The sequence below is a fragment of the Cytobacillus firmus DS1 genome (assembly GCF_000565285.1).
GTDB lineage: Bacteria > Bacillota > Bacilli > Bacillales > Cytobacillaceae > Cytobacillus > Cytobacillus firmus_A.
This window is the reverse complement of the sequence record NZ_APVL01000005.1, coordinates 173,014-230,684: the sequence shown is the minus strand read 5'-3', so window position 1 is coordinate 230,684 and position 57,671 is coordinate 173,014. Positions and strand designations below refer to the sequence as shown.

Annotated in this window: 55 protein-coding genes, 2 tRNA genes, 1 other RNA gene and 1 riboswitch (2 of these 59 only partly in view); of the genes, 5 read left to right on the top strand and 53 right to left on the bottom strand. The window is 42.3% G+C overall.

The genetic code is table 11. The features are described 5' to 3' along the window. Together PBF_RS08785 and PBF_RS08780 are read right to left on the bottom strand one after the other, a co-directional pair. Positions 1–1,215, bottom strand: partial view of a potassium/proton antiporter gene (locus PBF_RS08785; protein WP_035329322.1) — the 5' portion only. Its footprint begins 276 nt before the window's first position; only the first 1,215 of its 1,491 coding nucleotides appear in the window; it begins with the start codon at positions 1,213–1,215; the stop codon falls past the left edge of the window. 344 nt (positions 1,216–1,559) lie between these two features. Next, positions 1,560–2,093, bottom strand: a complete 534-nt coding sequence (locus PBF_RS08780; protein ID WP_035329321.1) for a GNAT family N-acetyltransferase — start codon at positions 2,091–2,093, stop codon at positions 1,560–1,562. A gap of 266 nt (positions 2,094–2,359) precedes the next feature. Here PBF_RS08780 and liaG point away from each other — a divergent pair, with 266 nt between their 5' ends. Continuing rightward, a complete protein-coding gene (gene liaG / locus PBF_RS08775; protein ID WP_035329320.1) occupies positions 2,360–3,214 on the top strand; it encodes a LiaG family protein in 855 nt (284 codons plus the stop codon). A 375-nt stretch (positions 3,215–3,589) separates the two neighbouring features. Further along, positions 3,590–4,306, top strand: coding sequence for a 3-ketoacyl-ACP reductase (locus PBF_RS08770; protein WP_035329319.1), 717 nt, complete (start codon positions 3,590–3,592; stop codon positions 4,304–4,306). A 395-nt stretch (positions 4,307–4,701) separates the two neighbouring features. Here PBF_RS08770 and PBF_RS08765 read toward each other — a convergent pair whose 3' ends face one another. The 4 genes from PBF_RS08765 to PBF_RS08750 all read right to left on the bottom strand — a co-directional run bounded on the left by PBF_RS08765 (position 4,702) and on the right by PBF_RS08750 (position 10,683). Next, complete coding sequence (locus PBF_RS08765) at positions 4,702–7,830, bottom strand: MMPL family transporter (RefSeq protein ID WP_035329318.1); 3,129 nt, start codon at positions 7,828–7,830, stop codon at positions 4,702–4,704. 82 nt (positions 7,831–7,912) lie between these two features. Continuing rightward, the gene (locus PBF_RS08760) at positions 7,913–8,362 is read right to left on the bottom strand and encodes a MarR family winged helix-turn-helix transcriptional regulator (protein ID WP_035329317.1); all 450 of its coding nucleotides are present in this window, start codon (positions 8,360–8,362) and stop codon (positions 7,913–7,915) included. Between the two features lie 241 nt (positions 8,363–8,603). Next, positions 8,604–9,239, bottom strand: a complete 636-nt coding sequence (locus PBF_RS08755; RefSeq protein WP_035329316.1) for a DUF4352 domain-containing protein — start codon at positions 9,237–9,239, stop codon at positions 8,604–8,606. A gap of 67 nt (positions 9,240–9,306) precedes the next feature. Next, positions 9,307–10,683, bottom strand: a complete 1,377-nt coding sequence (locus tag PBF_RS08750) for an alkaline phosphatase (RefSeq protein ID WP_035329315.1) — start codon at positions 10,681–10,683, stop codon at positions 9,307–9,309. Between the two features lie 172 nt (positions 10,684–10,855). On the opposite strand from PBF_RS08750, the gene PBF_RS08745 reads away from it, so the two are divergent. After that, positions 10,856–11,395 carry a flavodoxin family protein gene (locus tag PBF_RS08745; RefSeq protein WP_035329314.1) on the top strand — a complete coding sequence of 180 codons (540 nt, stop codon included), beginning with the start codon at positions 10,856–10,858 and terminating at the stop codon, positions 11,393–11,395. 33 nt (positions 11,396–11,428) lie between these two features. Here PBF_RS08745 and PBF_RS08740 read toward each other — a convergent pair whose 3' ends face one another. The 24 genes from PBF_RS08740 to PBF_RS08630 all read right to left on the bottom strand — a co-directional run bounded on the left by PBF_RS08740 (position 11,429) and on the right by PBF_RS08630 (position 38,076). Continuing rightward, positions 11,429–12,529: a mechanosensitive ion channel family protein gene (locus tag PBF_RS08740; RefSeq protein WP_035329313.1), complete on the bottom strand. Its 1,101-nt coding sequence runs from the start codon at positions 12,527–12,529 to the stop codon at positions 11,429–11,431. Positions 12,530–12,632: 103 nt separating this feature from the next. Further along, positions 12,633–12,998 carry a fluoride efflux transporter CrcB gene (gene crcB / locus PBF_RS08735; RefSeq protein ID WP_035329312.1) on the bottom strand — a complete coding sequence of 122 codons (366 nt, stop codon included), beginning with the start codon at positions 12,996–12,998 and terminating at the stop codon, positions 12,633–12,635. After that, entirely contained in the window at positions 12,995–13,372 is a 378-nt protein-coding gene (locus tag PBF_RS08730; RefSeq protein ID WP_035329311.1) for a CrcB family protein, read from the bottom strand. Before PBF_RS08730 ends, crcB begins: the two co-directional genes overlap by 4 nt. Positions 13,373–13,432: 60 nt before the next feature. Then, positions 13,433–13,493: riboswitch (Fluoride riboswitch) on the bottom strand. Between the two features lie 51 nt (positions 13,494–13,544). Further along, complete coding sequence (locus PBF_RS08725) at positions 13,545–13,982, bottom strand: hypothetical protein (RefSeq protein ID WP_035329310.1); 438 nt, start codon at positions 13,980–13,982, stop codon at positions 13,545–13,547. Positions 13,983–14,068: 86 nt separating this feature from the next. Then, positions 14,069–14,173 carry an anti-repressor SinI family protein gene (locus PBF_RS25370; RefSeq protein WP_081757250.1) on the bottom strand — a complete coding sequence of 35 codons (105 nt, stop codon included), beginning with the start codon at positions 14,171–14,173 and terminating at the stop codon, positions 14,069–14,071. 46 nt (positions 14,174–14,219) lie between these two features. Continuing rightward, positions 14,220–14,858, bottom strand: a complete 639-nt coding sequence (locus PBF_RS08720) for a TetR/AcrR family transcriptional regulator (RefSeq protein WP_343299417.1) — start codon at positions 14,856–14,858, stop codon at positions 14,220–14,222. An 857-nt stretch (positions 14,859–15,715) separates the two neighbouring features. Further along, positions 15,716–16,052: a transfer-messenger RNA gene (gene ssrA / locus PBF_RS25140) on the bottom strand. A gap of 282 nt (positions 16,053–16,334) precedes the next feature. After that, the gene (gene smpB, locus PBF_RS08710) at positions 16,335–16,802 is read right to left on the bottom strand and encodes an SsrA-binding protein SmpB (protein ID WP_035329308.1); all 468 of its coding nucleotides are present in this window, start codon (positions 16,800–16,802) and stop codon (positions 16,335–16,337) included. A 150-nt stretch (positions 16,803–16,952) separates the two neighbouring features. Then, positions 16,953–19,277, bottom strand: a complete 2,325-nt coding sequence (gene rnr / locus PBF_RS08705; RefSeq protein ID WP_035329307.1) for a ribonuclease R — start codon at positions 19,275–19,277, stop codon at positions 16,953–16,955. Between the two features lie 36 nt (positions 19,278–19,313). Continuing rightward, positions 19,314–20,060, bottom strand: a complete 747-nt coding sequence (locus PBF_RS08700; RefSeq protein WP_035329306.1) for an alpha/beta hydrolase — start codon at positions 20,058–20,060, stop codon at positions 19,314–19,316. A 179-nt stretch (positions 20,061–20,239) separates the two neighbouring features. Continuing rightward, positions 20,240–20,473, bottom strand: coding sequence for a preprotein translocase subunit SecG (gene secG / locus PBF_RS08690; RefSeq protein WP_035329304.1), 234 nt, complete (start codon positions 20,471–20,473; stop codon positions 20,240–20,242). A 186-nt stretch (positions 20,474–20,659) separates the two neighbouring features. Next, on the bottom strand, positions 20,660–21,955 hold the full coding sequence (gene eno, locus PBF_RS08685) for a phosphopyruvate hydratase (protein WP_035329303.1): 1,296 nt from the start codon (positions 21,953–21,955) through the stop codon (positions 20,660–20,662). A 64-nt stretch (positions 21,956–22,019) separates the two neighbouring features. Further along, positions 22,020–23,555: a 2,3-bisphosphoglycerate-independent phosphoglycerate mutase gene (gene gpmI, locus PBF_RS08680; protein ID WP_035329302.1), complete on the bottom strand. Its 1,536-nt coding sequence runs from the start codon at positions 23,553–23,555 to the stop codon at positions 22,020–22,022. Then, a complete protein-coding gene (gene tpiA, locus PBF_RS08675) occupies positions 23,548–24,309 on the bottom strand; it encodes a triose-phosphate isomerase (RefSeq protein ID WP_035329301.1) in 762 nt (253 codons plus the stop codon). Before tpiA ends, gpmI begins: the two co-directional genes overlap by 8 nt. 74 nt (positions 24,310–24,383) lie before the next feature. Continuing rightward, positions 24,384–25,568: a phosphoglycerate kinase gene (locus tag PBF_RS08670; protein WP_035329300.1), complete on the bottom strand. Its 1,185-nt coding sequence runs from the start codon at positions 25,566–25,568 to the stop codon at positions 24,384–24,386. 258 nt (positions 25,569–25,826) lie between these two features. Then, positions 25,827–26,834: a type I glyceraldehyde-3-phosphate dehydrogenase gene (gap, locus tag PBF_RS08665; RefSeq protein ID WP_035329299.1), complete on the bottom strand. Its 1,008-nt coding sequence runs from the start codon at positions 26,832–26,834 to the stop codon at positions 25,827–25,829. A gap of 45 nt (positions 26,835–26,879) precedes the next feature. Further along, positions 26,880–27,902 (bottom strand): sugar-binding transcriptional regulator, encoded by a 1,023-nt coding sequence (locus PBF_RS08660; RefSeq protein ID WP_035329386.1) that lies wholly within the window; start codon positions 27,900–27,902, stop codon positions 26,880–26,882. A 135-nt stretch (positions 27,903–28,037) separates the two neighbouring features. Then, a complete protein-coding gene (locus tag PBF_RS08655) occupies positions 28,038–28,286 on the bottom strand; it encodes a glutaredoxin family protein (RefSeq protein ID WP_035329298.1) in 249 nt (82 codons plus the stop codon). A gap of 17 nt (positions 28,287–28,303) precedes the next feature. Beyond that, entirely contained in the window at positions 28,304–29,635 is a 1,332-nt protein-coding gene (gene rpoN / locus PBF_RS08650; RefSeq protein WP_035329297.1) for an RNA polymerase factor sigma-54, read from the bottom strand. 345 nt (positions 29,636–29,980) lie between these two features. Next, positions 29,981–30,053 (bottom strand) — tRNA-Arg (locus PBF_RS25780). A gap of 177 nt (positions 30,054–30,230) precedes the next feature. Further along, positions 30,231–31,619, bottom strand: a complete 1,389-nt coding sequence (locus PBF_RS08645) for a restriction endonuclease subunit S (RefSeq protein WP_035329296.1) — start codon at positions 31,617–31,619, stop codon at positions 30,231–30,233. Then, positions 31,612–33,036, bottom strand: a complete 1,425-nt coding sequence (locus PBF_RS08640; protein WP_035329295.1) for an N-6 DNA methylase — start codon at positions 33,034–33,036, stop codon at positions 31,612–31,614. The genes PBF_RS08645 and PBF_RS08640 overlap by 8 nt, the downstream gene beginning before the upstream one ends. A gap of 120 nt (positions 33,037–33,156) precedes the next feature. Further along, complete coding sequence (hsdR, locus tag PBF_RS08635; RefSeq protein WP_035329294.1) at positions 33,157–36,366, bottom strand: type I restriction-modification system endonuclease; 3,210 nt, start codon at positions 36,364–36,366, stop codon at positions 33,157–33,159. Between the two features lie 306 nt (positions 36,367–36,672). Further along, positions 36,673–38,076 carry a reverse transcriptase domain-containing protein gene (locus PBF_RS08630; RefSeq protein WP_051488844.1) on the bottom strand — a complete coding sequence of 468 codons (1,404 nt, stop codon included), beginning with the start codon at positions 38,074–38,076 and terminating at the stop codon, positions 36,673–36,675. Positions 38,077–38,534: 458 nt separating this feature from the next. Here PBF_RS08630 and PBF_RS08625 point away from each other — a divergent pair, with 458 nt between their 5' ends. Further along, on the top strand, positions 38,535–38,885 hold the full coding sequence (locus PBF_RS08625) for a hypothetical protein (protein ID WP_035329293.1): 351 nt from the start codon (positions 38,535–38,537) through the stop codon (positions 38,883–38,885). Between the two features lie 76 nt (positions 38,886–38,961). On the opposite strand, the gene PBF_RS08620 is transcribed toward PBF_RS08625, so the two are convergent. The 6 genes from PBF_RS08620 to PBF_RS08595 form a co-directional block, all read right to left on the bottom strand. Beyond that, positions 38,962–39,945 carry a hypothetical protein gene (locus PBF_RS08620; RefSeq protein ID WP_051488843.1) on the bottom strand — a complete coding sequence of 328 codons (984 nt, stop codon included), beginning with the start codon at positions 39,943–39,945 and terminating at the stop codon, positions 38,962–38,964. Next, a complete protein-coding gene (locus PBF_RS08615) occupies positions 39,905–40,624 on the bottom strand; it encodes a hypothetical protein (protein WP_051488842.1) in 720 nt (239 codons plus the stop codon). The genes PBF_RS08620 and PBF_RS08615 overlap by 41 nt, the downstream gene beginning before the upstream one ends. A gap of 299 nt (positions 40,625–40,923) precedes the next feature. Further along, complete coding sequence (locus PBF_RS08610) at positions 40,924–41,127, bottom strand: hypothetical protein (protein WP_035329292.1); 204 nt, start codon at positions 41,125–41,127, stop codon at positions 40,924–40,926. Between the two features lie 132 nt (positions 41,128–41,259). Then, on the bottom strand, positions 41,260–41,721 hold the full coding sequence (locus PBF_RS27185) for a tyrosine-type recombinase/integrase (RefSeq protein ID WP_051488841.1): 462 nt from the start codon (positions 41,719–41,721) through the stop codon (positions 41,260–41,262). After that, positions 41,702–41,926: a hypothetical protein gene (locus tag PBF_RS08600; protein WP_035329291.1), complete on the bottom strand. Its 225-nt coding sequence runs from the start codon at positions 41,924–41,926 to the stop codon at positions 41,702–41,704. The genes PBF_RS27185 and PBF_RS08600 overlap by 20 nt, the downstream gene beginning before the upstream one ends. Before the next feature lie 202 nt (positions 41,927–42,128). Continuing rightward, a tRNA-Arg gene (locus PBF_RS08595) sits at positions 42,129–42,200 on the bottom strand. A 305-nt stretch (positions 42,201–42,505) separates the two neighbouring features. Between PBF_RS08595 and clpP the strand changes: the two genes are divergently transcribed. Beyond that, on the top strand, positions 42,506–43,111 hold the full coding sequence (clpP, locus tag PBF_RS08590; RefSeq protein ID WP_035329290.1) for an ATP-dependent Clp endopeptidase proteolytic subunit ClpP: 606 nt from the start codon (positions 42,506–42,508) through the stop codon (positions 43,109–43,111). Positions 43,112–43,154: 43 nt separating this feature from the next. On the opposite strand, the gene PBF_RS08585 is transcribed toward clpP, so the two are convergent. The 17 genes from PBF_RS08585 to ppaX all read right to left on the bottom strand — a co-directional run. Continuing rightward, entirely contained in the window at positions 43,155–43,412 is a 258-nt protein-coding gene (locus PBF_RS08585; RefSeq protein WP_009331822.1) for an HPr family phosphocarrier protein, read from the bottom strand. Positions 43,413–43,441: 29 nt separating this feature from the next. Next, positions 43,442–44,392 (bottom strand): DNA-binding protein WhiA, encoded by a 951-nt coding sequence (gene whiA, locus PBF_RS08580; protein WP_035329289.1) that lies wholly within the window; start codon positions 44,390–44,392, stop codon positions 43,442–43,444. Between the two features lie 118 nt (positions 44,393–44,510). Next, positions 44,511–45,488 carry a gluconeogenesis factor YvcK family protein gene (locus PBF_RS08575; RefSeq protein ID WP_035329288.1) on the bottom strand — a complete coding sequence of 326 codons (978 nt, stop codon included), beginning with the start codon at positions 45,486–45,488 and terminating at the stop codon, positions 44,511–44,513. Next, the gene (rapZ, locus tag PBF_RS08570) at positions 45,485–46,378 is read right to left on the bottom strand and encodes an RNase adapter RapZ (RefSeq protein ID WP_035329287.1); all 894 of its coding nucleotides are present in this window, start codon (positions 46,376–46,378) and stop codon (positions 45,485–45,487) included. The genes PBF_RS08575 and rapZ overlap by 4 nt, the downstream gene beginning before the upstream one ends. A gap of 27 nt (positions 46,379–46,405) precedes the next feature. Then, positions 46,406–46,864, bottom strand: a complete 459-nt coding sequence (locus PBF_RS08565) for an 8-oxo-dGTP diphosphatase (RefSeq protein ID WP_035329286.1) — start codon at positions 46,862–46,864, stop codon at positions 46,406–46,408. Positions 46,865–47,210: 346 nt separating this feature from the next. Then, on the bottom strand, positions 47,211–48,161 hold the full coding sequence (trxB, locus tag PBF_RS08560; protein ID WP_035329285.1) for a thioredoxin-disulfide reductase: 951 nt from the start codon (positions 48,159–48,161) through the stop codon (positions 47,211–47,213). A gap of 127 nt (positions 48,162–48,288) precedes the next feature. Continuing rightward, positions 48,289–49,788 (bottom strand): tetratricopeptide repeat protein, encoded by a 1,500-nt coding sequence (locus tag PBF_RS08555; RefSeq protein ID WP_035329283.1) that lies wholly within the window; start codon positions 49,786–49,788, stop codon positions 48,289–48,291. 312 nt (positions 49,789–50,100) lie between these two features. After that, positions 50,101–50,745 carry a bifunctional phosphoribosyl-AMP cyclohydrolase/phosphoribosyl-ATP diphosphatase HisIE gene (hisIE, locus tag PBF_RS08550; RefSeq protein WP_035329282.1) on the bottom strand — a complete coding sequence of 215 codons (645 nt, stop codon included), beginning with the start codon at positions 50,743–50,745 and terminating at the stop codon, positions 50,101–50,103. Further along, positions 50,742–51,500, bottom strand: coding sequence for an imidazole glycerol phosphate synthase subunit HisF (hisF, locus tag PBF_RS08545; RefSeq protein WP_035329281.1), 759 nt, complete (start codon positions 51,498–51,500; stop codon positions 50,742–50,744). Before hisF ends, hisIE begins: the two co-directional genes overlap by 4 nt. Further along, positions 51,500–52,231, bottom strand: a complete 732-nt coding sequence (hisA, locus tag PBF_RS08540; protein ID WP_035329280.1) for a 1-(5-phosphoribosyl)-5-[(5-phosphoribosylamino)methylideneamino]imidazole-4-carboxamide isomerase — start codon at positions 52,229–52,231, stop codon at positions 51,500–51,502. Before hisA ends, hisF begins: the two co-directional genes overlap by 1 nt. Next, positions 52,228–52,866 (bottom strand): imidazole glycerol phosphate synthase subunit HisH, encoded by a 639-nt coding sequence (gene hisH / locus PBF_RS08535; RefSeq protein WP_035329279.1) that lies wholly within the window; start codon positions 52,864–52,866, stop codon positions 52,228–52,230. The genes hisA and hisH overlap by 4 nt, the downstream gene beginning before the upstream one ends. Next, positions 52,867–53,454, bottom strand: coding sequence for an imidazoleglycerol-phosphate dehydratase HisB (gene hisB, locus PBF_RS08530; protein ID WP_035329278.1), 588 nt, complete (start codon positions 53,452–53,454; stop codon positions 52,867–52,869). It abuts the gene before it with no gap. A 15-nt stretch (positions 53,455–53,469) separates the two neighbouring features. After that, the gene (hisD, locus tag PBF_RS08525) at positions 53,470–54,741 is read right to left on the bottom strand and encodes a histidinol dehydrogenase (RefSeq protein WP_035329277.1); all 1,272 of its coding nucleotides are present in this window, start codon (positions 54,739–54,741) and stop codon (positions 53,470–53,472) included. 16 nt (positions 54,742–54,757) lie between these two features. Continuing rightward, positions 54,758–55,402, bottom strand: coding sequence for an ATP phosphoribosyltransferase (hisG, locus tag PBF_RS08520; protein ID WP_035329276.1), 645 nt, complete (start codon positions 55,400–55,402; stop codon positions 54,758–54,760). Continuing rightward, positions 55,399–56,583 carry an ATP phosphoribosyltransferase regulatory subunit gene (locus PBF_RS08515; protein ID WP_035329275.1) on the bottom strand — a complete coding sequence of 395 codons (1,185 nt, stop codon included), beginning with the start codon at positions 56,581–56,583 and terminating at the stop codon, positions 55,399–55,401. Before PBF_RS08515 ends, hisG begins: the two co-directional genes overlap by 4 nt. Before the next feature lie 220 nt (positions 56,584–56,803). Further along, positions 56,804–57,355, bottom strand: a complete 552-nt coding sequence (locus PBF_RS08510; protein WP_035329274.1) for an acyltransferase — start codon at positions 57,353–57,355, stop codon at positions 56,804–56,806. Next, on the bottom strand, positions 57,352–57,671 hold the 3' portion of the coding sequence (gene ppaX, locus PBF_RS08505; RefSeq protein WP_035329273.1) for a pyrophosphatase PpaX. Its footprint extends 328 nt past the window's final position; the window shows 320 of its 648 coding nt (coding positions 329–648); its start codon lies beyond the right edge, outside the window; the stop codon is at positions 57,352–57,354. The genes PBF_RS08510 and ppaX overlap by 4 nt, the downstream gene beginning before the upstream one ends.

Here is a 57,671-nt window from a genome sequence, read left to right as displayed (position 1 = left end):
CAATTCCAGGGAATGCATGGGAGTAGCCTTCTCAGGCCCAGTCAGACGGAGCTTTTCAGCTAAAAATGTAATTGTTGATCCCTGGATAAGAGCGCTTGTCAGGACAACGAAAAAGACAACATTGAAAATTTCGTGACTGCCTTCCACACCGGATAGCAGCGGAAAAGTGGCCAGCACAATTGGCACAGCCCCTTTTAATCCTGCCCAGGATAAGAAGATCAATTCTTTTATGGAAAAGCCCATTTTAATGGTGGTTAGAAAAACAGCAGCAGGTCTGGCAACAAATATGAGAAGTGCTGAAAGAGCAAGGCCTTTTAGCAAGATGTCAAATTGGAAAAGTTCATTCGGAAAGACCAGAAGGCCTAAAATAACGAACATCGCAATTTGCATCATCCAGGCAAAACCTTCCGTAAAACGGAAAACAGAGTGGCGATAAGCAATGTCTGCGTTCCCAATCATAATACCCGCCACATATACAGCTAGTAGGCCGCTTCCTCCCAGATAAGCAGTTATTCCATATGTCAGCATGGCAAACCCAGTTGCAAACACAGGATAAAGACCGCTTGAATCCAAGTTAATTTTATTCAATGACCATATTGCGAACTTGCCAAACAAGAGACCGGCAATTGCTCCCACTCCCATTTGGATAAAGAAGGAACCAACAAGTGAGAGAATGCCGGAGCCGGGAGTCATGATCAGCTCAATCATGGCAACTGTCAGGAACACTGCCATGGGATCATTGGAGCCAGACTCGGCTTCCAGTGTTGCGGAAATCCTCGGTTTTATATTTTGCCCTTTTAAAACAGCAAAAACGGCAGCTGCATCAGTTGAACCGACAATCGCACCAAATAGCACCGCGACAGGCCAATCTACACCGAGAATAAACTTTGCTGCCACAGCAACAAGTCCGGTGGTAATCACAACACCTAAGGTTGCCAATGATAAAGAAGGTACAATGACCGTCCGGGCTGTTTTCCAGTTCGTCTGCAGTCCACCTTCAAACAAAATAATGATAAAGGCCAAAACCCCAATCATCTGCGCAATTCTCGCATTATCAAAATAAATGAATTGCCCCAATCCCATTCCGACCGCGATAAACAGAACAAGAGCAGGGACGCCGAGCCGTGCAGAAAATTTAGTTGTCATAACACCAATAATAAAAAGAATAGCAGCCAGCAGGATAAGTGCATCTGTGTGCCAAATAAATTCAGCCAATACAATCACCTTCTTTATTCAGATTTAATCAAAGGATATAGGTTATAAAAAAATGTTCTATTAGTGTTGAGGTTTTCTTTTAATGCATCAGCAAACAGGATAATGCCAGGAGAGATGATGACAGCAGTTCATTACGGATCTTTAACATGGTGCAGAGCTGCTATTAGAAAGAAGTGACAGTGAGTCGCTGGCTTTGTTACCCCAATATAAGATTATCTTTTGACGCTCTCACTGTTTTATCGCTTTTTAATGTAACATAAATACATCATAACATATATTATGTAACATAGCTCTTCATATGCATGATTTTATAAAAAAATCGGACTTACCCTTAGGCAAATCCGCTAAATATCTTTAGATAGATGAATCATCTCATCTTCCATTTTATACTCCTTATAACCGCAGCTTTTATAGAGGTTTACCGCATTATCCCAGGCAATATTTGTTTCCAGGACAACTTTTATGTAACCGGCTGCTTTAGCATGATCCTCCAGTTTCCGTACCATCATTCCGGCAATGCCCTGACCCCGGAATTCCTTTTTTACAGACATTCGCTGCAGCCTGCACTCTCCGTTGCCTTCATTAGTAATTGCACCTGTACATACCAGTTCATTATCAATTAAACCAGCCAGAAAAAGCGCACCTTCAGCGCTGTATGTTTCTGTAAGGCTGTTCAAATCAGGATTTAACGAATGGTCAATAAACCCGAAGCGTTCCTGGAATCCATTCAAAATTAATTCTTTTGCAGCAGTTTCGTGATCTTTTGTGATCTCTACAATCTTTATATCCGATTTAATCATTTTCAGCTCAGCAGCAGCCAGCTTTTTATCGAATACGTGAGGCTTACCGGCATTTCCATTGACAGTTGTTATTTTCATTGGATTCTCCTGTTTTTTCCTTTTATAATAAGATATTAGCCGTGAAAAGAGAATTCTTTTAGAGAGTAAATATAGGCAGATTTTTCTCTAGAACTTCTGCTCCCTGTATATATTTAAGTTTGCACATGTCCGCCGGACAAAAAGCGTTATACTTTTTCCGTAAGACTCAAGTCTTAGCTGAAATTAAACCTGGGGCTCAATGTGCATAAATTGAGATTAGCATAAAATATAATTAAGAAATTATTGAGGGAAAGCAGGGATTCATAGTGAAAAGGATCTTCACCATTTTTATCATTTTAGTCTGTTCCTATTTGCTCTTTACAGGCGTGAACAGCTGGCTGAGTTTTGAAGGAAGCAGTAATGAAGCATCTCTCAGCAAGAGGACAGACCATATCAGCATAGATGTATCAAGTTCAGATACAGTCATTATTCCTGAAAAGAGGAATGATGTTAAAGCAGAGCTTGACGGTAAAGGCAAAGTGACCGTAAATAAGTCTGGAAACGAAATTCGTGTAGAATATAAAAGAAAGTGGCTGGAAGGCTTTCAGTTTTTCAATAACAAAAGTAATTTGAAAATCTACATTCCTGAAGATTTCAATAAGTCCATGTCCATAGACATCGGTTCTGGCCGTTTGGATTTCGCCGGTGAGTCTAAGAGCAAGCCTCTCGAACTTGAGACACTGGATGTTAATATGAGCTCGGGAAAAGTCAGTCTGGCCAACATAAAGACAGATGAATTTGAGCATGAAGGCTCCTCAGGCATGATGGATGCAGATCACTTATTTGCCCGATCAGGCGAAATAGATATGAGTTCAGGCAAAGTGAAGATCCGCAACTATCAGGGCAAGCTTGACGCCGGGGTCTCATCTGGACAGCTCGATATAATGGTCGGCAAACTGATTGACTCTATTAAAGTGGAAGCAAGTTCAGGCTTTGTCCGCCTTGATTTGCCTGATGATGCTGACTTCACCTTAAAAGGCAAAGCAAGCAGCGGCCATATCAGCAGCAATTTCGAATTGGATGATGAAGAGCGCGATAAAAATGACATTTCAGGCAGGCATGGATCAGGTGAACATGACATCCGCATCTCTGTATCCAGCGGGAAAGCCGAAATTAATTAAGTCCGGGAAACCGGGCTTATTTTGATGTGAATGAGGATTAAAGCTGGGTTCATTGCCGGATAGGTACAGGTGGAAGACAGGCAATCACTTGTGTGGATAAATAAAAGAGGAGGATGTTTGGGGATAACTTTCAGTCTCAATCATGATCACCTATGTGGATAACTCTATTATTACCTTATATTATCCACTTAGTGTGGATGAATCGAACAGAAAACGCCCTTAATTGTGGATACTTCTGAAAAATTTAAAAAGTCAGTGAATTAGTTATGCACATTTTAACTAACGGCTACCTCCGAATGCCGCGCAAGCGATTTATTAGGAAATTTACAGCCTTTCTGGTAGTATATGAATGATTTTTTAAGAGGAGGAAAAACGATGCATACATTAAAAGGCAAAACAGCTCTCATCACGGGAGCAGGCAGAGGAATCGGCCGTGCAGCAGCCATCGCGCTCGCAAAAGAAGGCGTCCATATTGGTTTGCTTGGCCGCACGATTGAAAATCTGGAAAAAATGGCAGATGAACTTAGCCAGTACGATGTGAATGTATCTGCTGCAGCAGCCGATGTAGCCGACCTTGAAGCCGTTACTCATGCAGTCGAGCATATAAAGTCAGATCTTGGCTCTGTGGATATCCTGATTAACAATGCCGGAATCGCCAAGTTTGGAGGATTCCTGGAGCTGTCTCCCGCTGAGTGGGAAAGCATCATTCAGGTCAACTTGATGGGTGTTTACAATGTTACTAGAGCCGTTCTCCCTGAAATGATTGAACAGAAGTCCGGAGACATTATCAACATTGCATCCACAGCAGGACAGAAAGGTGCGCCTGTCACCAGTGCATACAGCGCATCCAAATTTGCCGTTTTAGGCTTAACAGAGTCCCTGATGCTTGAAGTTAGAAAACACAATATTCGAGTTAGCGCGTTGACTCCAAGCACAGTTGCCACTGACCTTGCGATTGAAACAAACCTGACGGACGGCAACCCTGAAAAAGTCATGCAGCCTGAAGACCTCGCAGAATTCATGGTAGCACAACTGAAATTGAACCCGCGGGTATTTGTGAAAACAGCCGGCATGTGGTCGACAAATCCATAAGATTTAGCTGAAGCCCCAATTGCTTAATAATGATTGGGGCTTTATGCTTCTTTTTAAAAGCTGTTTTCGCAAGGTTTGCTGCTTTTTTGTATCTTATTTACTGAGTTGATTGGAGCGGAATGTGCGAGATCCTCGAAAAAAATGCTGCCGCATTTCCTTCGTGCGGTGTTTACTCAAGGAAGCTTATTCACAGTCCTGCGGGAGTAGCGGGACAGGCGAGACTCCGCAGACGCGTAGCGTTGAGGAGGCTCACCGCCCGCCCCGCGGAAAGCGAGCAGCCTGGAGCGGAAATCAATGGACAACATTGATAGGCGAAAATAACAATTTATACAAAAAGAGCCTTTTGAAATAAACCATCAAAAAAAAGACTGCCATAAAGACAGTCTCAGCTTAAATTAATTTGCACTTCTTTTAAACGGCCACCAGTTTGCCTGACCGAAGTTCTTGACCATAACCGGAATGAATAACGGCAGCACAATCAGTGCGTAAAGCATTAATCCAATTAGAACAATAGACGCGATCTGCAATAGAGACAGCATTCCGGATGGCATCATTGCCGCGAATGTTCCTCCGAGGATTACCGCAGCTGAAATAATAACCGTACCCATCTTTTTCATGGATAACAGCATTGCATCTGCGATTGAAAGGTCACGATATTCATTAAAGCGGTCCATTAAGAAAATGCTGTAGTCTACGCCAAGCGCGACCAAAATAACAAATGCAAAGAATGGAACCGCCCAGCTGATGCCCGTGTATCCAAGCAAATTCACAAAAATCGCTTCGTTCATTGCCATACTTGTATAGTAGGTCAGAATCAATGAACCAATTAAATAGATTGGCATGATGATAGACCTGAAAAGGAACACAAGGATGATGGAAATGCCCAGCAGCATCAATACGACTGTACGTGAATAATCCTGATCAGACATTGTGCTTAAATCAGCATTGGTACTTGTAATCCCTCCTATCGCGACAACCGCATTTTCAAGCTTCGTCCCCTTTGTCGCTCTATCCACAGCTTCCTTGATTTCATCTACCTGGTTAATGGCTTCGTTGGAATACGGATTTGCTTCAAGCACAACATCCATTGTCATGACTTTACGATCCTCAGACAAATAGACATCAAACACCTGGGCAAACTCTTCATCCTCCAGAACCTCAGGCGGCAGATAGAAACCATCCATATTATCCGAGTTTGAAAGACCTGCCAGGTAATCCTGTGCAGAACCGAGTCCTTCAGATACCTGCTCAAGCCCATCTGCACTCTGGCCAAGACCATCTGTCAGCTGGCCGATTTGTCCGCCAAGATCTCCAAATCCGGCAAGAAGCTGTTCCTGCCCTCCATTGATTCCGGCTAAACCATTTGTCAGCTTTGGAAAATTATTAACGATTTGTCCCTGCCCGTCAGCAAGCTGATTAAGTCCAGCCTGCTGGGCTTCGATTCCATCGATCAGCTGCTGGAGCCCGGCAGCTAATTCCTTTTGGCCGGATATGGCGGTGCCGAAGTTTTTATTTGCTTCCGCCAAGCCGTTTTGCAGCTGTGTTAACCCCCTATTAGCAGCATTGATACCTTCTGAAACTTTTGGAAGCTGCTGCTGAAGGCCTGCTACTTGACCTTTGATTGCTTGATATTGAGGGTCTTGGACCAACTCAGGGTCCTTGGTTTCAACATAGCCAAACAGTGCATCATTCGCCTGTTTGATGCCATCCGACAGCTGATTTAAGTTCGTCTGGATTTCTTTATAGCCCGCCATTAAGGAAGGAATGGCCTCTTCTGCTGACTGATACCCAATCAGCAGCTGCTGATATCCGGCGAGAAGCTCTTCGGCACCAGCCTTGGACTTTTCCAATCCCTCTTTAATTTGATCTGAACCGGCCGATCCCTGACGAATACCATCTTCGATTTTTGCCAGATTCGTCTGAATTTCACCTAGCCCCGACTTGATTTCATTGGTGCCGGAAATCAAATCATTGATTCCCTTTGCGGCATTCTGCAGCTCAGGTTCTGATTTGGAAAGTTCGCTGCCTGCTTCATTCAAGCCATCCGAAATTTTATTCAGTCCATCTTTTCCTTCCCCAAGCCCTTCTTCAAGCGTTTCAGCTTGTTTGGCAACAAAGAAGTCTTCAATCGGCTCTCCAGTTGGTCTTGTGACTGAACGGACTGTATCCACCAGATCTACTTTTTCAACCTCCCGGCTAATTTTTTCAGCCAGGCCTACATATTCTGCTGAATCCATTTCCTCGTCATTTTTCAAGACGATCTGCGTTGGCATGGATTCTCCCGGTCCAAAGCTGTCAGCTATGGCATTAAACGCCTTAATGGAATTAACATCCCCGCCGATTTCCTCAAGGGAGTTGTATGAAAGTTCTCCGTCATATGTCACCAGGAACGGCACACAAACGGCTGCCACGATAAGCAATGCCAGGAATGGACGCGCCAGCGAGAATCGGCCGGCCGCACCCCATAGCTTGCTTTCACCATGCTCGGCACTCTTTTTCGAAGGCCAGAAAATTTTCTGGCCCAACACCGCCATAAAGAAAGGCACAATGGTAAATAAAGCAATTAAGAGAATCGCTACACCAATGGCAACAGCAGCTGCTGACTGATAAAGAATAAACTGCGAGAAGCCAATTGCAGCAAAGCCAATCATAACAGCCAGGCCGCTGAAAAATACTGTGCGCCCCGCATTTCGGTATGTTGCCACAATGGCATCCGCTGTGCTTTCATTATAGGAAAGCTCTTCTTTAAAACGGCTAAGCAGCAGGATGCAATAGTCTGTTCCAATCCCAAACAGAATCGCTACAAGGAAAATCTGGGTATAGTTTGAAATTGGAAAATCCAGTCTATCCACTAAAAATGCCACAATGGATTGTGAGGCAAGGTAAGTGAATCCCACTGTCAGGAGCGGGATAATCGGCGCTACCACTGATCGAAAAACCAGCAGCAGTACGACCAGAATAAAGACGACTGTTATTCCCTCTGTCTTTTTCAGTCCTTCCTGCGAACTGTTCATAAGATCTTCATTGATCAGCCATTCACTCGTATAATAGTGATCTACCTTAGCATCATCAATAGCTGAATAAAGCTCTTCGCTCAGCTCAGCTGGCTCACGGTCGTTCCAGCTAACATTGACAGAAGCCAGAATTGACTTGCCATCCTCTGAAACAAGCTGTTCTTTTAAGCTTTCTTCATTAAAATGGGTAAGAATTTCAGTAATTCCCATTTCAGCGCTTTTGTCTTCAAGCGTCCGGATAGCTTTCTCCGCTTCTTTGATTTCTTCTCCTGTGAGCTTTTTATCATTATGAAAAACAAGTGCGACCTGGGTCTCATCCCCGCCGCCTTCCTGCTTCTGCACTTCCTGCATGATGTCCCCGGCAAGTGTGGAAGAATATTCATCAGGCACAGTAATCTGCCCTTTATCACGGACCAGATCTGCCATGTTTGGCGCCGCCATAAACAAGCCGGCAGCCACTGCGATCCAAACGGCAATGACAAGCCATTTTCTTTTAATAATTGAATACACTATTTAATCCCCCGCTTTGTTTTCTGATAAAGTGAAACTTCAATCAGTGGGGATTTTCCTTATCCCCCACTGATTGTTAGTCTTACTGCCCGTTAGACTGCGATAGTACTTTATCCAATTTCTCAAAGGTTTCAATGAACTGCTGGATTTCAGCCTGGTCAAATCTGTTTATCAGTGACTCTACAAGATTATGAATCTTATCTTCTGCTTTGACGTACAACTCGTTCCCTTTTTCGGTAAGTGTCAGATACACTACTCTGCGATCATTTTCATCACGTGTCCGCTGAATCAGACCCTTTTCCCACATGCGAGTTATCATTGCTGTGATCGCACTCTTTTTCACATCAAACACTTCCGCAAGCTCTGACGAAGTACAGGAGCCTGCCTGATTTATGTACCTCAGTGTAAAATGCTGGTCATTGGTCAGATCGCTGCCTATCTGATTTTTCACAAGTGACGCAGCCTTTTTCTCAACAGAAAAAGAAACGGCAATATACCGGTCGACCAAATTCTTAATGTCTGGCATACTCACTTATATATTCACCTCACAGTGTGATTATTCTATCGTTTAACTGTTCAACTATTTAACTATTAACGTAGTTAACTTTAATATAGGGAAGGATTGTTGTCAATTAAACTTTATCAACAGGAAAAAAAACTTACCTTTTTTAGTTTCTTCACTTACTTTGCAAGTTTGCTGAAGGAATATATCGGCGAAAAAAAGATATTATCAGCGAAACTAAAAAAAGACCCCATCCCTGGAGCCTTGTCCGCTAAAATTCGATTTTAATCTTTTCTGCATCTTCAATCTTGTTCTTATCACCAGTAAACACATCGCTGGTAGTTATTTCAATATTCTTCAGATCCGATTTTTCAATGATAAAGCCAACATTGCCGGCTTTGGTTTCGTTAGGCCCAATTTCTTCGTTAAGCCCATCAAGATATATATCTTTCTCCCAGGTTATTTGCTCGCCTTCGCTTGTTTCAAGTATGGCTGCCGGGGCAAAATTCACTTTTTGATCAGAGGTGTTCTTAATTTGCACAAAAACCTTAACAAAGTTGAATTCCTCGTCATGGGTCAAGGTGTGAAAATAGTCAACCAGACTGTAGTCAGGTTTCAGATGCATCACTTTGGCATCAGCTATTTTCATTTCAATGGGGCCAATTTTATAAATTCCATCTACAGTTTTTGCTTTTTTTAGAGTAATCTCACCTTTTTCATCTATGTGAGTCTCTCCTGCTTTCCATAGCTGCCGGTCGTCCGGAACTTGAGGGTTTGGGGCATAATTTTTCACCGTTTCGTTTTCAGCTGGAGCTTCTGCCTTAACATCTGCAGGCTGTTCTGGGGCACTTGAGCAGCCGAATAGGACAATGGATAAGAGAGTAATCATTGTGATTAGTTTTTTCATGATGATCCCCCTTCAGTTATTGTCAAAAAGTTCCCGCTGCATTCTGAAAGCAGCGGGAGATAAAAGGTTATTTATCTTCAATCTTAACTTTAGACTTCAATATCTCAAAGATCAATTTAGCCTGGTCAGTATTCTCAATTTGCCCTGCAAAGCGGTCGCTGGCTGGGCCAAATGCGTAAACAGGCACATCTTCACCTGTATGTCCGCCTGTTGTCCAGCCGGTATGGGAGCGCTGGTTGAAAATTTCTTCAATGGCATTGTCAATGTCTGCTGCCTTTTTCGTTTCAGCTGCTTTTTTAACAGATTGGATTTCTTCTTCTTTTAAATCAAGATCAATATATTCCTTTAACGTTTCTTCCACACCGGCTCCATTGGCAATTTCCTGAGCCATGAAATCAGGTGTGCGCTTCGCTGCTTTAATTGGCTCGCTGAACCAGTTATAGATGCCATCTGAACCGATGGAATAGCCGCCAGTTGAATGGTCAGCAGTTGCCACCACAAGGGTGTGCTTGTCCTTTTTAGCAAACTCTACTGCAGCCTTGAATGCTTGCTCGAAGTCTTCCATATCGCTCATCGCGGCAACAATGTCATTGTCGTGTCCCGCCCAGTCAATTTGACTTCCTTCTACCATCAGGAAGAAGCCGTCTTTATCTTTGTTCAAACGCTCGATTGCAGAAGCAGTCATATCTTTCAGTGAAGGCGTGTCTTCTGTGCGGTCAATCATTTTGGGCAGGCCGCGTTCTGCAAACAGACCAAGGACTTGTTCATTTTTATCTGCCAATAATTCTTTGCGGTCTGTTACATAGCTGTATCCGTCTTTCTTGAATTCTTCCGCAATATTTCTGTCTTTGCGGACAAGCAAATCAGTTCCGCCGCCAAGAAGAACGTCTACTTTGTGCTTACCATTGATAAGATCGTCATAATAATCATCAGCAATGGCATTCATATTCTGCCGGCTTTCATCATGTGACCCGAATGAAGCAGGAGTAGCATGCGTAATTTCTGATGTAGCTACAAGACCAGTCGCTTTTCCTTGCTCTTTCGCTGCTTCCAAGACTGTTTTTACTTCAGAACCGTCATTATCAACAGCAATTGCTTTGTTATATGTTTTAATACCCGCAGACATCGCTGTTGCTGCAGATGCAGAGTCCGTTACATTTTGTTCCGGATCTTCCGGGTAAGTCATTTGCTGGCCAACCAAATATTTATCTAACTCAGTCCGTTCCACAAATTTTGTACCGGGATCGTCTTTTAAATAGCGGTATGCAGAAGTGTATGATACGCCCATCCCGTCGCCGATAAGGAAAATTACATTTTTGATCTCTCTTTTATCTGATTGTCCTTTAGCTTCTGTTTGCTGTACTGAACCCATGAGTCCGCCAAACGCAACTGCAGAAGCAGCAAGGATTGGAAGTGTCTTTTTTGTGAATTTCTTGAATGTCATTCTATGAACCTCCCTTTATTAACTTACATCTAGTAGTATAGAACCCAAATGTAAATGAGAGATTAATAGAATGTAAAAATGAATTATCACTTATGTAAAGATGCTTTTTTTGCTTCCCCAAATATTTTTATGTAAAATTCATACAAAGACGATAGTCGAAGGAGAGATTTCAATGAAAGTATTGGCTTTGCTGGGCAGTACCAGAGAAAACGGCAACTCGGAGTATTTGGCAAAGAGGATTGTGGAAGGGACTGATCACACCCTTGTAAAATTATCAGACCTGCATATCGAACCGATTGTGGATAAGAGGCATGCGGATGGCGGCTTTACACGGGTCGATGACGACTACGAACAACTAGTGAAGCACATGCTGTCACATGATGTTTTTGTATTTGCCACCCCTCTATATTGGTATGGCATGAGCGGTCCGATGAAGGATTTCTTTGATCGCTGGTCACAATATCTAAGGGATGAGCGATTTAACCTGAAAGAAGAGCTGGCAAAGAAGAAAGCTTACGTTGTTATTACAGGCGGCAGTAGCGCGAAAGTAAAAGGACTTCCTCTTGTTCAGCAATTTCAATACATTTTTGATTTTGTCGGGATGGAATTTGCTGACTATATCATCGGGAATGGGGTAAAGCCGGAAGAAGTGAAAGAAGATTCTTTTGCTTTAGCGAAGGCCGAACAATGGAATAAAATATTTTCAAAATAAAAAGGCGGACTCATGGTTCCGCCTTTTTTCATATCACGATTCCTGTCTCACCCTGGAATCTTTTTTCAGCTGGTTTTCGCCCTCAGGATCTAAATATAACTTCCTGCTAGGCATAGCGACATAAACACGCTCATTTTCAAGAATGTCCATGATCTCAAAATTGATTTCTTCCTTAATTTTAAGGAATTCGCCCCAATTTGTCGTTTTAGTAAAGAAATAAAGGAAGATATCGAGCCCATTTTCTTTGTAGTCGTCAAAGGTAACAAGAATGGTTTCCGGATGAATATCCGGATGATTTTTTAAAAGATACTCGATCTGCCCTACCACATTCGCCAATTGATCTTTAGTGGTATCATGAGTAACACGCAATCTGAAGCTGATTTGCCTTTTCCCCATCTTGCTCCAATTTGTAATCGATTCATTTGCTAAAGTAGCATTAGGAACTGTGACCAGCGCCTGTGCAAATGTCCTTACCCTGGTGCTTCGGAAAGAAATATCTTCAACTGTTCCCTCGACACTTGGCGTCATAATCCAATCGCCAATCGTGAAAGGCTTTTCCGTAATGATGACAAATCCGCCAAACAAATTGCCCAGTACATCCTTGGCAGCAAAAGCAATGGCGACTCCGCCTAATCCAAGCCCCGCTACAAATCCATTCACATCATAATCAAACTCCTGGGCAACCACGCTAATACTGATTGCCACAATAACAACTCTCAAGGCCTTTGAAATGAAAGGAATAAGAATATCATCAATTTCCAGATCGTACTTAACCTTAAGACTGGTAAAAAGTGCAGATGATGCAGCTGCCATATTGTACAAACCCCAGGTAATCATGATGATAACTGAAGCCCTAATAATATCTAAAAATAAAGAATTATGCTGGTTTAAGTAAGGAAAATAACCGACAGAAACATAGATTCCTATAATGATAAATAACCACTGAATCGGCTTTTGAAAAGAAACAAAAATATGTGAGAAAAAGTCATTTGGCGCTTTTCTGCTGAGCCTTAATAATAGTGTAAATACATATTTGGTGAAAAGCTTCCGGAAAATGAGAAACAGCATTAAAATCCCAATTGATATTCCCAAGTCCACCAATATATCTTCTTTCATGTAAGTTTCCCAGAACATATGAATAACCTCCTTGATGCTATTTGTTATCATAACATAATTCTATAAGACAGGTTATCATACGATATTCCCTAAAAAACAGATTGGAAAAACCTTCTCTTCATCAGAGGAGCATTCCCAGTTCAAACCCCAGAAGAGCCAGAAGGATTCCTCCGCCATAGCTCAATACATTATAAAGAATGAGCTCTTTTTTCCTTTTATCCATGTGGAGCTGTATAGCTTCCAGCTTGAATGTTGAAAAAGTGGTGAATGCCCCCATGAATCCTGTGCCAAGCAGCATATAAAGGCTGCCTTCTATTCCTGAGCCCACCAGGATTCCGAGAAGCAGTGAACCCATTAAATTAATAATAAGCGTGGCAGCAGGGAAATCCGACACAAACCTTTTACTAATAAACTGACTGACCCAAAGCCGGGAAATTGCTCCGAAGAAACCGCCTATCCCCACCAGAAGAACATGAAACGTACTCATCCCGTTTCTTCTCCTTTCCTGACCTGAAACCCCAATCGGCTCATCCATAATCCGCCAAAAATGCTGGCTGCGATATACAAAACGGCCAAAGCTGTTTTTCCATTGAGAAAAAGTGCTGCCGTTTCAACGCTTAAAGTTGAAAAAGTGGTAAAGGATCCAACAAAACCAGTTCCGAGTGCTGTTTTTATATGAGCCGGCAAAGAAAAACGAACCATCAGCCCCGTCGCCAGCCAAGCGAGGAGAAAACTTCCCAAAAGATTAACCGTCAAAGTTGCAAATGGAAAAACGGCACTTTCCTGAAAGAGAAAAACACCCATGATATAACGTAATGAGGCACCTAAAAACCCTGCTGCGCCAACCAGTATATAAACCATCCAGACCCCTCCATTTCTCTTAGTTTACCCAAAACAAAAAGACTCCTGCCAGTTACCACATAACTGACAGGAGTCATTAGCCAAAAGGCGGTTGAAGGTGAACTCCATCACCTAAAAGGACGTATCTTTACTAACACTATAAAACATTTGAACAAGGATTAAAAGCCCTAATTCAGGAATAATTCCCCTTTTTTATAAACAGCGAAGAAAGCAGCAGACCATATAACAGATGGCCTAGAAGCCAGAAAAATATGGCAGGTAAAGATGTAAGTTCAGGGGTTCGATCAGATAATGCAGTCGTCGGATAAAGCAGAACTCCTATGGAAAATGTGGTCAATAATGTGCGGACGATGATTTGCGTCCTGTTCCAGCGGTATTTTTTTATTATAAATAATAAGCTGAATGCCACAATGACTGAAATGATCAGATGAAATACAAATTCGATTGATTCGGGTAAATGATAGTTTTTCAAAATAGGAAAGTAATCCACATTTAATAGCAATGTGTACACTTTTATACCTGTGGATATCTCAATTATGTTCAGAAATAAACCCAGAAAAGTTCCAGACAGCAGTCCCGTAAAAATGCCCCGTATCCAAAGTTTCCTCATTTGTTCTTATCCTTCCCATTGATCTCAGGATAATCAAGCTATTTATGATTTTCCTGAACCCTGCCTTTATTAGACCCACTTTTGGATTATTTAATAAAGTCCTGTATTTCCTCAATTGTTAACCCCAGCTGCTTGGCTGTCAATATGAGCTCTACCCATTCTTTATCTATTTTCCCCTCACAGGTTTCCATTCCCTTTTCCACTCTCCCGTAAAGATTCTGTTCCCCTCAGAAGTCTTCATTGAGTGCTGCTTTTATTGATCATTCCATATAGGAATAAATGGACAATTTCTTTTGCTAAATCTTCTGGAGTCTTTATCCCTTTAAATAATCTGGTTAATGTCAGGCGTTCAATAATCCCCGTCAGACTCTCTGCAACAGTCCCCATATCAATATCTTTCCTGAAGTATCCTGCCTGCTGCTCTGACAAGAGGTTGGCTTCAATTTGACCAGCAAGTATCTCCTTAAATTCACCGGCATCCGAAGCCATAAAAAAACCGATGCGGGTCAAATCCTGATTTTCCATAAAAAATGTAAAGATAGCAGTTAGGCCTGTTGTTATTCTTTCAGGCAATGATGACAAATCAACGCCTGTTTCCACACGGCTCTTGGAGGTAAGCTCAGAAATCCGCCTGCGAAACAGGTCGACAAGCTCCTGGAAAATGGCATCTTTGCTTTCAAAGTAAAGGTAAAACGAGGGCTGTGTCAGACCTGCCCTTTGGACAATTTCGCTGATTTTTGTATGAAAATAGCCCTTCTGCGCAAATTCCTCCGCTGCTATTTCAAGCAGCAGGGCGCGGCTCTGCTCCCCGCTGGCCCCTTTTTTCCGTCCTCTGTGCCCCATAAATAACAGCTCCGTCTGCATTATATTACTCACAAGTATTATCCGCTATCACTATTGGCAAAGTCAACCAATTATCTGAATTTTTTATTAATAAATGAGGAATTTATGTTATAATCAAAAAGGGAACGTATATTCTTATTTTGCGCTGGGGGATGTGAAATGGAAAGTTTTGAAGCAGCTTATATTGCAGGAATAATAGACGGAGAAGGAACAATTACTCTAACAAGGATGCATGCGAGTGAGCATCGCCGGCCCTGTATAACAATAGCCTACTGATAAGGAGCTGTTGGTATATATACATACATTAACAGGCGGAACAATAATTAATAAAAAGAATTACAAGCCTGGTATTCACAAAAATTCCTTCTCTTTGAATATTAAACAAAAGGAAAAGGTTATGTTCTTATTAAAACAAGTCTTACCTTTTTTAAGAGTGGATAAAAAGAGAAATCGGGCTTTATGGATTCTTGATAATTATGAAAGAGTAACTCCGAGAAATGGTAAATATGATGTAGAGAAGTTAAGACAGAAGATTTTATTCGAAGAAGATTTTTTTAAGATATAAAATGACAAATAAAAAACCACCAAATATGTATTTGGTGGAGACGGTGGGACGTGCACTTCCATGCTTTCGTCATGGCACTGACTATATCTTGAACCTGCATTTGCAGGTCCTTCGGCGTATTATGCGAAATATAAATTTACCTGATGATTAGGCAGGATTCCGCATCCTAGTACTACCACGAACGTGGCAGCCTATAAGTCGATACACGGCTGTTGAATTGCTCCACATACCGCTCGGCATTGCCTTATCGCCAGCCAGGCGACTTAGGTTTCACCGATAAAGCCGAATTTTCACTTGTGTGTTGCCACACAAGGCGACTAATAAATAATCGAACCCACGTCCAGAAATATCGGCACTTAAGCTTCTACGAGTGTAGTCGATATATTCGCGATTCGCTGATCCTTATGCCTATCGACGGGCGTCCGGCCAGCTAGCCTGGTTGTTCTCTTCCTTCATCCTCAGGCGGTGGAATCCGGCGTAGCCCACTAAGAGTGAGTCCGCTACCCTACCACATGGGCGATGGAGGGGCGAACCGCTAAAGGCCTATTAGGCAGCTAAAGCGAAGTTGTTTTGAGTTTTGCCAGTTATTGGCTTTGACGTTTTAACGAGGCCGATCCCCTCGACTCGCAACCTAAGCTCGAACTATCCCTGTCGAATCCGTAGCGTCCCCATGTTAGAAATGCGTAAGGCGCCCGTTTATCGGCGACAAGCATAAGACGAGCCGGCATGAAGGTTGTTCTTTAACCTTCTTGACGGATTGGCTTATGACCTCGAGCCGATGGCGTCTGAAGCTGGACAGCTTACGATAGGTCTGCGTCGAATCTTATTCAGCACGCTGACGTTCGGATAAGCTCGAAATAGATGAGCTAAAGTTTTGTGTCACTCACTGTGACAATTACTATTATAGCACACTGAGCAAATTTTTCAATTGTAAGGTTCTGGATTTACATTTTCTGCCTTTCGCGGAAAGCACGCTCAACTTCACGCTTGGCTTCTTTCTTCTTCAGATCCTCACGCTTGTCATATTTCTTTTTACCACGTGCCAGTCCAATTAAAACTTTTGCATAGCCATTCTTGAGATACATTTTTAATGGAACGATCGAGTAGCCTACTTCCTTCGACTCTCCAATCAGCTTGTTGATTTCTTTTCTGTGCATAAGAAGCTTTCTGGTCCTTAGCGGGTCGTGATTGTAGCGGTTTCCCTGCTCATAAGGACTGACATGCATGCCGAAAAGATAAATTTCATTGTTTTGAATTCTGGCATATGAGTCCTTAAGATTCACCTTGCCCGCTCGGATTGATTTAATCTCTGTCCCCTGCAGAACAATTCCAGCTTCATATGTTTCTTCTATAGCATAGTCATGATAGGCCTTTTTATTTTGCGCAACCATTTTGCCAGTTCCTTTTGGCATGTTGAATCCCCCTTTGCTCCCCTTTCCTGTAATCAGGAAATGCAGCGTCCGTTCTTTAGCGGTTCCTCTATTATAGCAAAATTGTGTGCCCCTCTCAACGCGGAGCCCTGCTGGGAAGGAAAGAGAGAGCCTCTAAGGCCCTCCCGCTTTTTACCGCTTCTTTTTCTTCCGCTTAGCTTTCGGCGCATTTTCGTAATGCTTTTTCTCTTTTTTCTTTCTCGGGCCGCCTGAACTGTTTCCTTTTCCCTGATCAGCCTTGCCTCTGCGCGGCTTTTTCTCTGTGCTGCCAGTCTTGAACACCTTTGGTGCTTCACGAGTCTCCCGTCTGCGGGTTCCCTTCATGCCGACGATTTCAAAATCAATCGAGCGTTCGTCTTTGTTTACGTTAACGACACGGACCGTAATCTCGTCCCCAATGCGGAAGACATTGCCTGTACGCTCCCCGATCATTGCCATCTGGCGCTCATCATAGCGGTAATAATCGTCTGTCATATAGCTGACGTGGATAAGTCCTTCAATCGTGTTTGGAAGCTCGACAAACATGCCAAAGTTGGTAACAGAGCTGATGATCCCATCATATTCCTCGCCGATTTTATCAGCCATATATTCCGCTTTCTTCAGTTCATCTGTTTCGCGTTCTGCTTCAACTGCACGGCGCTCCATATTGGAAGAGTGCTCAGCAATATCAGGCAGCTGTACATTCCATTTTTCCCTTGTCGCCTGATCCAGCTTGCCTTCAATTAAGTAGGTACGGATAAGTCTGTGGACAATTAAGTCCGGGTAACGGCGGATCGGTGATGTGAAGTGTGTGTAAAACTCTGTTGATAACCCGAAATGCCCAAGGCTCTCTTCAAAGTACTTCGCCTGCTGCATAGAACGCAGCATCACTGTGCTGACAACCATTTCTTCCGGCTTTCCCTGAACCTCTTCAATGATTTCCTGAAGGGCACGCGGGTGAACGGCATTAGCTGTTCCTTTTACGATATAACCGAAGTTTGTAATAAACTCGAAAAATCTCCTGAGCTTATCTTCCTTCGGATCTTCATGGATACGGTAAATGAACGGTACATCCATCCAATGGAAGTGCTCAGCAACGGTTTCATTGGCTGCGAGCATGAATTCTTCAATCAGGCGCTCGGCAATCGAGCGTTCACGCAATGCGACTTCTGTCGGATTGCCCTCTTCATCCACAATGACCTTCGCTTCTTTAAAATCAAAGTCGATGGCTCCGCGATGCATTCTCTTTTTACGCAAGACCAGAGAAAGCTCCTTCATCAGCTCGAACATCGGCACAAGCGGTTGGTACCTGTTGATAAGTTCGTCGTCCTGCTCTTCTAAAATCTTGTTCACATCTGAATAAGTCATTCGTTCCGTTGTTTTAATCACACTCTGGAAAATCTCGTGATTGACTACTTCCCCATCCGATGTGATTTCCATCTCACAAGAAAGAGTAAGCCGGTCCACTTTCGGATTCAATGAGCAAATGCCATTTGATAAGCGATGCGGTATCATCGGGATGACCCGGTCCACTAAATACACAGAGGTTGCCCGCTCTTCCGCTTCCCTGTCAATCGGGGAATCCTCACGGACATAGTATGTGACATCGGCAATATGGACACCCAGCTTGTAATTGCCGTTCTCCAGTTTTTTAACCATTACTGCATCATCAAGATCCTTTGCATCTGCACCGTCTATTGTGACAATAACTTCATTTCTCAAGTCACGGCGGTTTTCAAGTTCACTTGGATCAATCGTATCCGGCGTTTCCTCAGCCTGCTTAAGCACCTCATCCGGAAACTCAAGCGGAAGGCCGTGCTTGTGAATAACAGATAGAATATCCACACCCGGGTCGTTTTTATGCCCAAGTATGTCGATAACTTCTCCTTCTGCACTCTTTCTGCCTTCTGGATAAGTGGTCAGTTTTACAACGACCTTGTGCCCTTCAACCGCACCTTTTGATGCTGCTTTGGGGATAAAAATATCGCTGGCAAACTTTTTATCATCCGGGATAACAAATCCAAAATGCTTGCTTTCCGTATAGGTTCCGACAATTTGCGTTACACCCCGTTCTAAGATGCGGACAATTGTACCTTCCCGCCTCTGTCCCGAACTCTCAGTCGTCACACGCGCAAGCACGATATCACCATTTAAGGCATTATTCGTTTCATTGGGCGGAATAAATATGTCATCCATTCCCTGCTCTTCCGGAATGACAAAGGCAAATCCCTTTGCATGGCCGGAAAGCTTCCCGCGGATCAGGTTCATTTTTTCAGGGAGACCATAGCGGTTGCTTCTCGTTCTGACGACAAGCCCTTTTTCCTCCATGACAACAAGCGCCTTGACGAAATCTTTGAAGCCTGTGGAATCCTCTATTCCAAACGCAGCCTCCAGCTCCTGAACCGTCAATGGCTTATAGGCTTCATCCTTCATATAATGAAGCAGCTTGTCGATCAAATGTTGTATATTATTTTCCATATCTTCATCCCTCCTCAGGGAGATTTTCTTTTGTTATTATTCTTCCCAATCAAGCTTTTCTAAAAACTCATAAACATCTTCATGCAGCTGGTCACGCTCTTTATCAAGAGTAATGACGTGCCCGGATTCTTCATACCACTTGAGCTTCTTTAAGTCATTCTCCACTTCATTGAAAATGATGTTAGCGCTGTCCGTGTTGATCATATGGTCATGTCGTGCCTGTACAACAAATGTCGGGGAGTAAATCATATCCACATGATTGCGCACATCCGCGATCAGCTCCTGGAGTGCCTTTAATGTATTCATCGGTGTTTTCTGAAACTCTTCCATTTCCTGCTCAATTTGGTCTTCCGTCTTTCCTTCAAGTCTTTTATATTCTCTCGCGTAGCTCAGAATTCCTTCATACATGACTTCTTCGCTTTTTATGTACATGGGTGCGCACATCGGGACAATACCCTTTACAGGTACAGTGTAACCCAATTTAAGGGAAAATACGCCGCCAAGGGAAAGTCCGGCCACTGCAATTTCTTTATGTCCTTTGTTTTTTAGAAATTCGTACCCTTCCATCACATCTTTCCACCAGTCTTCCGGGCCTGTATGAACAAGCTCTTCGGGCGGAACCCCATGTCCCTTATATTGCGGTGCATGGCAGGTGTAGCCCTTTGTTTCTAGAAACCTTGCCATCATTCTGACATCGGCTGTATTTCCGGTAAAACCATGCAGCAGCAGGACTGCTCTCTTTCCATTTCCAAATGTAAACGGTTTTGGTGCAACAACTCTCATTGATAAAACTCCTTTAACCTTATAATTCCAATAATTTTATTAATCAAACGTTTGATTGAATCTGCATTCCTTATTTTTAGCAAACAGCGGGGGAACATGCCAATAAAAAGCTTTCTTAAGCGGAAACTGCCGAAGAAAAATAAAAGCCTGACCTTCTGAAGGCCAGGCGCTGCATTCATTTATATCGCAAAATAAGATACTAAAACAGTAAGTACAAAGAATAAGACAGAAAGAACAACCGTGATGCGGTGAAGAACCAGATCAATACCGCGTGCTTTTTGCTTTCCAAAAAGCTGCTCAGCGCCCCCTGAAATAGCACCGGAAAGACCTGCGCTTTTACCAGATTGAAGGAGTACAACTACAATAAGGCCAATCGAAACAATGACTAAAAGGGTAATCAATAATGTATGCATGAAGCCACCTCCTGAAAACGTACAATCACATTATTCTTAATTTATCACATTTTGGTTGTATAAACAATAAGATTTTAAGGATCAGGACAAGAGCTGAAAATAAATTCTTTTTTTGTGCTTTCAGATAGCACTTAGCCAATCCATCAAAAAACAGCCGCCCCACCCGGGACGGCTGCACAAGCAAGATTACTTGCTCAAGTTATAGAAAGATTTTAAGCCATCGTATACAGCTAAATCGCCAAGCTCGTCTTCGATGCGAAGAAGCTGGTTGTATTTCGCGATACGGTCTGTACGGGACATGGAACCCGTTTTGATCTGGCCAGCGTTTGTTGCAACAGCGATGTCAGCGATTGTAGCATCTTCTGTTTCACCTGAACGGTGGGATACAACTGCAGTGTAGCCGGCACGCTTCGCCATTTCGATTGCTTCGAAAGTTTCTGTTAATGTTCCGATTTGGTTTACTTTGATCAGGATTGAGTTGCCTACACCCTGCTCGATTCCTTGAGCAAGCTTCTTCGTGTTTGTAACGAACAGGTCGTCACCAACAAGCTGAACTTTTCCGCCGATGCGGTCAGTTAATAGCTTGTGGCCATCCCAGTCGTTTTCATCAAGACCATCTTCAATTGAGATGATTGGGAACTCGTTTACAAGCTCTTCGTAGAAGTTAACCATATCTTCTGAAGTTAAGCCAGTGCGGCCTTCGCCTGCAAGATCGTATTTGCCGGTTTCTTTGTTGTAGAACTCGGAAGAAGCAACATCCATTGCAAGGTAGATATCTTTGCCTGCTTCGTAGCCAGCATTTGTGATAGCTTCAATGATGACTTCAAGTGCTTCACGGTTTGAGCCAAGGTTTGGAGCGAATCCGCCTTCGTCACCTACAGCAGTGTTCAAGCCTTTGCCAGATAGAACTTTCTTTAATGAATGGAATACTTCAGCACCCATGCGGATTGCTTCCTTGAAAGTAGGAGCTCCTACAGGCATGATCATGAATTCCTGGAAGTCCACGTTGTTGTCAGCGTGAGATCCGCCGTTGATGATGTTCATCATTGGTGTTGGAAGCTGCTTCGCGTTGAAGCCGCCAAGGTAACGGTATAAAGGAAGTCCTACAGACTCAGCAGCTGCATGGGCACAAGCCATGGATACACCAAGGATTGCGTTTGCGCCAAGCTTGCCTTTGTTTTCAGTTCCATCTAACGCGATCATTGTGCGGTCGATGCCGACCTGGTCTGTTACGTCCAAGCCGATTACAGCGTCAGCAATCAGGTTGTTCACGTTGTCTACTGCTTTTTGAACACCTTTTCCAAGGTAGCGGGACTTGTCGCCGTCACGAAGTTCTACTGCTTCGTGCTCACCAGTTGATGCTCCAGAAGGAACAATCGCGCGTCCAAAGAATCCTGATTCTGTTAAAACTTCAACTTCAACTGTTGGGTTCCCGCGGGAATCTAATACTTCACGAGCATATACTTGTTCGATAAATGGCATAGTAATTCTCTCCTTTATTTTGAAAAATTGTTTTCGACAAAATTCGGGTGGTGCCTGTCACCAGTTATTTTTTCAGTAATGAGGTTCCTGTCATTTCAGCCGGTTTTTCCAGTCCTAGCAGGTCCAGAACTGTTGGAGCAAGGTCACCTAAAATTCCGTCTGTGCGGAGTTCTCCGCCATCCTGTGTGACGATGACTGGAACCGGATTTGTTGTGTGGGCGGTCATCGGGCTGCCTTCTAACGTAACAACCTCATCGGCATTTCCGTGGTCAGCTGTGATAATCGCTTTTCCGCCTTTTGAAATAATCAGATCAACAATTTTGCCAAGGCATTCGTCAACCGTTTCAACCGCCTTGATCGTTGGCTCAAGCATGCCTGAGTGTCCCACCATGTCCGGGTTCGCAAAGTTCAGGATGATCGCATCGAACTTGTCAGCTTCTACTTCCTTCAGCAACGCGTCCGTCACTTCATAAGCACTCATTTCAGGCTTAAGGTCATAGGTAGCCACTTTCGGTGAGTCGATCAGGATCCGCTCTTCACCAGGGAACTTCTCTTCACGCCCGCCGCTCATAAAGAACGTTACATGAGGGTATTTCTCTGTTTCAGCAATGCGGAGTTGTGTTTTTCCGTTTTGCGCTAGAACCTCACCCAGGGTATTATCAAGGTTCGTCGGTTTGAACGCAACATATCCGTCAACTGTTTCACTGAAGTGGGTCAAACAAACGAAGAATAGATCCTCAGGATGTCCTGGCCCTCTATCAAAGGAACGGAAGTCTTTGTTTGTAAACGTGTTCGAAATCTGAATGGCCCGGTCCGGACGGAAGTTATAGAAAATGACAGCATCATTGTTCTTAATCGTTGCAACCGGCTTCCCATCTTCAGCTGTTATGACAGATGGAATGACGAACTCATCAAAAATACCATTTTTATAGTTATCTTCAACTAAATCCAATGGATCGCTGTATGAAGGGCCATCACCATACACCATGGAACGGTAAGACTTTTCAACACGCTCCCAGCGTTTGTCGCGGTCCATGGAATAATAGCGGCCTGAAATCGTCGCAAATTCGCCGACTCCGTACTCCTTCATTTTTTCCTGCGCTTCTTTAATGTAACCTGCTGCTGTCTGCGGGCCAACATCACGGCCATCCAGGAATCCATGAACATAGACATTCTTCACGCCTTCCTCAGCTGCCATGCGAAGCAGTGCGAATAAATGCTGAATATGGCTGTGAACGCCTCCATCTGAAAGAAGTCCCATCAAATGAAGATCCGTTCCATTCTTTTTAACATGGTCAATCGCAGAACGGAACGTTTCATTTTTCTCAAACTGTCCTTCACGAATGGCCACATTCACTCTTGTCAGACTCTGATAAACAATACGGCCTGCGCCGATGTTTAAGTGTCCTACTTCGGAGTTTCCCATTTGCCCTTCCGGAAGACCTACTGCTTCGCCGCTTGCCGTCAGCGTTGCGTTAGGATAGGTGTTCCAGTAGCGTTCGAAGTTCGGCTTCTTTGCCTGGGCAACGGCATTTCCCATCCGCTCGCCACGCAATGCGAAACCATCTAAGATGATTAATGCAACTGGAGATTTACTCATTCTTGCCTGCCTCCAATAATTGAAGAAAGTCTGTAGGCTGTAAGCTGGCGCCGCCTACAAGAGCTCCATCAATATCAGGCTGGCTCATATATTCTTTAATGTTTGCAGGCTTTACGCTGCCGCCGTACTGAATGCGGACTGCATCTGCCGCAGCCTGTGAAAATTGCTTTGCAACAACAGAGCGGATATGTGCACATACTTCATTTGCATCAGCAGATGTTGAAGATTTGCCAGTTCCGATTGCCCAGATTGGCTCATATGCAATAACAGTCTGCTTTACCTGCTCTTCAGTTAAGCCATTTAGGGCCTTCTCAACCTGTGAGCCTACAAGATCCATTGTCTCACCGTTTTCCCGCTGCTCTAACGATTCACCGACACAAACGATTGGAGTTAAGTTGTATTTGAAAGCAGCCAAGGTCTTTTTATTAACAGCCTCGTCTGTTTCATTGAACATTTCACGGCGTTCTGAATGGCCGAGGATTACGTATTTCACCCCAAGATCTTCAAGTGCCACAGGGCTGATTTCGCCTGTAAAAGCGCCGTTTTCTTCAAAGTGCATGTTCTGTGCGCCGATTTCAACATCTGAATCCTTTGAGTTTTCAACCAGGCGCTCCAGGAATAGGGCAGGAGCACATACAACTGTATCTACCTGCTCTTTCCCGGGAACTAAGCCGTTAATTTCTTCAAGAAAGACTTTCGCTTCCGGAAGTGTTTTATGCATTTTCCAGTTTCCTGCGATAATTGGTTTACGCATGTTGCACGTCCTTTCATGCATTTTAATTATTGTCCTATATTCGACAAATTTCGGGTGGTGCCTATCACTAAAAATTATTTATCGTTTAAAGCAACTACGCCAGGCAGTGCTTTCCCTTCCATAAACTCAAGGGAAGCGCCGCCGCCTGTTGAGATATGGCTCATGCGGTCAGCAAGGTGGAATTTTTCAACTGCAGCTGCAGAATCACCGCCGCCAATGACTGAATATGTATCGTTTGCTTCTGCTAAAGCCTCAGCCACTGCTCTTGTACCGCCTGCAAATTTATTTAATTCAAATACACCCATTGGTCCGTTCCAGATGACAAGCTTTGAATTTTGGATTACATCGCTGTAGATATCGCGCGTTTTAGGTCCGATATCAAGCGCTTCCCAGTCAGAAGGGATTTCTTCAATTGCTACTGTTTTAATATTGGCTTCTTCGGAAAAATCGTCTGCAACCACGACATCAACAGGCATGTAGAAGTTCACGCCTTTTTCTTTCGCTTTTTCCATAAACGATTTTGCAAGGTCAATTTTATCTTCTTCCAGCAGTGACTTTCCTACTTCATGGCCGTTTGCTTTTACAAATGTATAAGCCAGCCCTCCGCCGATGATCAGGTTGTCCACCTTTTCAAGAAGGTTTTCAATTACGCCAATCTTGTCTTTTACCTTTGCACCGCCAATAATAGCTGTAAATGGGCGTTCAGGATTTGAAAGAGCTTTTCCAAGTACATCAAGTTCTTTTTCCATTAAGAGTCCTGATACGGCAGGAAGATGATGAGCAATTCCTTCCGTTGAAGCATGGGCACGGTGTGCTGCTCCAAATGCATCATTTACATACACATCTGCAAGTTCAGCAAAGGCCTTTGCAAGTTCAGGATCATTCTTTTCCTCTCCAGCATAGAAACGCACGTTTTCAAGAAGCATAACATCGCCTTCACTTAACGTGTCAACCAGCGCTTTTACAGAATCGCCATATGCTTCATCCGCCTTCTTCACTTCTTTGCCAAGAAGCTCGGACAAACGCTTTGCTACTGGTGTTAAGCGTAATTCTTCAACAACTGAACCCTTCGGACGGCCCAAATGGCTGGCTAAAATCACTTTTGCACCCTGGTTCATCAAGTATTCAATCGTTGGAAGAGCTGCTTTGATGCGAGTTTCATCCGTTACTTGTCCCTCTTTCATCGGAACGTTGAAATCAACCCGGCAGAAAACACGCTTACCTTTTAACTCCACATCTTTAACGCTTTTTTTGTTCATAGCAAAAGGACCTCCTTACCAGAAAAGCGGAAGCGCCTTGCCTGACGGCTCATTGACTAAAAGCCTCCAGGTTACGGAGCTAAGCACCATCCCGGTTAAATAGTTTTACTTAAAACAAAAGGGAGAGGGAATGTTTCCCTGCTCCCCTTTTACCCTTATCCATTATAGACGCTAGCGATTTGAATATCCAACAAGATGAGGTGTTTTTTCAGAGAAAAAATTCAGCCTGTGAATGCTTCGCAAAACGAATATTTTTGATTAAAGTCCCTTTTGAGCGATGTAGTCAACAAGGTCAACAACACGGTTAGAATAACCAGTTTCGTTGTCATACCAAGAGATTACTTTTACCATGTTGCCTTCCATAACCATTGTAGAAAGTGCATCGATTGTAGAAGATGCAGGGTTTCCGTTGTAGTCGCCAGATACTAATGGCTCTTCGCTGTATGCAAGGATGCCTTTCAGGTCACCTTCAGCTGCAGCTTTTAGAGCATTGTTTACTTCTTCAGCTGTTACGTCCTTGTCAAGCTCAGCAACAAGGTCAACAAGTGAAACATTTGGAGTTGGAACACGCATAGCTCCACCATTCAATTTGCCTTTTAGTTCAGGCAATACTAGAGATACTGCCTTTGCAGCTCCAGTAGTTGTAGGAATGATGTTCTCTGCTGCTGCACGCGCACGGCGGTAGTCCTTGTGCGGCAAGTCAAGGATTTGCTGGTCATTTGTGTATGAGTGAACAGTTGTCATCATACCGCGCTTGATTCCGAAGCTGTCGTTCAATACTTTTGCAAATGGAGCCAGGCAGTTTGTTGTACAAGATGCGTTAGAGATTACATGGTGATTTGCAGCATCATATTTCTCATGGTTAACACCCATAACAACTGTGATATCTTCGTCAGAGGCTGGAGCTGAGATGATTACTTTCTTCGCACCAGCTTCAAGATGTTTCGCAGCGTCTGCACGCTTTGTGAAACGGCCAGTAGATTCTACTACTACTTCTACGCCAAGATCTCCCCATCCTAATTGAGCAGGATCGCGCTCTGCAATAACTTTTACTTTATGGCCGCCAACAACAAGGAAATCTCCGTCAACTGTCACTTCTTCATTTAGAGTTCCGTGTACGGAATCATATTTTAAAAGGTGTGCTAGCATGTTTGCATCTGTAAGGTCATTTACTGCTACAACCTCTACGTTAGGGTTTTTAAGAGCTGCACGGAAAACAACGCGCCCGATTCTTCCAAATCCGTTAATACCAACTTTAACTGCCATGATTATTTCCTCCTTGAAAAGGTAGATTTTATATTTGAAAAGGGATTACCCTTTTATCAACTGTTTTGCTGCACCTTCATCTGTCACTAAAATGGTAGAGGATGGTGCCTGTTTCATGTATGCAGCGATGGCCTTAGCCTTTGTGGAGCCGCCTGCCACTGCAATGACATGTTCAATTTCTGATAAGTCATCCAACTGAAGGCCGATGGTCTGAACCTTATGTACAACCTCGCCGCCTTCGTTGAAATAATAGCCAAATGATTCCCCAACCGCTTTGGCTTGCTTGATTTTAACTAAGTCTTCTTCACTGGTTTTGCGGCGTTCCGCCATTGTTATAGCGTCCCCAATCCCGTGCAGAACCATGCTTGCCGATTTGATCTGTGAGATTACTTCTTTAATATTGGGTTCTTTAATAATGCTTTCATACATCTCCCTGCTTACCTGGTCCGGTACATACAGGACGCGGTGCCTGGAATCTGTATGATCAGCCATTTTGGCACATATGGTGTTAGCCTGGTTTTTAACATCTTCACCTATTCCCCCACGTGCCGGGACAAACAGCCAATCGCGTTCAGCTAGATCAGGAGTAAGCATCTCCGCTACGGCTGCCATTGTGGATCCGCCGGTAACTGCGATGATATTTTTCCCTTCGAGCCTTGTTTTCATACACATTGCTGTGGCCCTGCCAAGCTCCTGCTTCACCCATGGCGATTCATCGCTGTTTCCGGAAACAATGATCGCCTGGCGAATGCCAAGCTTCCTGGATAATTCCTGCTCCATTACGGCTATACCCGAAATATCTCTCATTATTCCTTCAAGAGCTTCGAGTAATTCCTTGCCATCGGAGGAAAGACTCATTCCCGTACTTGAAATGCGGATAAGGTTCTGGTCTTTTAAAAATTCAACCTCACTTCTCAGCACTCTTTCCGTCAAACCCATACTAACTGCAAGGCTTCTTCTTCCAACCGGCTCCATCAGCCCTATGTAATGAAGAATCCCATAGCGCTTCTGCATAACCGCAAGCATATCAGGCAATAATCTTTTTTGAATATCTATTAGTGAGTACATCCGGAAAGCTCCTTCATCATATGTGGTCATTTTTTGTCCCGCATAGACATATTATGTCCCACTTACCGTAAAAAAAATCACCCTTGCTTCTCCTCAATAATAGCAAGAGTGAGTATTGAAATCAACAGATAAAACTCAGTTTTTTTCTGTAAGCGCTTCACTTACTGTAATGGGGTCAATATGCCCGAACTGCACTTCCTGCCTATCAATTTCAACAACCGGAATCATAAGTCCGTACTTCTCAGTCAGTTCATCGCTCTCATCAATATCTTTCTCAATTAACTTAAATTGATATTCTTTCTTTAATTCCACTATCACACTCTTGGCTTTGTCACACAGCGGGCATCTGCTGCGTGTATAAAACACTAGCTCTGGCTGTTTCAATCAGCAAATCTCCTTTGTCAGTCATACCTTTTCCGTTTGGAGGATGACGGGATGCCCAGCTGATCCCGATATTTTGCTATCGTCCTTCTGCTGACAACCATCCCCTCCTGTTCCTTCAGCAGCTTCACAAGCTCCTGATCGGATAAAGGCTTTTGTTTATTTTCTTTTTCTATCATTTTACCAATAATCGTCTTGACCTGCTGTGAAGATGTATTCTCATCAGAAGTCGTTTTGATCGTGCTCGAGAAGAACGATCTCAGCTCATATGTCCCAAATGGCGTTTGCGCATATTTTTCCCGGACAGCCCTGCTCACTGTTGATTCATGAATGTCGAGTTCATCTGATATTTCCTTCATCGTCATCGGCTTCAGATGTGAAGGCCCTTTTATGAAAAAGTCCTGCTGCTTTTCAACAATTTTAAGAGTCACATTTGCAAGAGTCTCTTTCCTCTGCTCGATGCTTCTTATAATCCATTGATAATCCTGCTGCTTTTCCTGCAGGAAGCGGCTGACATTTCGATCGCCACTAGCCGAAAACTTTTTATAATATGGTTCATTAAAACTTATTTTAGGAAGCACTTCATCAAACACGCTGACGGAAAATGAGCTGCCATCCCACTGAATAATCACGTCCGGTGTTATATAAGCTGATTTCTCGCTTTGGAAGGATGAAGCCGGCCTTGGATTCAGGGTCTGAACAAGGTCGAATACTGCCTGTATGTCTTTAAGCTCCACACCGAGCTGTTTTGCAATTTCTTTCCATTTTTTCTCTGCGAAAAGGGTAAAGTATTCCTCTATAATGATTTCAGCCAGTTCATTTTCTTCCGGCAATCTCTTAATCTGCAGGGACAGGCACTCCTGAAGATTCCTTGCACCAACGCCGGCAGGCTCGAGTTCCTGCAGCTCTTCAAGCATCTGCACCAATTTCTCATGAGGCATTTTAAGAGCATCGGCAGACACCTTTAGATCCGCCCGCAAGTAACCGTTTTCATCAAGACTGTCAATAAGGTGCTCAATCACTTTTTGTTCATCCCTGTTTAATTTCAAATGAAGCTGCGATTTCAAATATTCATCAAGCATCATGGTCTTTCCGCAGCCAATCTGCTCAATCCAATTTATTTTATCTTTTTCGGCTTTTATCCTTGTCGGTTTGACACGGTCATAACGGGGATCCATCGTCTGGACATGACCGGACTCTACTTTTAAAAGGGGATTTTCAAGCGCCTTGCTTTCCAGGAAAGCAGAAAGCTCCTGTGTGCTGTATTGCAGAAGGGCAATCGCCTGCGTCAGCTCCTGTGTCATTGTTAATTTCATTGTCTGCTGCTGCCATAACCCAGCTTTCAAATTCATCGTACATTCCCCCTGTCCCCATTTTACAATATTCACAGAAAATGTTGTATGGAAATATCCTGGCAATCGCCATTCGCACCGGCACTTCTTTCTGAATACTTCACAATATGCATGGCAGAGGGAAGAATATTCTTTTTTAATGGTGAAACCTGCGGATTTTAAGGTTTTTTTTGAAAATCAGGCTTAAATTCAGGAAGTTTTTAGATTTATGTGCTTATAGAGGAATTTTATTTGCGGATATGGCCAATTTACTTGCGGATCAATTTTTTATGAGCGGATAGGCCGAATTTATTTGCGGATAGCGTAAAAAGTAAAAACTCCCTGTCCATATCAGACAAGGAGTTTTGGCAGCGCCCTCGGCAGGAATCGAACCCACATCTTAAGAACCGGAATCTCACGTGCTATCCGTTGCACCACGGTTGGATCAAAACGTCCTTAGGCGTTGTTATATCAATGGCTTATGCTTGTTTGGGTGTTATTCATTGCGTGTTATCCCTAAAAACAATGTTACTGAACCAAGCACTTAATTGCAAACAAAAAATATTACTTTATCTCGACAATATGCTTGTGTAACACCCTTTGTCTTTCCAAAGAATTATTTCACTTGCTCTTTAAGAATTTCTTTAATTAATTCAATTGCACTTTCTTCACTCGGGTCATTTGTTCCAAGTTCACCTCGAAAAGCTTTTGATAAAATTGCTTGCTTCAAAATTTTAATTTGATTTAGTTGCTCTTTAATAAAAGTTAAAGCATGTTTTTCTTTTAATGTTAGTTTTGATACAATTTCAACTATCAGTTTCTGTTCTGCTAATGAAGGTAAAGGCACAATTGTATTTTTCACATCAGTTTGATTTATACTCGCTTGGTTTACAGCATGTTTAGCATTTTTTCTAAGCTCCCGTAATCCAGCATGAGAATTCAAATATAAAATTAGATATTCATTATCAATTAAGTCGTTATTGACTTTAAAGCGCATTACGTTACTCTCAAATACACAATCTTCTGGTAAATTTCGCACTAAAGCGGATTTACCTAAATATTGAATACTGTTAACCCTATTGACTAAAATATCCCCTTCTTCTAACCCGTATAGACTTACCTCTTTTGCATCTAATCTCAGTCTCTTTAAAGTCGCCCAATCGTTTATGTTGCCATTATAGAAATTATCAATTCTAACAATTAAATTGCCTTCTCCATAAGCAGTTTGAGGCTTATAAAGACCATTTTGTGGACCACTCAGTATCAAGCTTCCTAAATTTACAATGTTCCAAAGACTGTTTCTTTCGTTATAAACAATCTCAGATAGTTCACCTGAAAAAGCCATATCTAAAATTGCTGCACGTCGATGTTCAAATGTCTCTTTAACTTGTTCAATTAAATGCTTAGCTTCATCTATTTTGAGCTGTAATTCAGATACTTGATTTACAATTTTGGTTTGTTCAGAAACAGGCATACAAGGAATCAAAACTTCATTTAACATTTTTTGATTAATACTTACTTGGTTTACAGCTCTATTAACACGATCACGCACAGACATTCTAAACATATGAGTTTGCATGAATAATTGAAGGTATTCTGGGTTAAAAAGTGTTTTATTTGTTCTTAATCTAAGCAAATTCATGCCATGAACCATAGGTAAATTTTCAGATTGTATTAATGCAGTTTTCCCAACATGCTCATAACTGTTAATATGACTAAAAACAATATCTCCTTGTTCATAAAAATCCTTTTCTTTCAATTTTTCATTGGATATATAACCTAGCCTATTTCTTTCAATTAAATTATTTTGAACTGACTCAATTCGTGTAACAGGAAAACCTTCTCCTAACTTATTTTGAGTTAGTGTAGTTCCGTTTCTAACTTCATAAAAAACAGTTCCCATTTTTGTCCAAACCCAATTTTCAGGAATCTCATAAGGATAATCATTCTCTTGCACAATTGCTTCTTCAAGCAATTCTTCAAAGGTCTGTTTCTTCTTACTCATCCCTACTCACCTCAATAGCTTGTAGTTCTTCTACTACTCCATTTAATAAGTTTATTGCTTGTTGAAGTTTTTCAATCGCTTCTTCTGCAGATTCGATTGGATTGGGTAAATCATCCAAATTAGAAAATGACTCATCAGCTATTAAGCCCATATCTAAACTATCATCTTTATTTGCTATATCTTCACGTGTATATACATTCCAACGTTCATCTTGTACTTTTGAACGATTTGCATTTTTGTATGCAACAATAAAATCTTCAAAATGGTTTTCTGTGAGAGGTGTACGTTTACCGAACGACGGCATGTTAGTTCGCATATCATACACCCAAATTTCCTTTGTATTTCCTTCATCTGTCTGTCCACGTTCAAAAAATAGCACATTAGCTTTCATACCTTTGGCATAAAATATACCTTTAGGTAAACGTAGAATAGTGTGCAGATTACATTTATTCATTAAGTCACGACGAATTTGCGCACCTACCCCACTCTCAAATAAAACATTATCGGGTAGAACAACCGCTGCACGTGACTTTCCATTATCCCTTAAAGAATTATATATTAATTGCAAGAAATTTAATTGCTTATTAGATGTATCATACGTTAGATCATCACGTGATACACGTTCTCCACCTTTTTTTGTACCGAACGGTGGATTTGTTAAAACCACATCAAAATTTTCCATCCACTTTCCGTTCCCTGATAAGGAATCTCCTTGTTCTAATCGTCCTTCCATGTTATGAAGCAAAGCATTCATTAGGGCAAGTCGATGTGTATCTTTAACAAGTTCCATACCTACGAATGCTTCTTTTTTTTGGAACTCAGCCTCCTGGGGATCTAAGTCAAAGTAATCATCTGTTTTACTTTTTAAATAACGATCTGCCGCAATCATAAAACCGAATGTTCCAGCTGCTGGGTCAGCACATCGCTCACCAATTTTCGGATCAATCAATTGAACCATTACATCAATGAGTACACGAGGTGTAAAGTATTGCCCTGCTCCCGATTTCTTTTCACTCGCATTCTTCTCTAACAAACCTTCGTAAAGATTGCCTAGTCCTTCTTCTTTAGCATTGTACCAATCAAGAGCATCTATTGATTTAATAATTTTCTCAAGGTTCTTTGGCTCAGCGATACTTGTAGAAGCATCACTATAGATTAAACGTAACCGTTCATGTTCATTAGTTCCCAAATCAAGTAACAGACGCTGATAAAAGGTTTTTAATTCCAAACCTTCCCTTTTTAATAAGTCATCCCAACGATATCCTTCGGGTATAACTCCTTCTGTTTCTTGTTCTTTCATCATTTTTAAAAATAGTAAGTATGTTAGTTCCGTCACATATTGTTGATACGTAATCCCGTCATCGCGTAACACGTTACACAAATTCCATAGTTTTTGAACGATTTCTTGGTTATTCATTTCTTCCTCCAACTGTCTCAATATTTATTTTTTATATTTTATTCTGTTTAACCTACTTGAATTAGTTAGTACAACTTATTAATTATAACTTAAAAAATGCCTCTATGAAGAGGCACATTTTCAACTAATATAGAGGTTATCATTTATTGTGTTAACAACAGTATCAATAAAGTCACCAAACTCACGTTTTAACAACTTATATCCACCTTGACTAAGAAAAGGCTCTTCTGAAAAGGCATCTTGTGGTGTAGGAGCAAGTACTGGTACTTGAAGTAGTTGTTTTTCAATCCTCTCAAGCCACTTCTTCTGCCTTGGTGTCCACTCATGGAGAGAATAGACTTTCTGCATCGCTTGCTTAATTCGTGTTTCATGATCTACAAGTGCTTCACCTAGTGCAGCTTGTCGAATAAAGCTAATGATATCAGCAGCAATGTCTTCGTTCTTAGTCTGTTTCCAAGCTGTTTGAAGATGTGACTGCTTAAACCCTTTCGTTTCAAGAATCGTAATCAATTCACGTAAATCTTTTCTCGTTAGATCTTTCGGTCTTGTACACACGATATGAAGGGCAGGAATTTCATTTATATTTTCTTTGATAAAGTTAACAAAACCGTCTAAATAATCCTCTGGTCGCTTGTTCCCTTCGCCGTATCCCCTAATGACGTCATCCACTTTATCTTCCTTGTTAGAAATATATCTTTTTTCACCTGTAACTCTATATGTCTCCATGTATTCAAATAACATATCATGTTGTTTTGCAACATGAGGTGTATACGATTTTACTTCATGAATCCACTCATCGACATCTTTGCCATTGGATAACTCCTCAAACTTCTTCTTGCCCTCTTCATCCAACCTTTGTTTTTTACGTTGAATCTTGGCAACTAGCTGTTCACGATAGAATGAAGCTTCCTCTTCTGTGGCAGCGTTTGTAAGGGATTCATACAAATCACCAATGCTATAATTTTGTTTTTTTACAACAGGTTTCATCTCTGTATAGCTTTGTAATCTATCATAAATACCCACGGCATCGAAGATATTAAAATGAGTCTTTCCAACCTCAGGACACAGTCGAGTCGCACGCCCAAGCATTTGATCATAAAGTATACGAGATTGAATTCTTCGTAAAAACACCAAATTTGTAATCGGGGGAACATCGATACCAGTCGTAAGTAGGTCTACTGTAACAACTACATTGGGTAGCCTTTCATTCTTGAACCGTTTAATTGCTTCAAGAGGCTTGTAGATATATCCAGTAATCTTAACAATGGCATCATCTTCTATTTCGTCCCCACGCTCAGTAAAAGCCTCTTTTAAGATACGAACGACCAAATCAGCATGTTGGTCTGTTGCGGCAAAAATGAGAGTCTTCTCTTTTCCTGTTGGGTCAATATAATCCGCTAACTTACTCAAAACTGCACGGTTAAACGGCTCAGTGATTACTTTCTTATTAAATTGTTCCACTTCAAATCGAACTGTGTCTTCCAATTTTTCTAACTGGATTTCACCTTTATCAACGTCGTATACTTCTACTTTCTCGTCTTTCTCAAAGACGATTCCGGCTTTGGATAGTTCAGTTTTAAACAAGTATGGAGGCTCATGGTCTACTAAATATCCATCTAGCACTGCTTCGCTATAAGAGTATTTATAGATCGGCATTCCAAATATCTCAGTAGTATGAAGTGCAGGAGTGGCTGTTAGACCCAAGCTTGCGGCATCAAAATAGTCCAAAACACGTCTATACTGACTTACATAGTCATTTTGATCACGGAACTCTAATTCTTCTTCAGACATTTCACGGTCGCTGGTATAGCCTCGATGTGCCTCATCCACGATAATAAAATCATATTGTCCGACACTAGGAAGCTTTTCACTATCACTACTATAGAAGAGTCTCCTTACCATTCCTTGAACAGTTGCAATGTGAACTTTCGTTTCCACCTCTGGAGTTATATCATCCAACGACTTTACATCATATATATCAGAAAATGAGTAACCTTCAATCTTCGTATCTTTTAGAGCGTCTTCTGTTTGAACTCCAAGTGAGTTACGATCTACTAAAAACAATATTCTACGGCATTTTTTCGATTTAATTAAACGATACATAAGTGCAATAGCAGTACGAGTTTTACCAGTGCCTGTTGCCATGGCAATCAGCATTCTACGGTTACCTTCAATTAGACCAATCTCAGCCGCTAGGACGGCACTTTGTTGATAATGACGTAAACCGAACTTAGTAATATCCTCTTCCTCTAGTCGCTTAGTAGCATCCTGATCATCTTGACTGAGTAGAAGCTCTAAGTCGGCAGGAGAATGCCACCCTTCTAAGGGGCGTGCATGTTCTAAAGGTTTACGAGAATCCCAAAACCAAATACCTGACTCCTCTTGTAGCTGTCTTAAATAAGGTCGGCCATTCGTTGCGTACAAGAATGGTATTTTGTATTCAGTAGTTGTAGATGCAATAACTTCATTATCTACTCGCACAACATTTTTTGCATAAACCTTGGTTTGACTTTCCAAAGCCCCAGGAATTGTTTTTTTCTTTGCTTTTGCTTCAATAAAACCAACTAGCTTTAGACCAATAAATAAAGCATAGTCAACCCTTCCACCATTTACCTTCCACTCAGCGATTGCCATGTTACGATTTTTCTGGGGTAAAGTACCATTCTTATGATGGTTTAATTCAGAAGTGTCTACTTCCCAGCCAGCCGCACGAAGTTTCCCATCAATAATCGTCCTTGTTTCTACCTCCGTCAAGTGTTGGCGGCGAATAAAGATCTTCGATTTCCGCTTACGTTCTAATCTAGCTTCCTCTTTTTCAGTTTCAGCTTTTTGACGAACTTTTTCTAGCTCTTCTTCGATCTTCTTAACCTTTTCTTCATATTCTTGTTGAAGCTTTTTCGTATCTACTCCGGTTTCTTCCTTCGGTTCTATATATTCTGGCGCTTGGAAATCCCAATCACCATATACCTCCATAAACCAAGTAGATAAGCGGAAGGTTAATTGGAGCAAAGCTTTGGCATCTTCGGATTTCCCATAGCCAGCTTCGTGCATTGCCAAATTTCCTTTTTTACGTAAAATTTCAAAGATATCAATCAACTCTGGCTCAAGTAAACCTTCACGTCTTAGTGTATTAATTCGATCGATTTGATTCGTTCCATATGCCTCTTTAATGTTCTCCGCTGCAAGAACAAATTTAGTTAACGTCTCCGCAAACAAGCGGAGCTTCATGATTGTCGTGTGTGGGTCTTGATATACATTTCTCTCCGCTGTTTCACCTAGGTTAGCAAGTACATCCCATTTCCCTTGTAAAAATGAAAAGTTGCTATTCACTGTTATCACCGTTTTCTTGATAATTATATATAACCATTATACTATACACTTACAAAAATTAGGGTATACCAGTTGAAGACTCTGTTATTTAATATTGAGATATTTAATAAAATCGATATTTCATTAAGGACTTCGGTAGGCTGGTGAATATCGTTTTTGTTAAAGAACACCTCTTAGCAGACAACTAATCTAAGATATTTCTAAAGTTAGCGGATTAAACAGCAAATAGGCTAAATAGAAAGGGCGGTGGCTCATATGAATAAAGCCCCGCCCTTTGATACAACTAACTACTAACAACAGTTCTAGTTACTTTCTTTTTAGTAACTTACCTTGAATTTTACTCCAATGCCTTCTCACTTGGTTTTTAATTAAAATCCGAACAGGTAAATCTACCATTTTCTCATGAGCTTCTAATGCATACGAAATGAAATTACCATAACCCTTGTAGTCATATCCTAAATGTGTATAAAGTTTATATAACTTCCATCGGTATGTCTTAATACCTCTCCTTACAGTACTTTCCCTAGAGATCTTCGCTTTTCTGTATGCACGACTGTAAAATTTAAACACGCTTTTCTCTCTAATTTTTATGGTTTCACCATCTAGGATAAAACCTAAATAATCAATCTTATCTAATTCTCCATTTTGATTTTTAATTCTTCCACAATCATAGACCCGTATCTCTGTTTTTTCCTCTTGAATCTTTAAATCATGATATTTATTAATTATCTGGTAAACCTCTGTTATTAGATTGTTGATCTCTAGTTTCCGGTCTTTGGAGTACGGGATAACAAGGATCAAATCGTCACAGTACCTTCTATACAATGCTCCCTTGTTTTCAGCCCATTCATTTAGACTGGCATCAAAATTGATTAGATGGATATTGGAACATACTGCGCTCATACCAGACCCTTGTGGAATACCGAAATCTTCTTTATGAATCTTAATTCTCTCTTTTTTGAAGTCTCTAAATTCAGCGGGACTCATGAACCTTTTCAATGTCCCCTTTTTCTTTATCTTCTTATATTGTTTTTCTCCATATTTGCCAATCAAATATTCATCAATGACTTTCTTATCTATGTAACTAAACCTCGTAATGCTTCTAAATACTTTGTAAAAATCCGAAGGTAGTTCCTTGAGTGCTAAAACTGTTTTAATATTCTCTTTTAGTACTTTGTGATTAAGATTGTCAAAAAAACTAGTAAAATCCAATGCTATAATCACAGCTTTATCTTGATCTAGAATGTATTTGAACACTTCTTTGGCAAAATCGATATTACTTTTACCCAATTTATTATTTCTGTAGGCAATTGAAACATCATCAATGCCGTTTTCTTTGGCATATAAATTATATGCATCATTTAAACGCTCACCATAGAACTTGTAAATAAAGCTATCTAGGTGCGATGCATAATATATCATTCGCTCTTTTGGTTTTTTATACTTAAGAAATCTTTGGTCTTTAAATAACCTAAGTTGCTTAGAAGTTATCCCCTGCTTTACTGTATACTTATTTAACTTAATCTTATAATGAATGAATGGCAAAAAAGCATGTTCAGTAACCCAATTTGGATCTTGGATTTTTCGATAAACATGCTCAATTTTTATTCTTTTATCAAAATGAAGGTAACCTTTAGAACGGTATTTCTTCATGTCTATTTGTGAAGAGCTGGGGAGATTATGTAATTGTAGCCTATTACTCTGATACATCAGAAAACCTCCCTAGCATACACTTTCTCACCTGTAGGTTTATAACCAGCAAAAGGTAATAGTCTATTAATAGTACCTTTTACGCAGTCACAATCATACAGTAGGGCTAACTCGTTTCCACTTATACGGTACAATCTAATTAAACAAATAATTGTCTATTGGATTGTGGAAGGGATGGGTAATATGATCACTGATATGCTGGTTGACCTTATGGTGACCTTAGCAGCGAACTTAATTATTTACATTGCCGAACTTGACAATGCCAAACCTTCTCCTCTTATCACAAAATTGATAAGACAGTAAAATTATAACAAATAATGAGAATATCTTCAATTTAAAAATTTCAGTTTTTAATAGATACCTAATGTATATCACGAAGGTTTGCTTAGAGGTTAAAAATATTTGAAAATTTTTCCTAAATTGGTGAAAATTAAACTATTATTAAGGTGGTGATGAATATGAGAAAAGGAAACTTACCAAGATCAGAGCAGATTCGTGATTTGATTGCTCTGCCTACCCCATGCAATGATACGGTATACTATCCTGCAAACCTAGCTATCTTAGGTACACAAGGCAAGTATTCCGTCTTCATGACTATGAGCCATAAAAGCGGGCAAGCATATATTGCTGTTACCCAGCCCGATAGAGTTAGGTTTAGGTTAGGCGGTAGCCCAGAACAAATGTCGGACATTTACGAAAGCATTCCATGGCCAGAAGTTGAAATGTCCGACGGCAATGGCAATTTTTTTTACAAGATAGCTCCATCTTTACAAGAATTAGAGGATTACTTTAATAACTTCGATGAATAGTATTACTTAAACTCATACTTTAGCGTGAGTTTTTTAATTCAACACAATTATCTGACTAAAACCCTGTTGTAATCCGCTACACTGACTTAGGAAACAGATCCAATGCGGTTTGGTCGGGATGTGCAGATGTTTTTCTAGGTCTGAATATTGCAGGAGGAGTTTCCCCTTTCCTCATTCTTTCCGCCATTTGTTCCGCTTGTTCTCTAAACTGTTTAAAGTTTATTGGCTTACAGCCTGGTTTAATCTTCAATAACTTTCCTGCCTTTAAGCTCTTATCCCATGAGAAGTACTCATTCAATTCGTAATTACTTCCTTCAATCAAGGCTCTCTCTATCTTATTTTCAATATCCCTTCGCATCTGTTTCCCTATCCTAGCAGGATTATATAAACCAGGAACTGAGGAATACACTCCAGGAGCAAGATCGGAAACTTCAAAACACTCTTTTCCATTAACAGAGAATGAAACCAATTCTGCAGCAATTAATTTTACATACTTAAATAATGGAGACTGGCCACCTACTTTGAAAATCTCATGGACAAAATTGGGATACCTTATTGGCTCTGTAAAATAAGCAGCAAGGTCATCATCTTGAAAGTTTCCCTTAACCAATTCAATCGTTGTTGGATTTTCCGTATCCTTCAAAACTGATAAACCACTAAAATTATAGCCTTTTGTCTCTTCGTCTATTTGATCTTTATTAACGTGATTGAAAACCAAAGTAATATCATGTGTATGTAAAGCAGGATCACCAGAGGAGACTCCTCCAACTCTTACCAATTCTTCTGAACTTAGTTTATTGTACCTTTCTAACTGGTCTGGCTCTGTTCCTCCGCTTTTACATTCACAAGCCAAGGAATGATTCTTCTCATAATTATTTAAAACAATATCAAACTTTAACTCCCTAACTTTTTTATCTTGTGTGACATCGAATTCTTTTTCAATAAATTCAATCTTATATCCAGTTTCAAAAAAGTGACGTGGATAGCCAGGAAGATTAAAAGTCATACTTGCTAGAATATTAACCAAGTCTTGTTCGAGATAAGTCGACTTTAAGCTCATAATCAATAACCTCCAATCTAGCCATCGCATCAACATAGTGGTTTAAATTTGCAAATAATCGTAGCAGAGTATTACCACATGAGTATTTTGGTAAAGACACTCTAATGTAGTCCGAGGTAATTTCAAAAGTTAATTTATTTCCCATGTTTCCATTATGAATATCCACTGCATACACACGGTACTGCTTGTTACCTGTTTCATCTTCAATACCCCATAGTCTAAATGGCTCATTTCCATTGAACATCAAATCAACTAATTTTTCGGGATCAATTTTCTTACTAAATGTAATGGTAAAAGGATTTCCAGCTAAATATCCTTCCTCAAAAGACAAAGCATACGATTCAAATTTATCTATAACACCGCCATATAAATTCACTAGTTCATAAACCAATCTCGAATGCCTTGAAAAAGAGTTTCCTTTCGCAGTCAACTTACCATTGTATTTAATATCGTCAATGATAAACTTATTATCTTCGTCCGAATTTCTGTCCCTCTCACCCCTCAATATCGAGATTTTGGATATTCCAAGCATACTGTTGATATCTGAGTTTATAAGCGTCTCAAAAAATGTCTTAGCAAAATGTCTCTTCACAGTTAAGGAAACATCTTGAGTATCATCTCGTCCATTAACTTCATCATCGCTTGGTTCTTCTAAAGCTTGTTGAAACGATACTCCCATTCCCCAAAATCTACCGAAATCAACCGTTTGTAACAATAAAGGAACTGGTAGCCAAATGCTATCATAACCATTAGCACTGTAAAATTTCTTTATAAATGGGTCAGTTTTTTTGTTGAATTTGCTGAATGAAACACTATGTATCTTGGATTAGCAACATCTAAGTAAAGACTCAAGTGGTCTGTTTCTAAATTAATCAATGATTCTTCATGTGTTTCATTAAGTTATGACACTAACAAAAAAAGACCACCTCGTATGAGATGGACTAAAGGAAAATACCATTTAACTAACGTTTTTTCTACCTAATTACAAGAATTACCATTTCCACCTAATTCTATACACATTCGATAGTCATCTTCGTTTATATAATTTCCATTACTCTCAGGTTCATCGTCGCCGTATCTTTCATTATGAGCATCTGGATCAAAGAAATTAACAACATTTACAGCTATTATTATAATAATAACAAAAATCAAACACCCATATTTACCATTATCATTCTCCAAGAAGTTCACCCTATTTAAATAGACTATACTAAAACAACCTAAAATTTACATAATTAGTAAATTATACGGTACTTTGAAGGTGACATTTATCATCATTTTAAATATTACATTAATTAAAGAAGATTTTGTTTCTTAACTTAAGTTGTGACACCGTTTTGTCTCAACCGATATAAATAGAGAATCATGGTCTAATACTCCACGTTCTTCTATATAAGCCTTCAATACTGTCCTTAGACGGGCTGTAAGGGGTATTCTGCGTGCGTAACGGTTCTTGGCACGTTGGACATTAATTGCTCCTTTATCATCAAATGAAACGCCTTGTATGCGTAATGAGGTTAATTCTGTAAGCCTAATACCTGTATGAGCAAATGTAAGCATTATGGCTAAATCACGCAGCCCAATGAAGGAAGTGGTATCAGGTGCATCTAATAGTTTTTTTAATTGTCGCTTAGTAAAGGTTGCCCCTACTTCATGACGTATCCTAAGTTGCTGTACACCATCATAAGGATTTTTATTGATATATTTCTTCCTGTGACAGAAATTGAAGAATGTCCTTCCTGCCCTAAGACGTGCATTAATCGTATTGATAGCCAATTTCTTGCTGATATTCTATAAAATTTTCGATGTGTTCAGTTGAAATTTTGCGAATATCATTCACAGGGGCTTCAATATCAGCCAACCCTCTCAAGGTCTGTTTTAATTCTTTCTGATAAAATTTCACTGTCTCAGAGGATAAGCCTTTGATTCGACAATGCTTTAAAAATTCAAGGGAAGCATTTGCAAAAGTTGATTGTTGCAAAGATGATTCTTCTTCTAATTTTTTGAGTGATTGTTTCACTGTGGAATTTGAGACGGATTTTCTTCTCTTGATAATGGAAACCTCCTTTACAATTCAGTAAGGAGCGTTTTTTGTATTGCGTGGTAAATTTCGTGGTTAAAAATAGGCATAAAAAAACAGCATTTCCACGAATAAAACTTCGCAGAAACACTGTAATATCTAGCGCCCTCGGCAGGAATCGAACCCACATCTCAAGAACCGGAATCTTACGTGCTATCCGTTGCACCACGAGGGCATGGATTATATTAATTGGCGACCAGGCGCTCAGCCGCTACGATAACTAATTATATGCTATGTTTATTCACTTTGCAAGCTCCTTTTAGTTTTAAAAATCGGAACAATGGGTATCATGGAATGAGATAGAACATCACAGAAAAAAGTGTCGAACGAATAAGGGGTTATTTCCATGCGATTCGTTTGACCTTAATTGACCATCAGTGTATCATGATAATACATAGGAGTTAAAAAAATTTTCTTTACTTGGAAGAACATGCTTGTTCAGCTTGTATGTTGACCTTATTTTGAAGGAGGAATTGGAAAATGAACTTAATCCCTACAGTTATTGAACAAACAAATCGCGGGGAGCGCGCTTATGATATTTACTCCCGCCTTTTAAAAGACCGCATCATTATGCTCGGAAGCGCAATTGATGATAATGTGGCAAACTCCATTGTTGCCCAGCTGTTATTCCTTGAAGCAGAAAACCCTGAAAAGGACATTTCCATTTACATTAATAGCCCTGGCGGAAGCATTACAGCTGGTATGGCTATTTATGATACGATGCAATTCATCAAGCCGAAGGTACAAACCATTTGTATCGGTATGGCGGCATCAATGGGTGCATTCCTTCTTGCTGCAGGTGAAAAAGGAAAGCGTTTTGCTCTTCCAAATGCTGAGGTTATGATTCACCAGCCACTTGGCGGTGCACAGGGTCAGGCGACTGAAATTGAAATCGCCGCTAAGCGCATCCTTTTCCTTCGCGAAAAATTAAACACTATCCTTTCAGAGCGCACTGGACAGCCGCTTGAAGTTATTGCAAAAGACACAGACCGCGATAATTTTATGACAGCTGAAAGAGCTCTTGAATACGGTTTGGTTGACCAGATCATTTCCAGAAACTCCTTGGATGAGAAAAAGGATAAATAAAAGACGCAAAAAAACAACTCGCATCTTCCCGATGCGAGTTGTTTTAATTTTCCTTCTGAATATAGTTTGCAAGTGCTTCGAGAGCTTCGTTTTCGTCGTTCCCCTCAGCCTTCAGGGTAATGACTGATCCTGAGCTTACAGCAAGGCTCATTAGCCCCATAATGCTTTTCGCATTTACCTTCTTTCCATCCTTCTCCAGGAAAATATCGGATGAGAACCGATTGGCCTCCTGTACGAACAATGCCGCCGGGCGGGCCTGCAATCCTGTCTTTAGCTTAACTTCTACCTGTTTCTCTGCCATTTTATATCTCCTCCCTGCTGATGCCTCTGTCAGTGAGCATCTATGGTGCTTCCTGCCCTGAGTTTCTCAGCGATTTCGTCTATTTTTCTTAATCTGTGATTAATGCCTGATTTGCTGATATTTCCGCCTGAAACCATTTCCCCAAGCTCCTTTAAGGTGACATCCTGGTATGCTACACGCAATTCAGCAATTTCCCTCAGTTTGTCAGGCAGAACCTGAAGTCCAACTGTCTGGTCAATAAACCGGATATTCTCCACTTGGCGCAAGGCAGCCCCGATTGTTTTGTTCAAGTTCGCTGTTTCACAATTCACGAGTCGATTGACCGAGTTTCTCATATCGCGGACAATCCGGATATCTTCAAACCGGAGCAGAGATGCATGTGCCCCGATAATATTCAGGAATTCAGTTATTTTTTCGGCTTCCTTTAAATACGTGATATAGCCTTTTTTCCGTTCAAGCGTTTTGCTGTTCAGTCCAAACGTATTCATCAGTTCACAAAGGGAGTCGTTATGCTCTTTGTAAAGTGAAGCGATCTCCAGATGATAGGAGGAGGTTTCCGGATTATTAACCGATCCCCCGGCGAGGAATGCACCGCGCAGATAAGAACGCTTACAGCATTTCTTTTTTATGAGCTCTTTAGAGATATCGTGAGTAAATACGAATCCCTCACTTAAAATTTTCAGGTCATCAAGAATCATGCTGGCCTGTTCTGACAGCCTGACAATATATACATTGTTCTTTTTCAGCCGCATTTTTTTCCGGACCAGCAGCTCGACCTGAACGCTGTAATTCCTTTTAATCAGTGTGTAAATCCTTCGTGCAATGGCTGCATTCTCCGTCTGAATATCCACAATCAATTTCCGGCTGGAAAAAGAAAGTGAACCATTCATCCGGATCAAGGCGGACAATTCCGCTTTGCCGCAGCAGTCTTTTAATTCCAGGTTCGTCAATTCTTTTTTCGTTTCCGAAGCGAAAGACATCCCTTCACCCCCTATCCGTAAAAGTGCTAAACCAGAGACATATAAAAAGATATTCTTCACTGAGCAAACGTATGCACAGTTTATTTTTTACTGTCAAAAGCCCTTTTACATCTTTATATTACGCGTTAAAACGCCTATTGGTTTCATGCAAAATTAAATTATAAAGCATTTGGGCGACTTCTTTTGTATCATGTCGAATGATCCCGCCTTCATGGCTGACAATTTCACCGTGCATAATATCAAGGCCCAATTCGGCTAAAGCACCTGTATCATACACAACAGGCCTTGCCATTTCCTCGCTGTACCGCTCCTGAATTTGGGGAGGAATTTCTTCATTATTTACCAGGATGGTATTGATAAAAGCACAGCTCATATGATCATAGAGTGCTTTTACATGATCGCTTGCTGTATAGTCGAGCGTCTCGCCTGCCTGTGTCATTAAATTGCATATATACACCTTTTTCGCTTTCGAATGACAGACTTCCCTTCCCAGCTTAGGGACAAGCAGATTCGGAAGAATACTGGTATATAAACTTCCAGGCCCAATAATGATCATATCAGCCTGTCTGATTGCCTGCAGTGATTCAGGCAGAGCTTTAATATTTTTAGGAGTTAAAAATACCCGCTTAATTTTTTTGCCGGAATAAGGAATCTTTGATTCTCCCGATACGATGGTCCCGTCTTCCATTTCAGCATGAAGGACCACACTCTGGTTAGCAGCCGGCAGCACCTTTCCTCTTACGTTTAACACCTTGCTCATTTCCTGGATCGCATGAACAAAGTTTCCTGTAATCGAGGTCATTGCCGCGAGAATTAAATTGCCAAGCGAGTGCCCGGACAATTCATTGGATGTCGCAAAGCGGTGCTGGAACATCTCCTCAATGAGAGGCTCTACGTCTGAAAGAGCGGCCAGCACATTGCGGATGTCACCGGGCGGCGGGATATGAAGATCATTTCGCAATCTTCCTGAGCTGCCGCCGTCGTCGGCTACTGTCACAATGGCAGTAATATCAACAGGGTACTGCTTCAATCCCCTTAAGAGGACAGGCAGCCCGGTTCCTCCGCCGATGATGACGATTCTTGGCTGTCGGTTCATTTGATGTTTTCCTTTCTCCTGTCGATGTCACGGTGGGTAATTACCGTATTGTATTCCTTGCTGAAGTAGTCTGCAATATATTCCGTCAGAGCTACTGAACGGTGCTGGCCTCCCGTACAGCCAATTGCCACCACCAATTGAGCCTTTCCTTCCCGCTTATAATGCGGAAGCATAAAGCTCAGCAGCTCCGTAACCTTCTCAAGAAATTTACTGGTTTCAGTCCATTTAAGCACATAGCCCGATACCTCTTCATCTAATCCTGTCTTCGGCCTCATATGCTCAATATAATGGGGATTCGGAAGGAACCGGACATCGAATACCAGATCCGCATCAATCGGAATTCCATGCTTAAAGCCAAAAGACATGACGTTAACCGTAAATATGGTTTTTTTATTCAATGAGAATTCCGTAAGAATTTTCTCGCGCAATTCCCTCGGTTTCATTTGTGATGTATTATAAATCAGCCGGGCCCTGCCTTTTAATTCCTCGAGCAGCTCCCGTTCAAGCTTGATGCCTTCAAGAGGCAATCCTGATGGTGCAAGGGGATGGAATCGTCTTGTTTCTTTATATCTTCTGACAAGTGTCGAATCATCGGCATCAAGATATAAAATCTGCGGAGTGACCCAGGATGTCTCGGACAATTCATCGAGCGCTTTAAACAGGTGGTCAAAAAACTCACGGCCGCGCAAATCCATCACCAATGCCACTTTATTCATTTTATTCCCGGATTCCTTCATCAGTTCAAGGAATTTAGGAAGCAGCGTCGGCGGCAAATTGTCTACACAGAAGAAGCCAAGATCTTCAAAGCTTTGGATGGCTACTGTTTTCCCTGCCCCGGACATTCCCGTAATAATCACCATTTGAGTATCATTAACTGCACCCGTACTCATTTTTATTTCCCCCTGTTTCTGTCAAATTCAGCTTGGATCCAGCCTGTAACTAAGCAATTCAAAATCCGGCGTATACGTAAACGTTCCATAAATCATTCCCTGGCCATGAATCATATACTCCAGAATATGCGAATCACCGGCTGCCATCGGCAGATTCTTTATCTCTGAAAACGGATGCCAGCGAAGCTTGCCTTCCTCTGATTCATCCAGGTTCAGCCCATCAGAAGCTGTAGCCAGAAAAGTAAACATCATCCACTCCTGTACAACCTTTTCGCCATCCTTCATGATGAACGTAAAGATGCCTTTAATATTCGGATTGCGCAGATAGATGCCTGTTTCTTCCCTGAACTCACGGATGCACGAGTCCCTCACTGATTCACCCGGCTCCATCTTTCCGCCCGGAGCCACCCACCAGCCTCTTCTCGGCTTTTGCAAAAGCAATACTTTATCGTCTTTCAGTAACACACAGTTCGTGACTCGCTGCAACACATTTCACCTCTAATTTCCAAAATCATGCCGCTGCCGCCTTTTTCATGTAATCGCTAAAAGTAAAGGCTGGCTAACGTGCTTTTCTTATTCATTTTATTATACTATTTTTGTCTTAGAGCCACAATGAATACAGATTTCCAAAAAACTTCTTCAAAACATACTGTATTTACGAAAAAAAAGAGCACAGGCATGGGCCTGTGCTTTAAAAAGGATTATATCTTTAAAAGGGGGTCAATTTCTATTCCTATACTACCCGAAATTTATTTCATCAAGGTTACAGGAGAATTAAAACCCCATTACTTTTTGTAAATCTTTTCAACCGGTGGCTTTTTTTTCTAAAAAATTATTTCTTCGCTTTCAGGCTTTCCATCAATTCTTCCACATAGTGCTGTGCGCTTTGGGCAGCGATGCTTCCATCACCTGTAGCTGTAACAATTTGACGAAGAGATTTTTCGCGGATATCTCCTGCTGCAAAAATGCCTTCCACCTTTGTTTCCATTCGGTCATTTGTTTCGATATAGCCATTGCTGTTCGTGATGCCAAGGCTCTCAAATGGCTTGGAAAGAGGAACCATGCCGATATAGATGAATACACCATCTGCCTTGAATTCTCTTTCTTCGCCTGTTTCAGCAGAAACAAGCGTTACGCTGCCCACTTTTCCGTCCTTATCATTGACTTCCTTCACTGTCGTGTTCCAGATAAAGTCGATTTTTTCATTGTCAAACGCACGCTGCTGCAGAATCGCCTGCGCACGAAGCTGGTCCCGTCTATGAACGATTGTCACTTTAGAGGCGAAACGGGTCAAATATACGCCTTCTTCAACAGCAGAGTCACCGCCGCCGACAACTACAAGCTCTTTGCCTTTAAAGAACGCTCCATCACAGACCGCACAATATGATACGCCGCGTCCGCCAAGTTCTTTCTCACCAGGAATGCCAAGCTTTTTGTACTCAGCGCCAGTAGAAATAATGACTGAGCGTGTTTTATATTGCTTTGATCCGGCAACAACCGTTTTGTATTCTTCTCCGTCAATGATTTCTTTAATATCTCCGTACGCATATTCAGCGCCAAATTTCTTCGCATGATCAAACATTTTTGTGGATAGATCCGGCCCTAAAATATGGTCAAAACCAGGATAGTTTTCCACTTCTTCTGTATTGGCCATTTGCCCGCCCGGAACACCCCGTTCAATCATTAAAGTTGATAAATTTGCACGAGATGTATATACTGCAGCAGTCATTCCTGCCGGTCCTGCACCAGCGATAATGACATCATAAATTTTTTCTTCAGTCACAGCGATTCACTCCTTCAGTAATCAGAAATCCAGTAATTAATAAAACGCTTTATAAGTACGCATATTATAGTATGACCTTCTTACTGTTATCCTATAAAATTGGCACGTGTTTCGTCCAAATATCTGCTCACTGAAGGCGGTCGTTCACCGATTTTACATATTTGCCCATTGTCGAAGCGGAAATTCCGTATCTTCCTGCAATTTTTGACTGGGAAATCTTTTCGTTCCGAAGCTTATGCCAGACATACTCAATCGCTGCTGCCCAGGCGTTTTTGTTTTTAATATTCTGCCGGTTATTTGTCAATTCTGCAAAAATAGTAAACCACATTAAATATAGTCCGGCTTCCACCGTGCCGATCGGATTGTAGTTTTCATAAAACAGCTGGGCTGTTTCGTGTGCAGCCTGAACCTGAGCAGGCGCTTCCTGCTCTGTTTTAACGAAAGAAAGATAATCCTTCTCCATGGCTGAAAACTTATTGTTTCGTACAATCGCTTCAGAGGTGAGTATTTCATCTCTCCTGCTGGATACTGAAGTAAGGAAGAGGCCGAATAGCCGCTCTTCTATATAGTCACTTTCCAGCTTTTTTAGAATGGATGAATAATGGTCTTCAAAGCCGCTGCTGGTTACTTTTTCATCGTTCCAGGGCTCGAAGCCTTCTTTTTCCGGATTAATCTCAACGGCTTTTTTCCATGCTGATTTCGCCAGCTCTTCGCGGCCTGTAAAATAGGCGGAATAGGATAGCCAGTAATAAAATGGTCCGTCCCCTTCAAAGCCTTTCTTCTGAAGCTTGCGAAGCCATGCAAAGGAAGCCTCATACTCGCCGGTCAAAGCAAAAGTGGCACCAAGCTTGAACTGGTGTTCAACCGAAAGCGGCTTTATTTTTTTCAGAGCCTCTTTTAACAGGCGCACCTGCCGGAAATCCCGTTCGTAAAAAGCAAAGACCAGCTTGTTGCAAAGAGCATGGAGATTGCCCGGATTTTCTTCCAGTACCTTCTCTAAAATATCTGCCGCCTTTTGTACTTCTCCCAGGTAAAAATATGCCAGGGCCAAATTATTGTATGCGGACCAATACTCCGGATACTCATCAATAACAGAGTTCAGAATCTCAACCGCTTTTGGAAAATGGCCGGACTCCAGCAATTCCCGTGCATGTTCCTGCTTCGTAATCAAATCATCCTGCTCGTACAGCTCGTCATCCAAATCATCCGCTTCAAGCGTAAGAAGCTCCAGCAGATCCTCTGTATCTTCCGTAAACTCTCCGTCCCGATCCAAATCAAGATAGGTATTGGCATGCGTGTAAGCATCTTTGAAAAGGCCCATATGAGCATAGTTGTTGGCAAGGAAATAATGGCATTCCGACATATCCTCATCAAGCTCTTCCAATATCATATGGAGCAGCTGATTCGACTCCTGATACTCACCCATTTCTGAATGAACAATCGCAAGCTGGCAGACAATCATCGGTTCACCCGGCTCAAGCTGCATAGCCCGCATTAAATATTTCTTCGCTTTATGAAAATCCCTGCGGTGGTACGACTTAATCCCTTTGGAAAAATAGTACTCACCATTCGGGATAAATGACAGTAACTTTCCCTTTTGGTGTCTAGCTTTAGAGTCTTTACTCATGAAATCCTCCATAAATGTTAGTAACTAAAGTAGTATATCACACGAACAAGCCTGTGGAGAAGGGATGAAATGACAATACTATTTCCAATCGTAATTTTTTATTGGAAATCTTATTGCGGTTATGTTTTAAAGGGTTGTTGCGGTGGGTTAGCGGTGCTGGTGTTAAAGGTCGGTAATATCTTGGCAGCTTGGCGGCAGGTGGTAGCGGCGGCCTAGAGAGGATGGCATAATCCTTCTTTTATCTAACATGTTCTAAAATTTATCTCGCATCTTCGAGAATTTATCTTACAGTTAAGCAGAAAACCGCCCTCCCTATTCGGAGGCCGGTTCATTTTTCTTTTCATGCCGTTTATTAAGCACTTTCAAGACTTCGCTAAAAGGCACCTCCTGCTCGCGCAGCAGTACCATCAGGTGATAAATCAGGTCAGCCGCTTCCCATTTAAGTTCGTCCTTATCACGGTTTTTCGCAGCGATGATGACTTCTGCGGATTCTTCGCCGACCTTCTTCAGGATTTTATCCACTCCTTTTTCAAAAAGATAGGTTGTGTAGGCTCCTTCTGGGCGTGTCTTTTCGCGTTCTTCAATGACCTTTTCAAGTGCATAAAGGATTTCGTAGTCAGATAAGCCGCCTGACTCTTCCCCGTATACTCTTTCTTCAAAGCAGCTGACTGTTCCATTGTGACAGGCAGGCCCGGCTGGTTCAACCAGGACCACAATGGCATCCTGGTCACAGTCAAGCTTCATTTCAACAATTTTCTGCGTATTTCCGCTTGTTGCTCCTTTGTGCCACAGCTCATTGCGGGAACGGCTGAAAAACCAGGTTTCCCCTGTTTCCGCGGATTTTAAAAGAGATTCCCGATTCATATAGGCTAACGTTAATACCTCTTTTGTTTTCGCATCTTGCACAACAGCAGGGATCAGTCCCTTTTCGTCAAACTTTACACCATCGATATTCATCGGACCAACACCCCTTTTTCCTTAATATAAGATTTCACTTCTGCCACAGATGTTTCTTTATAGTGAAAAATCGATGCTGCCAGCGCGGCATCCGCTTTCCCATCGATAAATGCTTCAGCGAAGTGATCGGCATTTCCGGCACCGCCTGAAGCAATAACCGGAATCGAAACCGCCTCGCTGACTGCTTTCGTCAGCTTGATATCGAAGCCTTTTTTCTCTCCGTCTGAATCCATGCTTGTCAGTAAAATTTCTCCGGCGCCGCGCTCTGCCGCTTCACGCGCCCAGGCGATAACCTCCAGATCAGTCGGTGTCCGTCCGCCATGTGTATACACGCGCCAGGAACCAAGCTCTTCATCGTATTTGGCATCAATCGCAACTACGATGCACTGTGACCCGAAGAAATTTGCCCCTTCTGTAATTAAACCGGGATTGTTTACGGCAGCCGTATTGAGAGAAACCTTATCAGCCCCTGCCCGCAAAATCCGCTTCATATCTTCCAGCGCGTTAATCCCGCCGCCGACAGTAAAGGGAATGGCCAGCTCAGACGCAACAGCCTTCACAACCTCAACCATTGTTTTCCGTCCTTCATGGGAAGCGGAGATATCGAGGAAGACCAGCTCGTCAGCTCCCTGTCCATCATAAAACCGGGCAAGCTCAACCGGGTCTCCCGCATCACGCAGCTGCACAAATTGCACCCCTTTTACAACACGGCCGTCCTTTACATCCAGACAGGGAACGATGCGTTTCGTCAGCATTATGCCTTCACCTCTTTCAAGGCTTCCGCTACGGTAAACCTGCCTTCATAAATGGCCTTTCCGACGATGGCGCCGGCAACACCTTCAGAAGCATACTCCCGAAGGTTCACCAAATCAGCCAGCCCGCTGACACCGCCGGATGCAATGACACTTTTTCCGGTTTCACGGGCAAGCAGTCGAACGGCTTCAACGTTTGGACCGGAGAGCATGCCGTCTGTTGCGATATCCGTAAAAATAAATGTTTCCGCACCTGCGTCGGCAAATCGCCTGCCTAAGTCAACTGCCTTTACTTCAGACGTTTCCAGCCAGCCGTGTGTGGCCACATAGCCATTTTTCGCATCAAGTCCTACCGCTATAGCTTTGCCATATTTGCGGATCATGTCAATAGCAAACTCAGGATTGGAGACGGCAATGCTTCCAATAATTACGCGTGTTACACCATTATCAAGATAATGAAGGATGTCTTCTTCTGTACGGATTCCCCCGCCGATCTGGACAGAGGCGCCAAGTTCGCGGGCAGCCTGGATGACATATTCATCATTAACCCGCTTCCCATCCTTAGCACCGTCTAGATCTACCATATGAATCCAGTCCGCTCCTTCATCAGCAAACTTTTTGGCCATATCAAATGGAGAATCGCCATACACCGTTTCTTTATCGTAATCCCCCTGCAGCAGCCGGACGCACTTGCCGCCTCTCATATCAATTGCCGGATAGATGGTAAAACTCATTTCACAGACATCCTTTCTTCAACCAGCTCGGTAAAATTGCGTAAAAGCGCCATGCCGAGCGAACTGCTTTTTTCAGGGTGGAACTGCATGCCAAACACATTGCCCCTTCCGACAACCGCCGGCACTTCTACATCATACATACTTCTGCTGATAACTACTTCTCTATCATCTGTATCTGCAAAATAAGAGTGGACGAAATAGACATAATCTTCATCAAGGCCTTTTAGAATCGGCGAATCCTGTAAGAATTCAAGACGGTTCCAGCCCATATGCGGAACTTTATACGTTTCGCCTTCTGCTGTTGCACCGGGAAAACGCCTCACATGGCCAGGCAGAAGCTGCAATCCTTCTGTCAGTCCATTTTCTTCACTGCTCTCAAATAAAAGCTGCATGCCAAGGCAAATGCCAAGGAGCGGCTTGCCTGTATCAGCGAACTCCTTTACCAGATCTGCCAGGCCAGTAGAATTTAAAATACTCATTGCATCCATGAAAGAGCCAACACCCGGTAAAATTAAAGCGTCTGCCTTCAGAAGCTCGGCTTTATTTTCAGAGAGGAAATAAGGGACCTCCAAACGTTCCAGTGCTTTACTGACACTGAACAAATTCCCCATTCCGTAATCAATGATGCCGATCATTTACAACATCCCTTTCGTTGAGGGAACTCCCTTAATCCGCGGATCGATCGTCGTTGCTTCATCCAGCGCACGAGCGAGTGCTTTGAAAATCGCCTCAATGATGTGGTGTGTATTCTGTCCATAGTGAACGATGACATGCAGGTTCATTCTCGCTTCAAGTGCAAGTTTCCAGAGAAATTCATGCACTAGCTCTGTATCAAATGTCCCGACCTTTTGGCTCGGGAACTCAGCACGCATCTCCAGGTGAGGGCGGTTGCTGAGGTCAACCACCACTTGAGCCAGCGCTTCGTCCATAGGAACAAACGCATTTCCATAGCGCTTAATGCCTTTCTTATCGCCTAAAGCATCTTTAAGTACTTGGCCCAGGCAGATGCCAATGTCCTCTGTTGTGTGGTGATCATCCACATCTGTATCGCCATTTGCGACAATGTTTAAGTCAAATTGTCCGTGCTTAGCGAACAGGTCCAGCATATGTGTCATAAATGGCACGCCTGTTTCCAGATCGCTTTTGCCTTCTCCGTCTATATTTAAGGAAAGTGTGATATTCGTTTCATTGGTTTTACGTGAAATTTCTGCAGTTCTGGCCATGATTATTCCTCCAGCTTATTTTCTTAGTCTTGTCTCAATGGATCTGGCATGGGCTTCAAGGCCTTCCAGACGCGCAAAGGCCGCTATTTTTTCGCCGTTATCCTTTAATGCTTTTTCGCTGTATAAAAGAATGCTTGATTTCTTTTGAAAATCCTCCACATTAAGCGGGCTTGAAAAACGGGCCGTCCCGTTTGTCGGCAGAACGTGGTTTGGACCGGCAAAATAGTCGCCAACCGGTTCAGGGCTGAATCTTCCGAGGAAGATTGCTCCTGCGTGACGTACCCTTCCGAGAAGCTCCATTGGATTCTGCGTTAAAATTTCAAGGTGTTCCGGAGCAAGATTGTTAACCGTTTCAACCGCTTCATCCATGCTTTCCGTTACATAAATAGCTCCGTAATCCCCGATGGATCCAGCGGCAATTTCCTGGCGGGGCAGCTCGGCAAGCTGGCGATCCACTTCTGCTGAGACCGCTTCTGCCAAAGCAGATGATGGTGTCACAAGGACTGCGCTTGCCATAGGATCATGCTCAGCCTGTGATAGCAGATCGGCCGCCACCTCATCTGGATGTGCCGTTTCATCTGCAAGAATCGCAATTTCACTCGGACCTGCAATCATATCTATATCAACATCTCCAAAAACTTCGCGTTTTGCAAGAGCCACAAAGATATTTCCGGGACCTGTGATTTTGTCGACAGGCCGGATCGATTCGGTTCCATATGCTAATGCAGCAATCGCCTGGGCTCCGCCGACTTTATAGATTTCTTCCGCACCGGCGAGGTGTGCTGCTGCCAGAACAGCCGGTGGCAGCTTTCCTGTCTTTTTATCAGGAGGAGAGGTAATCACGATCCTCTTAACCCCCGCAACCTTTGCCGGAATCACATTCATAAGTACGGATGACGGGTATGCTGCCGTTCCGCCCGGAACATACAGGCCGACTGAATCAAGCGGTGTAATTTTTTGACCAAGGACTGTGCCGTTCTCTTCTGTTGTCATCCAGGAAGGACGGAGCTGTTTTTCATGAAAAGACCGGATGTTTTCGGCAGCTTCTTTAATGATCTCAAGGATTTTACCATCCACTTGCCTCAAAGCTTCTTCTATTTCAGCCTGTGGTACCTTTAATTCATCCAGAGAGATGCCATCAAATTTTTCTGTATATTCTTTTAAAGCTTGATCGCCGTTTTGGCGGACTGTTTTAATTATATTTTTTACAATCGCCCGCTGTTCTTCTGTGCCGTTATCAACAGACCGTTTAATTGAAATTTGGTCATCAATTTTTAAAATTTTCATAGGGTTCTACATCCTTTTAAGAGCTTATTTCTTCTCCTGAAATAACTTCTGTCAGCCGGCCAACCAGCTCGCTGATTCGTTCATCCTTGATACGGTAGCTGACAGGATTAACGATCAATCTTGATGTGATTCCGACAATCGTTTCGTATTCAACGAGCCCGTTTTCTTTCAGTGTCCGGCCGGTTGATACGATATCCACGATCCGGTCCGCCAGCCCGATCATCGGGGCAAGCTCTATGGAGCCGTTCAATTTAATGATCTCAACCTGCTCCCCCTGCTCGCGGAAATATGCTGCCGCAATCTGCGGATACTTTGTAGCAATTTTAGGAGCAACATCATTCAGCCTGGTGTTTGGCAGTCCCGCAACAGCGAGATAACAGGCACTGATTTTTAAATCAAGAAGCTCGTAGACATCCCGCTCTTCTTCAAGCATTACGTCCTTTCCAGCAATCCCAAGGTCTGCTACACCATGCTCCACATATGTTGGCACATCCATCGGTTTTGCAAGTATAAAACGGAAATTCTCTTCCGGCACATCGATAATCAATTTACGTGAATCATCGAATTCCGGCGGCAATTGAAAGCCTGCACGGCGAAGCAATTCAGCTGCTTCCTCAAAAATGCGGCCCTTTGGCATCGCAATCGTTAACACATCACTCATTTTATGCTCTCCTTTCCAGCTTTTCCGACTAAAAAGGTAATATCTTCGTACTGGCTGGTGCAGGCATCGATGTCCTTAACACCGCTAATATCCTGCAGGACCACTTTCTTTCCGGCAGAACGTTCTTCCTTCGCAAAATCGAATGCCTCTTTGCGGCGTTCCGGACTGTATAAAATGCAGTACACAGGTTCAGCCTCATTGCTGTCTTCAAGCGCCTCGAGCAAGCGGTCCAATCTAATGGCAAAGCCGGTTGCTCCCGTATCTTTTCCGAACTTTTGGAGCAGCAGATCATAGCGGCCGCCATTTCCGATCGGGAACCCAACATTTCCTGCATATACTTCAAAAAGAATGCCCGTGTAGTAGCTCATATGGCTGACGAGCGTTAAATCAAATTTAACTGTGCCTTCCTGGCCGTAGTCCCGCATAATGCCCCAAAGCTGTTCAAGCTCGGCTAATGCTTTTTTTCCTGTGCCGTTTTCCAGAAGGCCATAAGCAATCTCAATTACTTCTTCCCCGCCCCTTAATTTAAGGAAATCAAGAAGCCTTTGTTTATCAATGGACGAAAGAGACAGACTTTTTACATGTTCCCTGTACCCTACATAGTTTTTCTCATATAAAAATCTTGTCAGGTTTTCCACTCTTTCTTCCGTTCCTAAAATCTGCTGGAAGAAGTCACGGACAAAACCGATGTGGCCGGCGGAAAGCTGGAAGTTTTCAAGCCCTGCTTCTTTTAGAGCAGAGATCATAAGCGCCATTCCTTCGCCATCCGCACTGATTGTATCATCGCCAATGCATTCTACACCGATTTGCTCAAACTCAGCCGGCCTGCCTCCCTCCCGCTGCTGTGCGCGGTATACATTGGCGGAATAAGCAAGCCTGATCGGCAGCTCGTCTTTTAAGAGACGGGATGCTGCCACCCTCGCAATCGGTGCTGTCATATCCGGCCGGAGCACCAGGGTATGGCCCTGCTGATCAAGCAGCTTGAACAGCTGCTGATCCAATATCGCTGAAGCCGCCCCGACTGTTTCGTAATATTCCAGTGCAGGCGTTTCGATAAACTGATAGCCCCAGCGTTTCATTTCCTCCTGGATGGATGTGCGGACTGCATCTTTTCTTTCGTATAGATCGGGTAATGTATCTCTCATGCCTAGCGGCTTTTCAAACATAAATAATCGGCTCAAACGTAATCACCTCTATGACTTAAAAATTCCAAATCCTTTAGTTCGCTAATATGGTAGTAGATTGAAGTTATATGTAGTTTAACGCGCATTTATCACTCCGTCAACCAAAAGAGACAGAAAAATAAAAAAGACTCCCATTTTTTAAAAAAGGAGCTTTCTTATAGTTTGTACTTTTTTCGACAGGTTATTTGAAGCTATTGTATAGAAAAACTCCGCCAGTCTAAGCAAGCGGAGTTTTGTTTAGATCTGCACCATATATCGGATCGTCTGCCCAGCGAGCGGCAAGCTCTTCCTCTGTATAAATGACTCGCATCGGGTTGCCGCCAACGAAGGCTCCGGCCGGGACATCTTTATGGACAAGCGTTCCGGCTGAAACAATGGCTCCATCACCAATTGTGACACCCGGCAGTATAGTTGAGTTAGCGCCAATCATGACTTCACTGCCAATATCAACCCGGCCGAGGCGGTATTCCTTAATCAGATATTCATGAGCGAGGATTGTCGTGTTGTAGCCAATGACCGTGTTGCGTCCGACACTTATTTTTTCAGGGAACATGACATCCAGCATAACCATGAGTGCAAATGATGTCTGGTCCCCAATCTTCATTCTCAGGAATGTACGGTAGAGCCAATTTTTCATGCCAAGAAATGGCGTATAGCGCGCGAGCTGAATTACAATAAAGTTTTTGACAACTTTCAGGAACGGAACCGTTTTATACACATGCCAGAGTGAATTGCCTCCCTCTACCGGAAAACGCTCCGTTTTTCTCATTGGTTTTCTGCCTCGAGAATATCGAGCAGGTCAGCCATATTGTCCAGCATATAATCCGGTTCAAAGCGCGCAAGAAACCCGCGGCCTTTCGCTGTCCAGGCAACACCTGCCGTTTTCGTGCCGGCATTTTTTCCCCCATCGATATCGTGTGAGTTATCGCCGACCATAATGGCTTCTTCCGGTTTCGCATCAAGCAGGCTTAACGCCTTCAGGATTGGCTCCGGATCGGGCTTTGGCTTATCCACATCATCCAGAGTGACAACCACATCGAAAAACTGATCAAGATTTGTCAGCTTTAGGCCCTTTTCAACTACAT

Excerpts from the sequence above, each read along its gene's own strand:
- PBF_RS08780 (WP_035329321.1), bottom strand. The coding sequence starts at position 2,093 with ATGAAAATAACAACTGTCAATGGAAATGCCGGTAAGCCTCACGTATTC.
- PBF_RS08770 (WP_035329319.1), top strand. The coding sequence starts at position 3,590 with ATGCATACATTAAAAGGCAAAACAGCTCTCATCACGGGAGCAGGCAGA.
- PBF_RS08755 (WP_035329316.1), bottom strand. The coding sequence starts at position 9,239 with ATGAAAAAACTAATCACAATGATTACTCTCTTATCCATTGTCCTATTC.
- PBF_RS08750 (WP_035329315.1), bottom strand. The coding sequence starts at position 10,683 with ATGACATTCAAGAAATTCACAAAAAAGACACTTCCAATCCTTGCTGCT.
- PBF_RS08745 (WP_035329314.1), top strand. The coding sequence starts at position 10,856 with ATGAAAGTATTGGCTTTGCTGGGCAGTACCAGAGAAAACGGCAACTCG.
- PBF_RS08740 (WP_035329313.1), bottom strand. The coding sequence starts at position 12,529 with ATGTTCTGGGAAACTTACATGAAAGAAGATATATTGGTGGACTTGGGA.
- crcB (WP_035329312.1), bottom strand. The coding sequence starts at position 12,998 with ATGAGTACGTTTCATGTTCTTCTGGTGGGGATAGGCGGTTTCTTCGGA.
- PBF_RS08730 (WP_035329311.1), bottom strand. The coding sequence starts at position 13,372 with ATGGTTTATATACTGGTTGGCGCAGCAGGGTTTTTAGGTGCCTCATTA.
- PBF_RS08725 (WP_035329310.1), bottom strand. The coding sequence starts at position 13,982 with ATGAGGAAACTTTGGATACGGGGCATTTTTACGGGACTGCTGTCTGGA.
- PBF_RS25370 (WP_081757250.1), bottom strand. The coding sequence starts at position 14,173 with ATGGAAACCTGTGAGGGGAAAATAGATAAAGAATGGGTAGAGCTCATA.
- smpB (WP_035329308.1), bottom strand. The coding sequence starts at position 16,802 with ATGCCAAAAGGAACTGGCAAAATGGTTGCGCAAAATAAAAAGGCCTAT.
- rnr (WP_035329307.1), bottom strand. The coding sequence starts at position 19,277 with ATGGAAAATAATATACAACATTTGATCGACAAGCTGCTTCATTATATG.
- PBF_RS08700 (WP_035329306.1), bottom strand. The coding sequence starts at position 20,060 with ATGAGAGTTGTTGCACCAAAACCGTTTACATTTGGAAATGGAAAGAGA.
- secG (WP_035329304.1), bottom strand. The coding sequence starts at position 20,473 with ATGCATACATTATTGATTACCCTTTTAGTCATTGTTTCGATTGGCCTT.
- eno (WP_035329303.1), bottom strand. The coding sequence starts at position 21,955 with ATGCCATTTATCGAACAAGTATATGCTCGTGAAGTATTAGATTCCCGC.
- gpmI (WP_035329302.1), bottom strand. The coding sequence starts at position 23,555 with ATGAGTAAATCTCCAGTTGCATTAATCATCTTAGATGGTTTCGCATTG.
- tpiA (WP_035329301.1), bottom strand. The coding sequence starts at position 24,309 with ATGCGTAAACCAATTATCGCAGGAAACTGGAAAATGCATAAAACACTT.
- PBF_RS08670 (WP_035329300.1), bottom strand. The coding sequence starts at position 25,568 with ATGAACAAAAAAAGCGTTAAAGATGTGGAGTTAAAAGGTAAGCGTGTT.
- gap (WP_035329299.1), bottom strand. The coding sequence starts at position 26,834 with ATGGCAGTTAAAGTTGGTATTAACGGATTTGGAAGAATCGGGCGCGTT.
- PBF_RS08660 (WP_035329386.1), bottom strand. The coding sequence starts at position 27,902 with ATGTACTCACTAATAGATATTCAAAAAAGATTATTGCCTGATATGCTT.
- rpoN (WP_035329297.1), bottom strand. The coding sequence starts at position 29,635 with ATGAATTTGAAAGCTGGGTTATGGCAGCAGCAGACAATGAAATTAACA.
- PBF_RS08645 (WP_035329296.1), bottom strand. The coding sequence starts at position 31,619 with ATGAGTAAGAAGAAACAGACCTTTGAAGAATTGCTTGAAGAAGCAATT.
- PBF_RS08640 (WP_035329295.1), bottom strand. The coding sequence starts at position 33,036 with ATGAATAACCAAGAAATCGTTCAAAAACTATGGAATTTGTGTAACGTG.
- PBF_RS08630 (WP_051488844.1), bottom strand. The coding sequence starts at position 38,076 with ATGTATCAGAGTAATAGGCTACAATTACATAATCTCCCCAGCTCTTCA.
- PBF_RS08625 (WP_035329293.1), top strand. The coding sequence starts at position 38,535 with ATGAGAAAAGGAAACTTACCAAGATCAGAGCAGATTCGTGATTTGATT.
- PBF_RS08620 (WP_051488843.1), bottom strand. The coding sequence starts at position 39,945 with ATGAGCTTAAAGTCGACTTATCTCGAACAAGACTTGGTTAATATTCTA.
- PBF_RS08615 (WP_051488842.1), bottom strand. The coding sequence starts at position 40,624 with ATGGGAGTATCGTTTCAACAAGCTTTAGAAGAACCAAGCGATGATGAA.
- clpP (WP_035329290.1), top strand. The coding sequence starts at position 42,506 with ATGAACTTAATCCCTACAGTTATTGAACAAACAAATCGCGGGGAGCGC.
- PBF_RS08585 (WP_009331822.1), bottom strand. The coding sequence starts at position 43,412 with ATGGCAGAGAAACAGGTAGAAGTTAAGCTAAAGACAGGATTGCAGGCC.
- whiA (WP_035329289.1), bottom strand. The coding sequence starts at position 44,392 with ATGTCTTTCGCTTCGGAAACGAAAAAAGAATTGACGAACCTGGAATTA.
- PBF_RS08575 (WP_035329288.1), bottom strand. The coding sequence starts at position 45,488 with ATGAACCGACAGCCAAGAATCGTCATCATCGGCGGAGGAACCGGGCTG.
- rapZ (WP_035329287.1), bottom strand. The coding sequence starts at position 46,378 with ATGAGTACGGGTGCAGTTAATGATACTCAAATGGTGATTATTACGGGA.
- PBF_RS08555 (WP_035329283.1), bottom strand. The coding sequence starts at position 49,788 with ATGAGTAAAGACTCTAAAGCTAGACACCAAAAGGGAAAGTTACTGTCA.
- hisIE (WP_035329282.1), bottom strand. The coding sequence starts at position 50,745 with ATGAATATCGATGGTGTAAAGTTTGACGAAAAGGGACTGATCCCTGCT.
- hisF (WP_035329281.1), bottom strand. The coding sequence starts at position 51,500 with ATGCTGACGAAACGCATCGTTCCCTGTCTGGATGTAAAGGACGGCCGT.
- hisA (WP_035329280.1), bottom strand. The coding sequence starts at position 52,231 with ATGAGTTTTACCATCTATCCGGCAATTGATATGAGAGGCGGCAAGTGC.
- hisH (WP_035329279.1), bottom strand. The coding sequence starts at position 52,866 with ATGATCGGCATCATTGATTACGGAATGGGGAATTTGTTCAGTGTCAGT.
- hisB (WP_035329278.1), bottom strand. The coding sequence starts at position 53,454 with ATGGCCAGAACTGCAGAAATTTCACGTAAAACCAATGAAACGAATATC.
- hisD (WP_035329277.1), bottom strand. The coding sequence starts at position 54,741 with ATGAAAATTTTAAAAATTGATGACCAAATTTCAATTAAACGGTCTGTT.
- hisG (WP_035329276.1), bottom strand. The coding sequence starts at position 55,402 with ATGAGTGATGTGTTAACGATTGCGATGCCAAAGGGCCGCATTTTTGAG.
- PBF_RS08510 (WP_035329274.1), bottom strand. The coding sequence starts at position 57,355 with ATGAGAAAAACGGAGCGTTTTCCGGTAGAGGGAGGCAATTCACTCTGG.